Origin of the sequence: Anaerorudis cellulosivorans (genome assembly GCF_025943985.1) — a bacterium.
In the GTDB taxonomy this organism is placed as follows: domain Bacteria; phylum Bacteroidota; class Bacteroidia; order Bacteroidales; family Dysgonomonadaceae; genus Anaerorudis; species Anaerorudis cellulosivorans.
This window is the reverse complement of record NZ_JAPCWE010000008.1, coordinates 1-57,671: the sequence shown is the minus strand read 5'-3', so window position 1 is coordinate 57,671 and position 57,671 is coordinate 1. Positions and strand designations below refer to the sequence as shown.

Here is a 57,671-nt window from a genome sequence, read left to right as displayed (position 1 = left end):
CAACACAGTGATCAAGAGCCTTTTTCGGAGATCTTCTATTTTCCAGATATTTTTAAGTGTCTCTATAAATTTCATTTCATTGAAGTTTTACAACGGTTCCGCCTGCCGATTTAATCGCTTCTTCGGCTGATTTGGAAAAAGCATGCGCTTCAACTTCGAGCTTTGCAGTTAAAGAACCTTTGCCAAGAATTTTTACTAACTGTTTTGAGGAGACAATTCCGGTCTTTATCAATACGTCGAGGTCAATTTTCGATACTTGCTGAGTATCGGCAATTTCCTGAAGTTTTTCGATATTGACAGTTTTATATTCTACTCTCTTCAAAGGCTTGAATCCGAACTTGGGCACACGACGTTGCAAAGGCATCTGTCCTCCTTCAAATCCGATTTGGCGAGAGTAACCCGATCTCGATTTTGCTCCTTTGTGACCTCTGGTGGAAGTACCTCCCTTGCCAGATCCTTCTCCTCGACCGATTCGTTTACGTTTTTTTGTTGCTCCTTGTGCCGGTTTTAAATTCGATAAATCCATTTCTTATCTTAATTATATCGTTATAAACTAATTATTCAACAATGGTCACCAAATGATGTACTTGTCTAATCAACCCTCTTACGGATTCATTGTCTTCAAGTTCCACAACCTGATTCATCTTACGCAATCCCAGTGTATCCAACGTTCTTCTCTGTACCTTTGGACAGCCGATTCTGCTTCTTACCTGTTTTACTTTGATAGTTGCCATTTTCGATTCCTCCGATTTTTATCCGTTGAACACTTTTTCCAAATTAATACCTCTATTTTGAGCAACCGTTAGGGGATCTCTCAATTCGGTTAATGCAGCGATAGTAGCTTTTACCAGGTTGTGAGGATTGGACGAACCTTTCGACTTTGCCAACACATCGGTAATGCCCACACTCTCGAGAACAGCACGCATTGCACCTCCGGCTTTTACACCCGTTCCCGGAACTGCCGGTTTGATGAATATTTTTGCACCTCCGTAATGAGCCGATTGTTCATGTGGAATGGTCCCTTTATAAACAGGAACACGTATCAGGTTCTTTTTGGCTGCTTCCACTCCTTTGGCAATGGCGGAAGTAACTTCACCTGCTTTTCCTAATCCCCAGCCTACAATGCCATCTTCATTGCCAACAACTACCACGGCAGCAAAGGTAAACGTACGACCTCCTTTGGTAACTTTTGTCGTACGATTGATAGCTACCAATCTGTCTTTTAATTCAATATCGCTTGTTGCTTTTACTCTGTTATTTACTCTTGCCATGATGGTTAAAATTTAAGTCCTCCTTTACGTGCAGCATCTGCCAATTCTTTTACTCGCCCATGATATAAATACCCGTTTCTGTCGAAAACGACTTTTTCGATACCGGCTTCCTTGGCATTTTTGGCGATTAGTTCACCCACTTTTGCCGCAAGTTCTTTTTTAGGAAGTTTTTCTTCGATTTTTAATGAAGAGGCTGATGCCAATGTTTTGCCACATTGGTCGTCTATTACCTGGGCATATATTTGTTTGTTACTTCTGAATACAGAAAGGCGGGGGCGTTCGGCCGTTCCATGAATCTTTCTGCGGATATGGGCTTTTATTTTTAGTCTTCTTTTTTCTTTCTCTAACATAGTAATTTCAGTTTACGTGCGTTATTTACCTGCTGTTTTACCGGATTTACGACGAATTTGTTCTCCAACAAAACGAATACCTTTTCCTTTATAGGGTTCAGGTTTACGGAAGGAACGAATTTTGGCACATACCTGTCCGAGGAGTTGTTTGTCGCAAGATTCCAAAATAATGAGTGGATTTTTGTTCCTTTCCATTTTGGTTTCAACCTTAATTTCATTCGGCAACTGCATCACAATATTATGGGTGTAACCCAGCGACAACTCAAGCAGCTGTCCTGTATTAGAAACACGGTAACCAACACCGACTAGTTCCATTTCTTTACGGAAACCATGCGCTACTCCTTCCACCATGTTATTGATCAGGGCTCGATAAAGTCCGTGCAAGGCGCGTTGTTCTTTATCGTCTGTACTTCTTTTTACGGTGATCAAATTCTTATCTACTTCCACCTTGATGCAGGGATTAATCCGTTGAGTCAATTCGCCTTTCGGGCCTTTAACCACAACGGTATTGTTTGCCTCAACGGCAACCGTTACGCCATTAGGCACTGATATGGGTAATTTTCCTATTCTTGACATCGTTTTTTCTCCTCAAATCAATATACATAACACAATACTTCGCCTCCAACTTTCTGTTGGCGTGCTTGTTTATCCGTCATTACTCCATTGGAAGTAGATAATATGGCTATACCTAACCCATTCAATACACGCGGCATATTGCGATAACCTACATACTTACGTAAACCGGGAGTAGATACGCGAATCAGTTTCTTGATTGCGTTTACTTTATTTACCGGATCGTATTTCAGAGCAATCATAATTGTGCCCTGAGGACCGTCATCTACAAACTTATAATTAAGAATGTAGCCTTGTTCAAAAAGGATCTTTGTAATGTCTTTTTTTAAATTTGATGCCGGAATTTCTACCACCCTATGATTAGCTTGGATAGCATTTCTCAACCGCGTCAAATAATCTGCTATTGGATCTGTCATATATAAATAATTTAAATTGATCCCGCCTGTCGGGACAATATTTAACTAAAATGCAATTGCTCTTTTCACCAACTCGTTTTCTTCACACCCGGAATTAAGCCTGCTGAAGCCATTTCTCTGAATTGAATACGAGAGAGTCCAAACTGACGCATATATCCTCTGGGTCGCCCGGTTATTTTACACCGATTGTGTAAACGTACGGGAGACGCATTTTTGGGAATGGTTTGAAGTGCTTCATAATCGCCTTCTGCCAAATACTTTGCTCTTTTTTCAGCATATTTGGCAACCATTTTGGCTCTTTTAACCTCGCGGGCTTTCATTGATTCTTTTGCCATCTCTTACTGTTTTTTTACGTTTTTAAATGGTAATCCAAATTCTTTCAACAACGCATACCCTTCTTCATCGGTAGAAGCGGTGGTAACGAACGTAATATTCATACCCAGCAAACGCGAAATAGAATCGATATTGATCTCAGGAAAGATGATCTGTTCTTCGATACCCAAGGTATAATTACCTTTTCCGTCGAGTTTGCTGTCAATTCCTTTAAAGTCGCGGATACGGGGCAATGCCACACGGATCAATCGTTCCAGGAATTCATACATTCGGTCTTTTCGCAATGTCACACGAGCACCGATAGGCATTTTTTTGCGCACTTTGAAATTCGAAATATCCTTGCGCGAATAGGTTGGCACTGCTTTTTGTCCGGTAATAAGCGTCAATTCGTTGATTGCTGTATCGATAATTTTTTTATCGGAAACGGCTATTCCCAATCCTTGATTGATTACGATTTTCTCCAATCGGGGGACCTGCATTACCGACTTATACCCGAACTCTTTCATCAAAGCAGGAACAATACGTTCTTTATATTCTTCTTTTAAATTAACCGTATAATTCATTTGATTTCCTCCCCTGACCTTTTAGCATAACGTACCAATTTACCTTCACTGTTCAATCTTCTCCCAATGCGTGTAGGCTTTCCGGATTTCGGATCTATCGGATTCAAATTTGAAATATGTACCGGAGCTTCGATTTTTTCGATTCCGCCCTGTGGACTTTTTGCATTGGGTTTTGTATGTTTTGATACAATATTTACGCCTTCAACAATAGCACGTTGTTTCGCAACATCTACCTTGAGAACACGGCCGGTCTTTCCTTTGTCTTCACCGGCATTCACGTAAACAATATCGCCTTTTTTAATATGTAACTTACTCATCACTTTTCGATTTAATGAATTACAGTACTTCCGGTGCTAATGAAACGATCTTCATGTTGGTGGCACGAAGTTCGCGAGCAACCGGGCCGAAAATTCGGCTTCCCCTCAACTCGCCGGCATTATTCAATAACACACAGGCATTGTCGTCAAATCGGATGTAAGAACCATCCTGACGACGAATCTCTTTTTTTGTACGAACAATAACCGCTTTCGATACAGCCCCTTTTTTGATATCACTCGAAGGGATCACATTTTTAATGGCGACAACAATGATATCTCCCACAGAGGCATAACGTTTTTTGCTTGCGCCCAATATACGGATACACAATGCTTCTTTTGCGCCACTGTTATCGGCTACCGTCAATCTTGATTCCTGTTGTATCATAATTATTTAGCCCTTTCTATTATTTCTACCACTCTCCATCGCTTGGTTTTGCTCAACGGACGAGTTTCCATTATTCTTACTGTATCGCCTATATTACAGTCGTTTTTTTCATCGTGAACATGAAATTTTTTCGTTTTACTAACGAACTTTCCATAAATAGGATGTTTTTCTTTCCATTTCACGACAACAGTGACGGTTTTATCCATTTTATTACTGAAAACGACCCCGACTCTTTCTTTTCTTAAATTTCTCGTTCCCATTTATTCTTTTTCTTTTTTCAATTCTCTTGCACGCAATTCCGTATTGATACGAGCAATTTCTCTGCGTTTGTACTTTATCGAACTTGGATTATCCAACGGAGTAATCGCGTGATTGATGCGCAATCGCATCAATGCGATTCGTTCTGCATCCAACTTCTCTTTCAAATCCTTTTCGGATAGCTCTTTCAATTCCTCTCTTCTTGTCTTCATATATCATTACAAGTTTTGGGAGTTTACATAATCTCTTCTCACCACAAATTTAGTGGTAACAGGCAGCTTTTGAGCAGCCAAACGCAATGCTTCTTTCGCTACTTCGTAAGGAACGCCCTCCACTTCAAACAGAATTCTTCCCGGAGTAACCGGAGCAACAAATCCTTCCGGATTTCCTTTTCCCTTACCCATACGTACTTCAGCAGGTTTTTTGGTAATCGGCTTATCGGGGAATATTCGCACCCACACCTGTCCCTCACGCTGCATATAACGTGTTACGGCAACACGTGCAGCCTCTATTTGGCGGCTGGTGATCCATTTCGATTGCAATGATTTTATTCCGAAAGAACCGAAAGCCAACTGATTGCCGCGAGAAGCATTACCCTTCATACGGCCTTTCTGCTGTCTTCTGAACTTTGTTTTTTTCGGCTGTAACATTTTAGTTTAATTTCAAGCGTTTTTCTTATTTTTCCTGTTTCTTCTTCCACCTTGTCTTCCTTCGGGCCGATTTCCACGTGAGCCACCATTGTGGAAACGACTTTCTTTTTGAGAAGTAAAGGAAGGAGCAAGGTCTTTCTTACCATATACTTCGCCACGGCAGATCCATACTTTAACGCCGATCAACCCGACTTTTGTTAAAGCTTCAGCCTGGAAGTAATCGATATCGGAACGGAAGGTATGTAACGGAATCCTTCCTTCCTTATATATTTCCGAACGAGCCATTTCGGCACCGTTTAAACGACCGGATACTTGAATCTTGATACCTTCGGCTCCCATTCGCATGGTAGAAGCTATCGCCATTTTAACGGCACGGCGATAAGCAATTTTACCCTCGATCTGGCGAGCCACATTGTTTGCCACAATAACAGCATCCAATTCGGGCTTTTTTATTTCGAAAATATTGATCTGGACGTCTTTATCGGTAATTTTCTTTAATTCTTCTTTCAGTTTATCTACTTCCTGTCCGCCTTTACCGATAATGATTCCCGGACGGGCAGTACAGATAGTAATGGTTATCAGTTTCAGTGTTCTCTCGATGATGATACGCGAAACACTTGCTTTTGACAGACGAGCATTTAAATACTTCCGTATTTTGCTATCTTCAAGCAAATTATCTCCATAAGTATCTCCACCGTACCAATTAGAATCCCATCCTCTGATGATTCCCAAACGATTTGCTATCGGATTTACTTTTTGTCCCATCTGCCTTAATTATTAGTTTGTTGTTCTTGTTCTTTGTTATAAGCATCCACTATCAACGTTACATGATTTGAACGTTTCCGGATTCTGTAGGCACGACCTTGCGGAGCCGGACGAAGTCTTTTTAACGTAGGACCTTCGTTTACAAAAACCGTTTTAATGTATAACTCGCCTGTTTCGGCTTTTCTCTCGTTTTTTTGTTCCCAATTCGAAATGGCAGACAGCAACAATTTCTCCATTTTTCGCGATGCTTCCTTATTGGAAAATTTTAGCACACCTAATGCCTTAAAGACTTCCATTCCACGAATCATATCGGCTACATAACGCATTTTACGAGGTGAGCTCGGAACATTTTTCAATGTAGCCAACGCAATATCTTTGCGGCTTTCTTTTCTTTTTTCGGCTGATATTCTTTTTCTAACACTCATGTCTCTTTTCTGTTTTAGTTGGTTCTAAGCCCTGATTCTATTTCTTTCTGCTGCCGGCATGCCCACGGAATGTACGTGTCGGTGCAAACTCTCCGAGTTTATGACCAACCATATTTTCCGTAATATAAACAGGAATAAACTTGTTCCCATTATGAACGGCGATGGTATGTCCAACAAAATCAGGAGAAATCATAGAAGCGCGCGCCCATGTTTTTATTACGGATTTTTTTCCGCTCTCATTCATGGCGAGCACTTTTTGTTCCAATTTTAAATCGATATACGGGCCTTTTTTTAATGATCTACTCATAGTTGTCAATTAATTGATCGGATTACTTCTTCTTTCGCTTTTCGATAATATATTTCGAAGAATGTTTTTTCGGAGATCGTGTTTTCAATCCCTTTGAATATAAACCCTTCGGAGATCTTGGATGGCCTCCTGAAGCACGTCCTTCGCCACCACCCATCGGGTGATCAACCGGGTTTTTAGCAACCCCGCGAGTATGCGGACGACGACCCAGCCATCTTGATCTACCGGCTTTACCCGATTTTTCGAGAGCATGATCCGGATTACTAACACTGCCAATAGTGGCTTTACAGGTAGACAGAATTTTGCGAATTTCGCCGGAAGGCATTTTAATAATGGCATAGTTGTCTTCGCGCGAAACCAACTGTGCAAATGTTCCTGCCGAACGTACCAATTTTGCCCCTTGTCCAGGACGTAACTCAATATTGTGAATCACCGTTCCTAACGGAATATTCGACAAGGGCAATGTATTCCCTACTTCGGGCGCTGCTTGAGCTCCCGACATCACTGTTGATCCTACTCGCAGTCCTTCAGGAGCCAGAATATACGATTTTTCTCCATCGACATAATACAACAATGCGATACGTGCCGAACGATTTGGATCGTATTCTATACTCTTCACTACTGCAGGAATCCCATCTTTCGTTCTCTTGAAGTCGATAAACCGGTAACGTCTTTTGTGTCCGCCGCCAATATAACCTACGGTCATTTTTCCTTGATTGTTGCGGCCACCGGTACTTTTTTTACCTACTACAAGGGATTTTTCCGGTACAATTGCAGTGATATTATCAAATGTACCGATAATTTTGTTTCTTTGCCCCGGTGTTGTGGGCTTGAATTTTCGTAGTCCCATTTCTCTATTTAGATATTGCTGAATAAATCAATCTTTTCTCCTTTTCTCAGCGTTACAATGGCTTTTTTATACGATGGGGTACGACCTTCAACCACTCCAGATTTGGTATAACGGCTTCTGGCTTTTCCGTCGTATCTCATTGTATTTACACTTTCTACGTGTACATCATAAAGCTCTTCGATCGCGTTTTTGATTTCAACTTTGTTGGCACTTGGAACAACAATGAAACCATAACGGTTTTCGAATTTTTCCGTTATCGCGCTCTGCTTTTCCGTAAAAATTGGTTTAATAATTATACCCATTGTCTTATTCCTTATGCTTTTAATAATAAATTATTGATTACGGCAACAGCAGATTCAGTAAGTACCAAACTCACGCAATCCATTATCTTGTAAGTATTTATGTCTGAAGCCGATATAATATTAACGTTGCTTAAATTTCGAGCCGACAAATATACGTTTTTATTTTGACTTGGCAAAACGAAAAGCAGCTTTTTATCAGCGAGTTGCAGATTTTTAGTCAACTCTACAAACTGTTTTGTTTTGGGTTCGTCGAAATTAAAATCTTCAACCACGACAATAGCATTATACATTGCTTTTAAAGAAAGAGCCGATTTACGAGCCAATGTTTTTTCTTTCTTATTGAGCTTGAACCCGTAATCTCTGGGACGGGGACCAAAAACACGTCCTCCCCCCACCAATACGGGTGAATTGATATCGCCTCTGCGGGCCCCCCCGCTACCTTTCTGACGAATAAGTTTACGGGTACTTCCCGAAACTTCGCTTCTCTCTTTCGCTTTGTGAGTACCTCGACGCTGATTAGCCAGGTATTGTTTTACGGCTAACCACATAACATGCTCGTTAGGTTCAATTCCGTAAATGGAATCATCAAGCGTCACTTTCTTATCCGTTACTTCACCTTTTATATTATATACATTCAATTCCATCTTATTTCTCTATTAATACGATTGAACCTTTATATCCCGGTACTGAACCTTTTACTACTAGAAGATTGTGTTCGGGGATTATTTTTACAACCTGAAGATTTTGAACAGTTACCCGCTCATTCCCCATTTGGCCTGCCATACGGGTTCCTTTAAATACTTTTGAAGGAAAAGACGATGCACCAATAGATCCCGGAGCACGCAACCTGTTGTGTTGACCGTGAGTAGATTCACCTACTCCGCCAAAACCGTGACGTTTAACAACGCCTTGAAAACCTTTACCTTTTGAGGTACCAACCACGTCTACAAAGACGGTGTCTTTAAAAAGATCAACAGTGATTTCGGAGCCCAACGTATAGGCATTCCCGAATCCTTTGAACTCGGCCAAGTATCGCTTCGGAGTTACCCCGGCTTTATTGAAATGACCTTTTTCAGCTTTGGTTGTATGTTTGTCTTTTTTTTCCATAAAACCCAACTGTAACGAGTCATATCCGTCTTTCTCGACGGTTTTTATCTGTGTAACTACGCAAGGACCAGCTTCGATAACAGTGCATGGAATACTTTTTCCCTCGGCACTGAAAACGGATGTCATTCCGATTTTTTTTCCTATTAATCCCGGCATTTCTCTGTTGTTTTATTGCCTCTCCACTCATTTCCGTATGGATATGTTAAGAGGCATCGTTAATAATGTTTATCTAATTTCAGTGTACTTAAAAAAATTTGCAACTTTCCTTCCCATGTAAAACCGATATTCATGAGATTCATCAACTTTTTCTTGTTTCTGGAACAAGTCAGCTTTCGAATCGAAGGAAATCACACTTTAATCTCAACCTCCACCCCGCTTGGCAACTCAAGCTTCATCAGCGCATCGATGGTTTTTGCCGTCGAATTGTAAATATCGATGAGACGCTTAAATGAAGACAGTTCGAATTGTTCGCGCGACTTCTTGTTCACGAATGTTGAACGGTTTACCGTAAATATCCGTTTATGGGTTGGCAACGGAATAGGACCGCTTACGACAGCTCCGGTAGCCTTTACCGTTTTTACGATTTTTTCTGCCGACTTATCGACAAGGGAATAATCGTATGATTTCAGTTTTATTCTGATTTTTTGGCTCATAAATTTATAGTGTTATTTAATCAATTCAACACGACCTTTTACTTCTGTCAATACCTGCCTTGCGATAGAAGGAGATACTTCCTCATAATGCGAAAAACTCATGGTAGACGTTGCACGTCCTGAAGTGATGGTACGCAACGAAGTCACATAACCAAACATTTCGGCAAGCGGAGCTTTTGCTTTCACAATGCGTGCTCCCGAGCGGTTCGACTCCATACCTTCAATCTGACCGCGACGTTTGTTGAGGTCAGAAATTACATCCCCCATACTTTCTTCCGGGGTAACCACTTCTACTTTCATTATCGGCTCGAGCAATACCGGTCCGGCCTTTTCGGCAGCGTGTCTGAATGCCTGGATGGCACAAATTTCAAACGACAACTGATCCGAGTCGACCGGGTGATACGAACCATCGATAACGGTCACTTTGAGGTTGTTCAACGGGTAACCGGCAAGCACGCCGTTCTTCATTGCTTGCAAGAAACCTTTTTGAACAGCCGGAATAAATTCTCTGGGAATATTTCCACCTTTCACTTCATCGATAAATTGAAGTTCGCCTTCAAAATCTTTATCGGCAGGTTCTATCCGTACAATGATATCGGCAAATTTACCGCGGCCACCGGTTTGTTTCTTATATACTTCACGCAATTCAACCGGTCTTGTAATCGCCTCCTTGTAGGCCACTTGAGGACGACCCTGATTACATTCCACTTTAAATTCGCGTTTCAAACGGTCGATGATGATATCGAGGTGAAGCTCACCCATGCCCGAGATAATGGTTTGGCCGGTTTCTTCATCGGTTTTAACCGTAAAGGTGGGATCTTCCTCAGCCAATTTCGACAAACCATTCGACAGCTTATCCAGATCTTTCTGACTTTTGGGTTCAACTGCGATGCTGATTACAGGATCGGGAAAATCCATCGATTCCAGCAAAATAGGATGTTCTTCGTCGCAAAGAGTATCTCCTGTGCGTATATCCTTAAATCCGACAGCTGCACCAATATCGCCACATCCGATAAAATCTTTCGGATTTTGTTTATTGGAGTGCATTTGAAACAAACGCGAAACACGTTCCTTTTTACCCGATCGCGAATTATAAACATAAGAACCTGACTGCAGTTCTCCCGAATACACCCTGAAAAAGCTCAAACGACCCACATAGGGATCGGTTGCTATTTTAAAAACCAACGCACAGAACGGTTCATCGGGATCGGGATGGCGAACAAGTTTTTTCTCGGGATCTCGGGGATCTACACCCACAATTGCATCCGTATCCAGCGGGCTGGGCAAATAGGCACACACCGCATCGAGTAAGGGCTGAACGCCTTTATTTTTGAAGGACGACCCACAAACCATCGGATTGATTTGCATAGCCAGTGTTCCTTTTCTCAATGCCCGATGGATTTCGTCTTCGGTGATCGTTGACGGATCATCGAAAAACTTTTCCATTATCGCATCATCAAATTCGGCTATGGTTTCCAACATTTTTTCACGCCATTCGGCAGCTTCTGCCTTCAATTCAGCCGGGATCTCATCTACATCATAATCGGCTCCCAACGTTTCGTCGTGCCAATAAAGGGCTTTCATGCGAATTAAATCGACAATCCCTTTAAAGTTGTCTTCTGCACCAATCGGTATCTGAATAAGACACGGGCGTGCACCCAACATTTCCTTTATTTGTCGGGCAACTTCGAAAAAATTTGCCCCCGAACGGTCCATTTTGTTAACATAACAAATGCGGGGAACTTTATATTTATCGGCTTGATGCCATACGGTTTCCGACTGCGGCTCTACACCTCCTACAGCACAAAAAGTAGCAATTGCACCATCCAGTACCCTCAACGAACGTTCCACTTCAACAGTAAAATCGACGTGTCCCGGAGTGTCAATCAAATTTATTTTGAATGTCTGATCTTTATATTTCCAGCTTGTTGTTGTTGCAGCAGACGAGATCGTAATACCCCGTTCCTGTTCTTGCTCCATCCAGTCCATAGTCGCTGTCCCATCATGCACCTCCCCAATCTTATGGGTAAGACCCGTATAATACAGAATACGCTCCGATGTAGTGGTTTTTCCTGCATCGATATGCGCCATGATGCCGATGTTGCGTGTATATTTTAATGCTTCTTTTGAACTTTTTGCCATTTTACGTTATATCTTCCTCTATTTAAAATCTGAAATGAGCAAAAGCACGGTTGGCTTCTGCCATTCTATGCATATCTTCTTTTCGTTTGTATGCTCCACCTTGACTATTATAAGCATCAACTATTTCGGCAGCCAATTTTTCCGCCATATTTTTTCCACCTCTTTTGCGAGCAAAAGAAATGATATTTTTCATCGAAATGGATTCTTTTCTTCCGGGATAAATTTCGGTAGGAACCTGAAAAGTAGCTCCGCCAACACGGCGTGACTTTACCTCAACTTGTGGCGTAACATTATCTAAAGCAGCTTTCCAAATCTCGAGAGCCGACTTTTCTTCATTAGGCAATTTAGCCTTCACAATTTCTAACGCAGAATAGAAAATATCATAGGAAATACTTTTCTTTCCGTCGCGCATAAGATGGTTAACAAATCTTGTTACCCTTACATCACCAAAAACCGGATCAGGTAATACCTGTCTCTTTTTAGGTTTAGTTTTTCTCATTGTCTTAAAAAAATTTACTGTTGTTTGGTTGCCTTTTTACTTGTCTTCAACGATTCCTCCGAATCATTTACTCAACCCTATAAAATGCGAATACCAAAAATTTCAACACTAATTAAACATTAACTTTAATTTTACTTTGTTAGTTTTTATCGGCCGATTATTTCTTTTTTGGTGCCGATTTAGCTCCTGCAGCATTTGCTTTGGGACGTTTTGCTCCATACTTGGAACGTCTTTGCGTACGGCCACTGACACCGGCCGTATCCAACGTACCCCGCACAATGTGATACCGAACACCCGGCAAATCCTTTACACGACCACCACGCACCAAAACAATGGAGTGTTCCTGCAAATTGTGACCTTCGCCCGGAATATACGCATTCACTTCTTTCGAGTTGGTTAAACGCACACGAGCAACCTTTCTCATCGCCGAATTCGGCTTCTTGGGAGTTGTGGTATAAACTCTTATACACACACCTCTACGCTGAGGACAACCGTCCAAAGCCGGTGATTTGCTTTTTTCCGTTAACTCTGTACGCCCTTTTCTTACTAGTTGTTGAATTGTAGGCATTTTTATACTTTCTTTTTAAACTAATTTATCTTAATTTTCTTCCTGTTATTCGCTCATAACCAACAATCTAAGCAACGCATAATCAAACAATTATATGGCATGCCTCAGATTTTTGGGGATAAAAACGGCACAAAAATACAAATTATCAAGAAGATATACAAGTAAATCACGCTGTTTTTAAAAATATTTTTCTTTCCGATTCCCAAATAGCGAAAATAATCAACAAGTTAGGGAGAAACAATTTATCTGTTGTGTAAGGAACATAAATTATAATTATCGCTACATAGGAACAACAATAAAAACAAAAAAGAGATATTTTTGTAGCGACATGTAACTTTTCGGCTTTTCAACCGTCATTATATAATGAATAACGAAAAATTTCATCATATTATTTTGTCCCTGAGTGACAATCTCTATCGACTAGCACTGAGCATCGTGCAAGATAAAGAAGAAGCGGAAGACATTGTGCAAGATGTTTTTTTGAAACTTTGGAGCAAAAAAGATGAATGGAACAACATCGATAATGCAGAGGCATATTGCTATCGTTCGACTAAAAATTTAGCGCTTGACCGACTTTCGTCACGGGCAATACGAAAGACAGAAAGTATTGATCCTCAACAAGAGAGTTACGCTTTTATCGATAACGAAACGCCACATATGCAATTTATTAGAAAAGAAGAGCGTTCTATTATATATAGGTGTATCGATGAACTCTCCCAAAATCAGCAATTGGTTTTTCAACTCAGGGAGATCGACGGACTCAGTTATGGCGATATAGCCAACGTAATGGGTATTAGCGAAGATTTAGTGAAGATAACCCTTTTCAGGGCACGAAAAAAAATGAAAGAATTACTGGAAAAGAACAATGATGAAAGAATATGAACATATTCGCTTTTTGTTGAACAACTATTGGAATTGCGAAACATCACTCGAAGAAGAAAAGCAATTGCAAAACTTTTTTTCGGGTAACGATATTCCGGAAGATTTGCAAAAATACGCTGCTCTCTTCAGGGATTACAAAGAGAGCCAGCTCTCCATCCGATTGGACGACGATTTCGATAAAAGACTGGAAGCCGCCATTCATCAAAAAGAAAAAGAGAAACAATACATTACCATCCGCATATTTGCTCCCGTCTTAAAAATTGCAGCCTCCATTCTTATCCTAATCACCGTGGGAATCGGCATTTATTTTCTTTCCAACGAAAGCAAGAAACCCTATTTCGCCGAAACCTACAACGATCCGAAAGCTGCGCTCAAGGATGCTACATATGCATTGGAAAAACTCTCCGAAGCATTACAAAGAGGAGAAGAAGCATCCCAAGAAACACTCAACGAATTGAAAAATCTGAATATTGACTGGACCGTTTTGGATTCGATGAATGTGGAAATGGAACCGGTAGCTGAGACGGAACCCATCGAAAAAGAAAATTTATGAGAACCGTTTCCCAAACAATAATTTCAAATTAAAAAGGAAAGAGCAAAAAAACGAATGAAAAATTTAGTATTTCTATTTCTATTCGCATTTACAACAGCATCATTTGCAGGTGGAGATTTCATTACGGAATTTCTGAATACGTGTGTCGAAGCCAAAATGCCTGTAAATAATGTAAACATCGGAAAACCAATGCTCGAAAAAATGGCTTCGAATACCACCGACGAAGAATTGAAAAAAATATTTCAAAACTTAAACAGCCTCCGCATCATCACAACCGAAAATAAAAAAGATGCACACCATTATTTTAAAAAGGCCAACGAACTGATCGCAAACAAGTTTCCAGACTATCAAGAAGTAGTTTCGGTAAACGACAGAAATACGAAAATAAATATTCGGATGAAAAATAAAGGGACCAAAAATCAGGATATTATTTTTATCGGATTAGACGAAGACGACAAATTGACCATCATTAATATTACCGGAAAAATAGATTTTAATGCTATTGCCAAATTGTCTGACTCGTTGAATAAAGAAATCGAAGCAGGTGAAAACTCATCAACAGAAGACAAACCTGCCATAAACAACCAACAAGAATAACAAAGAGCAATAAACAAAAATAAAGAAAGCACAACAGCAGCAAATAACTTTTTTCTTTTTTATATTTAAACGATGGATAGACGGCCGAACGCGAGTTTAGCCGTCTATGGTTTTTTATAAAGGCCTTTTCGAGGTGAGCAAAAGAAATACCCCAATTAGGCTAACTGTTCAGCCGCCAGGCAGAGTTCTTCATACCATTCTTCGCCGAATTTGCGGATTAAGGGTTCTTTTAAGAATTGGTATAATTTTATGCCGGTTTTTTTGCCCGATTTGAGCGCCGGACTGCATACCGACCAACGGTCGTAATTCAAAGCCGTGAACCCGTTGTATTGGTGCAAACGAATGGGATAAAGGTGGCACGAGACCGGTTTTTGTACCGATATCCTTCCCTCCCTAAAAGCATGGTCGATAGCACATCGGCAAATACCTTCGGCATCGAAATAGGTGAATACACATTCACGCCCTTCTATAATCGAAGTTACCAGTTCGCCGTCATCATCGATGTAGGCTATCCCCTGTTTTTCGATCAGCTCACGGGCTTCTTGAGAAAGATCGTCCCAAATCTCAGGCAATGCTTCCTGTATCGCCTCATATTCCTCTTGCGCCAACGGTGCACCGGCATCGCCTTCCACACAACACATCCCCTTACATTTGCTAAGATCGCACGCAAAACAGGTCTTTAATATATCTTCCGAAATCAACGTATCCCCGATTTGTATCATCAACAACCGTCCTCCATCCGTTTTTTGTATAATAGAAATAAAAATAACGTAACGATCAAACTAAGGGCTGCCCCACATCCAAACTCAAAAGTCAACGGCTGATTCTCCAACCGCTGCACGAAATCGGTTTCGCTAAAAAAGAAAACAGTCAGGATAGACAAGGCATTATTGAAAAAATGAGCCGCAATAGGTATCCACAAATTTCGTCCATATAAAAAAAGATATCCCAGCAAAACACCCAATACCAACCGTGGGAAAAAGCCATAGAATTGAAGATGCATAACACTGAAAAGGAAAGCAGTAATCCATACGGCTGCATGCTTGTTTTTTACCATTTCTGAAAGAGACTGTTGCAGTACGCCTCGAAAGAAAAACTCTTCCGAAAATGCAGCAAAAACGCCGATCAGCAAAAGATTCACCATCAAAACCCACACGCTTTTCTCTTCCAGCAATATTTCGGTAGTAGCTGCCGCAGCATCTTCCATCTGCCGCATCCACTGCTCGATGGATTTGAGCGATTCAGGCAAATGCATCTGTTGGTTCCACTGCATCAAAAACGAAACCATTGGCATAGCCGCTACAAAAATCAAAACAGAGAAGCCTATTGCGGAAGTCAGTTTGGCCGACTTTTGCAAACACAAAAAACGTGAAGGGCCGGATTCGCTCATCCCTGCAACACCATATGCCGGAAAGAAAAACATAAGCAGGCTTTGCAAAAAGGTATTCAGACGGATAAACCACGCATTGGAAGAATCGCCGAAACCAAAAACAAGAGTAAGAAACTGCATTATACCACCGGCTACAAACATTCCGACAAAAGAAAAAAGAAACAGATAAAAAATCCGTGCTTTCCCTGACTCAGTTGTGATAATTGGTTTCATTCCGTTATATTTTCGGCATAAAGATATAAAAAGTTGGAAAAGATGCCTCAATAACCGCAGCATAAAGGTAAAACGACTGTTTCATGTCCGCTTCTTGCTTGCTTCAAGGCAGGGACAAAAACGTCGGATTTTGCAGATTCAGGGTAAAAACCACCTGCGTATTTGCAGTAAAAACGGCAAAAAACGGGAGCAAGCATGGAGCGAGGATGGTGCAGCCTTGGTACGGACTTGGTGCGGAGAAGGTGCGGGGTAAGTTCGCACTTGTAGGTTGACTCTACAAAACAATAATTTTGTAAATTAGAAGAATAAACGTAATTTTGCACCTCCAAAATCCGAATAAAGATTGCAAAAAGGATTGATCTTCAAACTATCTATACTGTAGATAGTTTCATAAAAAACAACTAAAAAAGCTGTAATGAACATATCGCTAAACAAAACAGATGATGTAAATGGTGTGATCACCATTGAGATCGAAAAAGCAGATTATCAGGAAAAAGTAGAAGAAGCCTTAAATCGGCTTCGCCATCAGGTGAATATCCCCGGTTTCAGACAGGGAAAAGTTCCCAAAGGTATCATCGAAAAAATGTACGGGAAAACCGTTCTTGCCGACGAATTGTCAAAAATACTCAATGACGAGCTGTTTAAATACATCCGAGAAAACAATCTGCCTGTATTGGGAGAGCCCTTGGCAGTGGAGAATGAGGAAAATAAAATCGATTTCGAAAAAGACGAAAATTTCACGTTCTCGTTCGATATCGCCCTTTCGCCCGAGTTCGAACTGTCACTCACTCACGAAGACAAGCTCACTTATTATCATATAACGCTTGACGAGGAATCGCTCCAAGATCAAATAAATGCCTACCTGAACAACTACGGCACATATGAAGCGGTGGACGAACCGGCATTGGAAGACGATTTGCTGAAAGGCACCCTCACCGAATTGGAAAATGGCGAACCCAAAGAAAACGGAATGGTGATCGAAAATGCCGTTATCATGCCATTATACGTGAAAGATGAAGAGACCCGGAAGCAATTGATTGGCGCAAAGGTGGGCGACAAAATCGTGCTTAATCCTAAAAAAGCCTACGACAACAACGAAGCCGAAATTGCATCGTTACTGCAAACCACTAAGGACAAGATACAAGATATCGATTCGGATTTCAGCTACGAAATAAAAGAGATTACGCGCTATAAAAAACCCGAAATGAATCAGGAATTTTTCGACAAAATACTGGGCGAAGGCGTTGTTTCTTCGGAGGAGGAATTCAAATTGAAAGTCCGCGATCTGCTAAACACGCAATTCGCATCTCCAAGCGACTACCTGTTCATTCGCGATCTTCGCAACCTGATTCTCGACAAGATGAAGGATGTGCAGCTTCCCGAAGAATTTCTCAAGCGCTGGCTATTGGAGTCGAACAAAGAAAGCACAGCGGAAAGCATCGAAAATGAGTTCCCGAAAATTATCGACGATCTGAAATTTTCGTTGGCAAAAGACAAGATCATTAAAGAACATAACATTGAAGTTAGCCACGAAGATGTGGAAGCATTGGGCAACGAAAAGGCCAAAGCCCAATTTATCCAATACGGCATCCTGAATATCCGGGAAGAATTTTTGGGAGATTATGTAAAAAACATGTTATCCAATGAAAAAACGGTCAACGACCTCTACCAGCAGACCCTTAACAGAAAAATCATCGAAGGAATGAAACAGACTGTCGATGTGGAAGAAAAAGAAATCACATCGAAGGAATTGTCCGATATGCTCGAAAAGGAAAAGGAAAAGGAAAAGGAAAAAGAGGAAGAAAAGGGAAAAGAAGAAGCAAGTACCGGCGAAAACCGGGAATGAGATATGTTATTCCGTTAAATCCTGAAGGTTTTTTACCTGCCCGATACGGTGTTTTGCAAAGTTTAACTATATATTTCGAATATTCGTTATAACTTTGTTTAAAGTTCGATAAGGAGGTAAAAAACCTTTCGCTTTCTAAATTAGTTGGCATTTAATTTGCAACATCCGTAATTATAATAATACGAAGTATAAAAAGAACGTCAGCGGATTACTTCCGCCGAACAAAACAAAAGATATGAGAAACGAAAACGATTTTAGAAAATATGCCGTTAAACATTTAGGAATGAGCGGCTCACGATTAGATAGTTACATGAATATAACCAGCGATTATGGTTATATTTCACCAACCATTATAGAAGAACGTCAACTGAATGTTGCGCAGATGGACGTTTTCTCGCGTTTGATGATGGACCGGATAATTTTCCTGGGAACCCAAATTGACGAATATGCTGCCAATGTTGTTCAGGCTCAGTTGCTTTATTTGGATTCTTCAGATCCCGGGAAAGATATCTCGCTCTACATCAACTCTCCCGGTGGATCGGTATATGCAGGCTACGGCATATACGACACCATGCAGTTCATTTCGAGCGATGTATCCACCATTTGTACAGGCATCGCAGCATCAATGGCTGCCGTATTGCTGGTAGCCGGAACACCAAAAAAACGTTTTGCTCTGCCGCATTCACGCATTATGATACACCAACCGTTGGGAGGTGCACAAGGCCCTGCTTCGGATATCGAAATCACTGCTCGTGAAATAGCCAGAGTTAAACAGGAACTTTTCACTATTATTTCCAATCATTCGGGGCAGCCATATGAGGTGGTAGCTCGCGATTCAGACCGTGATTTTTGGATGACGGCACCCGAAGCCAAAGATTACGGCATGATCGACGAAGTATTGGAAAATAAAGCAAAAAGCAACACGGAAAATAAAGAAAAGGAATAAAAATTTTTAAGTAATAAACCAATTTCGAAAAATAAAACATTTAGAAATGGCAAAAAAATCCAACAGCAGTAATCATTGCAGTTTCTGCGGGAGAAGCGAAAACGAAGTAACGATTCTCCTTTCGGGAATTTCGGGATATATCTGCGACATGTGTGCCGAACAAGCACACGAAATAATAAACGAATCATGCAAAGGCTTGAAGAAGCAGCCAACCAACTTTGCAATTACTAATCTTCCCAAACCAAAACAAATAAAAGAATTTCTCGATCAATACGTTATCGGACAGGATATGGCAAAACGTTTCTTGTCGGTATCGGTATACAACCACTATAAACGTATCATGCAAAAAAACGTCAAGGAAGATGTGGAAATCGAGAAATCGAACATCATTCTTGTGGGACCCACCGGAACAGGTAAAACATTACTTGCGCAAACCATCGCAAAAATGCTGCAGGTTCCTTTTACGATTGTGGATGCTACCGTTTTCACCGAAGCCGGTTACGTGGGCGAAGATGTGGAAAGCATCCTTACCCGTCTGTTGCAAGTAGCCGATTACGACGTTGCTGCAGCCGAAAGAGGAATCGTTTTTATTGACGAAATCGACAAAATAGCCCGCAAAAACGATAATCCCTCCATAACCCGTGATGTAAGTGGCGAAGGAGTTCAACAGGGATTGTTGAAGCTATTGGAAGGTTCGGTAGTTAACGTCCCGCCTCAAGGAGGGAGGAAACATCCCGAACAACGCATGATTGCCGTGAACACCAAAAACATTCTGTTTATTTGCGGCGGCGCTTTCGACGGCATCGAAAAAAAGATTGCCCAGCGGCTCAACGCTCATGTGGTGGGTTACACAGCAAGCAACAACTCTGTACAGATTGACCGTACTAATCTGTTAAAATATATCACGCCGATGGATCTCAAAGCATACGGACTTATACCCGAACTCATCGGACGTCTTCCCATACTCACCTACCTCGATCCGCTGGACCGAAATGCCTTAATGCGCATCCTGACCGAACCCAAAAATTCGATTGTCAAACAATACGAAAAGCTGTTTGAGATAGACGGAATCACGCTTACTTTCGAAAAAGGCGTTTTCGAATATGTGGTAGACAAAGCCATCGAATATAAAGTAGGTGCACGTGGTCTGCGATCCATCATGGAAGTCATTATGATGGATGCCATGTTTATGCTTCCGTCAGAAGGCAACAAAAAGAAATTGCATATTACGACGGACTATGCAAAAGCACATTTCGAAAAATCGGAATTCGGGAAACTGAAAGTTGCCTGATGCCGTTGAACAATGAGCTCGATACAAATGAATAGGAAAAGAGGAGGGAGCATCCTCCTCTTTCTCTGAAAATCAGAAAAATCCGTGAAATTTTTTTCAGGGATTTTTTTAATGAAGCGATTTAAAAGAAAAAACCAATTTTAACATCATATTTTTTCTGAATTCAAATATTATCATTTATTTTAGTCATATGATAAGGATTAATTATTGAACGAAAAATACTTTTTATATTTTTGCATTCCTATTTCAGAAAAAAATGAATACATTACAAAGCTTCAGAACAACGAGTACAGAATCCATGGGAAAAGAGGATATTCTTTACGAAGGTCTTAAAAAATATTTTGGATTTGATACTTTCAAAGGCAATCAGGAAGCCATCATGAAAAGTATCTTATCGGGAACGGATACCTTTGTACTGATGCCCACCGGAGGAGGAAAATCGCTCTGCTATCAACTGCCGGCTTTATTGTCTGAGGGTACGGCCATTGTAATCTCACCTCTCATAGCTTTAATGAAAAACCAAGTCGATCTTCTTCGCAATTACCACGAAGAAGACGGTATAGCCCATTTTTTGAACTCTTCGCTTACTAAAACAGAAATCGAAGAGGTGAAAAACGACATCGTAAATGGCAAAACAAAACTGTTGTATGTTGCACCCGAATCGCTTACCAAACAAGAAAATATTGACTTTCTGCGAAGTGTAAAAATATCGTTTTACGCTGTCGACGAAGCACATTGCATTTCGGAATGGGGGCATGATTTCCGCCCCGAGTACCGACGAATACGTCCCATCATCAACGAAATAGGTGTAAGACCGGTAATTGCTCTTACGGCAACAGCCACTCCGAAAGTTCAACACGACATTCAGAAAACACTGGGCATGATGAATGCCGCCATATTTAAGTCGTCATTCAATCGACCAAATTTATATTACGAAATTCGTCCCAAAACCGATAAAGTGGATAGTGAAATCATCAAATACATTTTGTCTCAAGCAAACAAATCGGGAATCGTATATTGCCTGAGCCGCAAAAAAGTGGACGATTTCTCCGAAATTCTTCAAGCCAACGGAATAAAGGCTCTGCCCTATCATGCGGGGATGGATGCTGCCGCACGAAGCGCCAATCAGGATGCTTTTTTGATGGAGGAAGCACAAGTGATTGTGGCAACCATTGCATTCGGAATGGGAATTGACAAACCCGATGTACGCTATGTCATCCACTACGATATTCCAAAAAGTTTGGAAGGATACTATCAGGAAACAGGGAGAGCCGGACGTGACGGTGGCGAAGGCAACTGTATTGCCTTCTATTCAAGGAAAGACCTTCAAAAATTGGAACGTTTCATGCAAGGGAAACCGGTAGCCGAACAGGAAATCGGTAAACAACTTTTGTTGGAAACGGCAGCTTATGCAGAAACATCTGTATGCCGAAGAAAGATGCTGTTGCATTACTTCGGCGAAGAATATAACGAACCGAATTGTGGAAATTGTGACAATTGTTTAAATCCGAAAATAAAAGTGGAAGCAAAAGAATTATTGATTACGGTTTTAGAAGCTATCGAAGCATTAAAAGAAAAGCAGAAGACCGAATACGTAATTAACTTTCTACTCGGTAAAGAGACTTCCGAGATAGAAACTTACGGCCATAACGAACTCGATGAATTTGGATCGGGGGCCGATGAAGAAGAAAGTACATGGCAAAGCGTTATTCGCCAAGCTCTTCTGGATAATTATTTAAAAAAAGATATCGAAAACTATGGCATACTCAAAATAACGAAGAAAGGAAAAGACTTCCTGAAAAAACCCGTCTCCTTTAAAATTACAAAAGACGATGAAGAGGAAGAAAACGAAGAAGAGCTGTATCCCGACAATGCCGATATGATGGCTTCGGGCGGTGGCAGCTTCGGTGCGGTAGATCCGGTGTTGTTTGCCATGATGAAAGATTTGAGAAAAAAAATGGCGAAGAAGCTGAATGTGCCTCCCTACGTCATCTTTCAACCGGCTACCCTCGAGGCAATGGCTACTACCTACCCTATTACGCTCGAAGAACTTCAAAATATGCCCGGAGTAGGGCCGGGGAAAGCCAAACGATACGGTAAAGAATTTATCGACCTCATCAAAAAACACGTTGAAGAAAACGAGATTGAACGCCCCGAAGATCTGCGCGTAAAAACGGTAGCCAATAAATCAAAACTCAAAGTATCTATTGTTCAGGCAATCGATAGAAAAGTGGCGTTGGACGATCTGGCAGAATCCAAAGGAATGGATTTTGAAGAAATGCTCTCCGAAGTTGAAGCAATCGTTTATGCCGGAACAAAGATCAATATCGATTATTTTCTGAACGAAATCATGGATCGGGATTCCATTGACGAAATATACAGCTATTTCAAGCAAACCGAAACCGACGATTTGGAAATGGCTGTTGAAAATTTGCCGGATTATACGGAAACCGAAATCCGATTGGTTCGCATCAAATTCTTCTCGGATATGGCAAACTGATTCCTAACAAGAAATGAAATTATTGACACAAATCAATAGCCCCGATGATTTAAAAAAACTCAACATCGAACAACTCCAGCAGGTTTGTTGCGAATTAAGGGAATATATCATCGATCAGCTGTCGCACAATCCCGGACATTTTGCTTCGAGTCTGGGAACGGTAGAACTGACGGTGGCACTGCACTATATTTACAATACACCTTACGACCGGTTGGTTTGGGATGTGGGTCATCAAGCCTATAGCCATAAAATACTGACAGGAAGGCGCGACATGTTTCCATCCAACCGCAAACTGGGAGGGATCTCCGGATTTCCTAATCCCAAAGAAAGCGAATACGATACTTTTGTGTCGGGACACGCTTCCACTTCTATTTCGGCTGCGTTGGGAATGGCTGTTGCAGCTCATCTCAATCATGAAGAAGACCGTCATGTGGTTGCCATTATCGGCGATGGAGCTATGACCGGCGGATTGGCCTACGAAGGCTTAAACAATGCATGTTCACAGCCGAACAATCTGCTCATCATCCTCAATGACAACGACATGTCCATCGACCACAACGTGGGTGGGTTACGTGAGTATCTGATTAAATTAACCACTTCAGCCAAATACAATAAAATAAGATACGGAATTTATCAGGCGTTCAAACAAAAAAAACTCATTGACGAGGACAAAAAAAACTTCATTATTCGTTTCAACAACAGTATCAAATCGTTGCTCACTCGTCAACAGAATATGTTTGAAGGGTTCAATATTCGCTATTTCGGTCCAATTGACGGGCATGATTTGCCGGAGCTCATCCGCGTGCTCCGCAATATCAAAGACATGAAAGGGCCTAAGCTGCTACACATCAAAACCATCAAAGGAAAGGGATATGCTCCGGCGGAAAAATCGGCAACCATTTGGCATGCTCCGGGACTTTTCGATAAGGAAACCGGGGAACGCATCATAAAAAGAAGCAAAGACCAGCCTCAGCTTTATCAGGATGTTTTCGGACATACCCTTGTGGAGCTGGCCGAAAAAAACGAAAAGATAGTCGGCGTAACGCCGGCAATGCCTACCGGATGTTCCATGAATTATTTGATGGAAAAATTTCCTGAACGTACATTCGATGTCGGTATTGCCGAAGAACATGCCGTAACATTCTCGGCCGGACTGGCAAAAGAAGGGTTTATTCCGTTTTGCAACATCTACTCTTCTTTTATGCAACGGGCATACGACCAGGTTATTCACGATGTTGCGCTCCAAAAATTGAAGGTTATACTCTGCCTCGACAGAGCCGGTCTCGTGGGTGAAGACGGTCCTACTCATCACGGCGTATTCGATCTCGCATACTTACGTCCAATCCCCAACCTTACCATTGCGGCTCCTTTAAACGAACACGATCTGCGAAACCTCATGTACACTGCAGTATATGGCAACGAAGGACCCTTCGTTATTCGATATCCGAAAGGGCAAGGCGAATTAAAGAATTGGCAGAATACGATGCAAATTATTCCTATCGGCAAAGGAAGAAAGCTAAGGGATGGCGAGAGAATTGCCGTACTGTCCATTGGGAAAATCGGGAATGATGCGGCGAAAGCCATCGAAAAAGCTGCCGAAATAGGGATTTTTGCGGCTCATTACGATTTGCTCTTCCTGAAACCCATTGACAAGGAACTGCTGACTGAAATCGCACAAAACTACGCCTACCTCATTACCGTTGAAAACGGGGTAATTGCCGGAGGTATGGGCGATGCCGTCACCGATTTTTTAACTGTTCATCATTACAATGACATTCGTGTTCGCAAACTCGGCATTAAAGACGAATTTGTTACGCAAGGCAGCATAGATGAACTGAAACATTTGTGTGGAATTGATGAAGACAGCATTTTTGAAGCTATTATGGAAGCAAACGAAGTCATCAAAAACACCAACAAAGTCAACACGATAAAGAAACTTTCGGGCCACTGAATATGTTGCAAAATAAACCGCTCCAACAAAGAGAAAAAACAAAACGAACATTATTTAATACAAAAAATCAATGAAAATTATCATAGCCGGTGCTGGTGAAGTTGGGACTCATCTTGCGCGATTATTAGGGGAAGAAAATCACGATATCACCGTAATGGATGAAAATAAAGATCGCATTCAAACTTTCAAAGATAATGCAGAATTGACTTCCCTTGTGGGAAAATGCACCTCGCTAAACGATTTAAACACAGCCGGGGTAAAAGATGCCGATTTGTTTATCGGTGTTACCCCCGAAGAATCGAGCAATATCCTAAGCTGCATGTTGGCATCTAACCTGGGAGCTAAAAAAACCCTGGCACGCATCGATAACTACGAATACCTTTTACCTAAAAATGCCGTTTTTTTTGAAGAAAGAGGTATCAATTCCATGATCTATCCCGAAATGATGGCTGCCCGCGAAATTGTGCAGGCACTGAAAACTCCCTGGACACGCTTCTGGTGGGAACTTTCAAACGGGTCGGTTATCCTTGCAGGAGCCAAAATCAGAGAAAATGCTCCAATAGTCAACAAATACCTGTACGAATTGGCTCAAGAAAACAAAAAATTTCATATTGTAGCCATTAAACGGAACAATATGACCATCATACCAAAAGGAAATGATCAGATACTGCCCAACGATATTCTATACTTCACCACTTTGCGAAAATACCTCGATGAAATGCCCGATCTCTTGGGGAAAAGATTGTTTGAAGTTAAAAATGTAATGATTATGGGTGGCAGCCGAATCACTATGCGAACGGTGCAATATCTTCCTTCGCATATGAATATTAAAATTATTGAGCGGGACAGGGAACGAGCCGAAATGCTCCTTGAAAAAGTGCCGTCAAACGTGAGCATCTTTTTGGGTGATGGACGAGACGCCGAATTGCTTCAAAATGAAGGAATTACAGAATGCGATGCTTTTCTTTCGCTCACAGGAAACTCCGAAGCCAACATCCTGGCCTGCCTTATGGCAAAACAATACGGGGTAAGAAAAACCGTTGCCGAAGTTGAGAACCTGGATTATATCAATATGGCCGAGCGTTTCGATATCGGAACGGTTATCAACAAAAAAGTGATTGCTGCCAGTAAAATATACGAACTGCTGTTAAAGGCCGATGTTTCCAATATTAAGTGCCTCACCTTTGCAAACGCAAATGTTGGCGAAATTATTGCCAAACCCAATTCAAAAGTTACCAAAAAATTGATTAAGAATCTCAACCTTCCTCCCGATATTACTTTCGGAGCACTCATACGTAACGGCGAGCCCATTTTGGTAGATGGCGAAACCCTTATCGAACCGTATGATCAGGTAGTGGTATTTTTCCTCAGCAAATCGCTGAAAAGTATCGAAAATCTATTCAATTGATTTTCATTTTCAACGATAATCGCTTTTTTTTGATGTAAAAAAGGAAAATAAACAATAAGCCTCGAGAAATAAACTTCCCGAGGCTTTTTTGTATTAATCACTACACAAAATGGGGTGATAAAATTTGCTAGTTCTTGAAGAATATCACATCGTCGATTGCATCAATAATGATGGGTTTTGTTTTATCTACCGTTCCTGCAATGAGATCTTTCGACAATTGATTGAGTATTTTGCGTTGAATAACCCGCTTAACAGGACGTGCACCGAACTGCGGATCGTACCCTTCTTTTGCAAGGCTTTCCACTGCCTCATCGGTATATTCCAATTGGATATTGCTGTTTTCGGCGAGCATTTTCTTCACATTATCGAGTTGCAAACGAACGATTTGTTTGATTTCGTTCTGGGTTAACGGTGAAAACATGATGATTTCATCCACACGATTCAGAAACTCGGGACGAATTCGGGTTTTCAACAACTCCATCACCTCATTTTTCGTTTGCTCGATGATTTCTTCACGATTGGAATCGGTGAGTCGTTCAAAATTCGACCGAATCAAGTCAGATCCCATATTGGAGGTCATAATAATAATCGTGTTTTTAAAATTCACAACCCTCCCCTTATTATCGGTCAACCGTCCGTCATCGAGCACCTGAAGCAATACATTGAACACATCGGGATGCGCTTTTTCGATTTCATCGAAAAGTACTACCGAATAGGGCTTACGCCGAATAGCTTCTGTCAATTGTCCACCTTCTTCGTAACCCACATATCCCGGAGGTGCGCCGATCAATCGGGTAACACTGAATTTCTCCTGATATTCGCTCATATCGATACGCGTCATCATGCTCTCATCGTCAAACAGACACTCGGCAAGCGCTTTTGCCAATTCGGTTTTACCAACACCGGTTGTTCCAAGAAAGATGAACGAACCGATCGGACGTTTGGGATCGCTCAATCCCGCACGATTTCGACGAATGGCGTCTGCAACAGCTCTAATTGCCTCATCTTGCCCAATAACCCTTTTGTGGAGCTCATCCTCAAGTGAGAGCAACTTTTCGCGTTCGCTTTGCAACATTTTCGATACGGGAATCCCCGTCCACTTCGATACGATTTCGGCAATATCCTCGGCATCTACTTCCTCTTTAATCAATGGCCGATCTCCTTGAACCTCTCGAAGTTTCTTTTGCAATTCTTCAATTTCCCTTTCTTTTTCCTTTATCTTTCCGTAACGCAACTCGGCAACTTTACCATAATCGCCCTCACGCTCGGCTATATCGGCCTGAATTTTTGCCTCTTCTATTTCGGCTTTGTTTTGCTGAATTTTATCGATGATTTCCTTTTCGGCCAACCATCTGGCTTTATACTCAGCTTCTTGCTGCTTCAACTCTTCAATCTGGCGGGTCAGCAGTTCTTCTTTCGCTTTATCGTTCTCGCGCCTGATTGCTTCGCGTTCAATTTCAAGTTGTTTTCTTTTCCGCTGTATTTCATCGAGTTCTTCCGGAACAGAATCCATTTCCATCCTCAGTTTGGCTGCTGCTTCATCCATCAAATCGATTGCTTTATCGGGCAAAAAACGATCGGTAATATACCGGTGCGACAATTGTACGGCAGCGATAATAGCTTCGTCTTTAATACGTACCTTATGATGATTTTCATACCTTTCTTTCAAACCCCTCAGGATAGAAATGGCATCGGCCTCGCTCGGTTCATCCACCATCACAATTTGGAAACGGCGCTCCAACGCTTTATCTTTTTCGAAATACTTTTGATACTCGTCAAGGGTGGTAGCACCAATTGCACGCAATTCACCACGAGCCAGTGCCGGCTTCAAAATATTGGCAGCATCCATAGCTCCTGAAGTTTTTCCTGCTCCCACCAGCGTATGGATTTCATCGATGAACAAAATGATCTCACCTTCCGATTTCACCACTTCATTAATTACCGCCTTCAGCCGTTCTTCAAATTCGCCCTGATACTTTGCCCCGGCAATCAACGCTCCCATATCCAGCGAGAAGATTTGTTTGCTTTTCAGGTTTTCGGGAACATCGCCACGAACAATACGATGTGCCAATCCCTCTACAATAGCCGTTTTACCGGTTCCCGGTTCCCCGATCAGGATAGGATTGTTTTTGGTACGGCGACTCAATATCTGCAACACCCGACGAATCTCTTCATCACGCCCAATTACAGGATCGAGCTGGCCTTTTCGGGCTCTCTCGGTAAGATTGATCGAATATTTGCTCAATGCCTGATAGGTTTCTTCTGCTGTCTGGCTGGTTACCTTATCGCCCTTTCTCAGCTCCTTTATTGCCAATTCAAGTTGATTTTCAGAAACACCCTGAGCCTTCAAAATCTGCGAAGCGGGACTTTTCTCACTTACCAACGCCAGCAAAAGATGTTCAAGAGAAACAAACTGATCGCCCATTTTGGCAGCATAATCCGATGCCTTCTGAAATACCGCATTAGAGTCGCGACTCAACATCGGTTCACCACCTGACACACGTGGATAAGATTCAATTTCTCTATCGACCGCTGCTTCTAACGATCGCATATTTACCCCCAACTTCTGAAACAGAAAATTGGTCACATTCTCTCCTACCAGCATCACTCCTTTCAGCACATGTGCCGGTTCAATCATTTGCTGACTATTTGCCTGTACCAAATCAATTGCTTTTTGTACAGCCTCTTGTGCTTTAATGGTAAAATTGTTAAAATTCATAATTAATTTTTTTATTATATTAATTCCTTCTTTCTTAATTAAGAGAGTCAAAATTCTTGCCAACGGAATTTTTATGACGTTTTGACAGTTTTCATTCCTCGGAATAAATATAATGGAAACGAATTCAGCGTATTATCCTATTATTAATTTACTCTATTAACGTATATAATTCGGTTTTTCCAAACCATATCCTTTTTTTCTGTCTTCTATTTTTAACAGAAAAGCAAAAAGGACGGCCAAAAAACCAAATCCGGCGAAAATAAGCATCGGGAGAGTATAATCGTAGGTATTGACCATTAATCCGTCGCGAACAGTCTGCCCGGTAATGCAATATTTATCCAATACCCATCCGATCAGCAGAGGAACACCCATTAATCCCCAGTTTTGTACCCAAAAAATCAATGCCATAGCTGTTCCCAACTGTCTCTCGGGAACAATTTTCGTAACCGAAGGCCACATGGCAGAGGGAACCAGCGAAAAAGCAATACCTAACATAATCACCAGCAAAATAGCAATTGCCCAATTATTCAAAAACGGAACGGCAAACAGCAAATGAACAACGATCAGCAACACTGAACCCCAAATCATGATGGAAGCTCCTTTGCCCATTCGGTCGTATATGTTGCCAAACAAAGGCGTTAGCAATATGGTGCCGAAAGGCAAAAGAGAGGGTATGAGGCCGGCTAAATCCATTTCTACGCCAAACTTGTTCACCATAAGATCGGTAGCGTATTTCAAAAAAGGGAAGACAGCCGAATAAAACAACACGCAAAGAATAGCGATGAACCACCACCCCTTGTTGGTCACAATTTTTCGGATATCCGATATTTTGAATTCTTCTTCTTCCAAATTATCCGGTTTGGCATCCGCAATCGACTGATCGAGCTTCTTGTCAATAAAAATGTAAACTACAAATGCCAGTAACCCTATACAAAGAGCTATTAACCCCACAAGTACCGATCGCGAAACATCGGCCACCCCCGTTATTTTAGCTATTGGAACAGAGAAGGCCAGTGCAAAGGCTGTACCCACACGAGCCAACGCAACCTGCAAGCCCATAGCCAATGCCAATTCTTTGCCTTGAAACCATTTATAGATCACTTTGGTGACGGTAATGCCGGCAACTTCAACACCAACAGCAAAAGTGGCATATCCGATACTTGCAAAAAAAACTTGTGATTTTATTCCCCATATACTGCTGCCTTGAAGCGTGGTTGACGATATTGCCCAATATTGTATTGCCGTACCGATTACCATAATCAACGCCGCACCAAAACCGGTTATCCGAACACCTACCTTGTCGAGAATAATCCCACCGAAAATCAACATCAAAAGAAAAACATTGAACCACCCGTAAGCACTCGTAAATGTTCCATAGTCGCTACTCGTCCACCCGATCTGTCCTTCAAGAAGTCCTTTTAAAGGGGACATCACATCTGCAAAAAAATAACCGCACATCATCGTAAAAGATGCGAGTGCAAGAGCAGTCCATCGCGCTTTCTTCGAATCACGAAGCGTTTCCCTGATTTTTTCTGTCATTTGAATTTTCTTTAATGTGTTAATTTATATTTTGTGCTATCTATCCTGTTCTTTATCTTGTTTACTTCATGCTGAAACTGCAAAGGTATAAATTATCGAACATTATCGTTTTAAAACCCCGTATATTTTAGTTATATATTGAGTGCCAAAGGAATTTGGCAATTTATTCGGAAAAATTTCGACCAATATATCGAAAACGCATCATAAGCCAAACGAAACACCCTTTCCCATTAGGAATTTTATTGTAAATTTGCGGATAATTATAAGGAGGATGAGCAAAATAAATTCATTCGGAAAGCCGACAAGGTTTTTCATCTGTTTAATAGTCCTTTCTTTCTTTCTGATGTCCTGCGTGAAGGAAGAAGTGGAACTGCCAAACCAAAAGACGTTATTGATGTATCTGCCTTGGCCGGCCGATATGACTTTAACAAAAGCTTTCAAGACAAACATAGCGGATCTGGAAAAAGCAATCAGCAAAAACGGATTGAACAACGAAAAAGTAGTCGTATTTATGTCGACTAGTTCAACTCAAGCTACGTTGTATGAAATAACCTGTAAAAATGGCATATGCAAACATGATACCCTGAAAAATTATGTTAATCCTTCTTTTACTACCGTTGAAGGTATTGCCTCCATTTTGAGTGACATGAAAAGTGTTGCACCGGCACTCACCTACGCTATGATTATCGGAGGTCATGGCATGGGCTGGCTTCCTGTTTACCCGACTTACCCAACAATAGGAATAAGAGCATTATCCACATCCGTATCATCCTTTAAAAATTACTGGGAATATGAAGGAGCATTTCACACCCGTTACTTTGGGGGAACAACCACCAATTATCAAACCGATATTACCTCATTGGCAAACGGCATCACAATGGCGGGAATAAAAAAAATGGAATACATTCTTTTTGATAATTGCTACATGTCATCGGTAGAGGTCGCTTATGAACTGCGAAATGTGACCAACTATCTGATCGCTTCCCCTACCGAAATAATGGCGTATGGCATGCCTTATGCTGTTGTAGGAGAATACCTGTTGGGGAAAACCGATTATGAAGCGGTCTGCGACGGCTTTTATTCATTCTATTCTACCAATGATGAAGCACCCTATGGAACATTAGCCGTAACCGATTGCTCCGAACTAGATTTTACTGCATCCCTCATGAAAGAAATAAACAGTCGTTATACCTTTGATGCTGCTCAACTCAATTCGTTACAACGGATGGATGGCTATGAACCACCCTTATTTTACGATTTTGGCGATTATGTTGCGCATTTGTGTACAGATGAGCAATTGTTGATGGAATTCGAAGAACAGCTAAATCGCATGATTCCCTACAAAAAACATACAACCGAATTTTACACGAAAAGTAAAGGAGTTTTGCCAATCAACGTCTATTCCGGAATCACAACCTCCGACCCAAGTGATAACCCACGGGTAAGCATCGATAAGACAAAAACAAGCTGGTATACAGCAACACACTAAAAAAGAACCATCGGTTCGTTTTGGTTTATCGGTACACAAAAATTATCTTTGCATTATCTTTTGATATCCCGTATATCAATAAGAAATGCCTGCAAAAGATGAATTATAAACTGGAAATATGTGCCAATTCCGTTGCCAGTTGTCTGCAAGCCCAAAAAGGCGGAGCGTATCGGGTTGAACTCTGTGCTTCCATTCCCGAAGGCGGAACTACTCCCTCTTATGCAACCATTGCCTTGGCGCGTGAATTACTGAACATCAAACTCCACGTGATCATTCGCCCCCGGGGTGGCGATTTTCTTTATTCCCCTTTGGAACACAAAATCATGCTCAACGATATCGAAGCGGCCAAAAAACTGCATGCCGACGGTGTGGTGATTGGCTGCCTTACCCCCCAAGGCGACATCGACATGCAACGAAATCGTGAACTGATCGATGCAGCAGAAGGGATGAGCGTTACCTTTCACAGGGCTTTCGATATGAGCCGAGATCCTTTTGAAAGTCTGGAAAATATTATATCTTTGGGGTGCGACAGATTGCTTACTTCGGGACAGCAACCAAAAGCCGAACAGGGTATTACCCTGATAAAGCAATTGGTTCGACAGGCCGGCGAGCGAATCATCATTATGCCGGGCAGCGGCATCAATGAATATAATATCGCAAAAATTGCCCGTGAAACGGGAGCGAAAGAATTTCATTTATCGGTACGCGAAAAGGTTGAAAGCAACATGATCTATCGTAACCCCTCGCTCTCTATGGGAAGCACAACAAGCGCGATAGACGAATATGCCCAGGAAATCACGAGCGCATTGCGTGTAGAAAAAGCCTTAAAAAGTTTATTGCAGGAAGGATAAACAATAGAAACCGACATCGAAACGATATTTGCTAAAATAACTAAATATTTAAATGACATGAAAAAAATCAGCTGTTTCATTATTTCATTAGCAACGGCAGGACTTTTATTCTCCTGTTCCGGAAAAAAAGAAATGCGAGAGGCCAATTATCAGGTCGTGCCTCTGCCCGCTGAAATAACCACAGAAAATGGGACGCCTTTTACGTTATCGAAAGCCACAAAAATCGTTTTTCCGCAAGAAAACGAAAAAATGCAGCGCAATGCGCAATTTCTGGCAGCGTATTTGGAAATTTCTACCGGCATCAAACCGGAAATAACCACCACAGCTCCGCAAAAAAATGCCGTAATCCTGGCATTAGATGCGGTAAACGAAAATCCCGAAGCTTATCGAATTGAGGTGAACGAGAATACCATCACTATCACGGGATCGAGTGAAGCAGGGGTCTTCTACGGCATCCAAACGTTGCGAAAAGCAACGCCTGTGGGCGAAAATATATCGGTGATGTATCCGCAAGTCATCATCAACGATCAGCCGAGATTTGGCTACCGGGGAATGATGCTCGATGTTGCGCGTCATTTCGAACCGGCCGATTTCGTAAAAAAATACATCGACATGCTGGCTTTGCACAACATCAACCGATTTCATTGGCATCTCACCGATGATCAGGGATGGAGAATAGAAATCAAAAAATTCCCCAAACTCACCGAAATCGGTGCATTCAGAAAAGAAACCGTTATCGGGAAAAATACGGGAAAATATGACGGCAAGCCACACGGCGGATTTTATACACAAGATGAAATCAGCGATATCGTAAAATATGCCGAAGAACGCTACATCACCATTATTCCCGAAATTGATCTGCCGGGACATATGCTATCTGCCCTAGCTGCCTATCCCGAACTCGGATGCACGGGTGGACCATACGAAGTGGCAAAGGAATGGGGTGTTTTCGAAGATGTGCTTTGCCCGGGAAAAGAGGCTACCTTTGAATTTTTGGAAGGTGTTCTCAGTGAAGTAATGGAACTTTTCCCTTCGAAATACATTCATATCGGAGGTGATGAATGTCCTAAAGTCCGCTGGGAAAAATGTCCGGATTGTCAACGACGCATCAAAGAACTGGGGCTGAAAGACGACAGCAAGCACACAGCCGAACATTACCTCCAAAGCTATGTAACTGCCCGTATTGAGAAGTTTCTCAACGATCACGGAAGAAACATCATTGGCTGGGATGAAATTTTGGAAGGCGAACTTGCGCCCAATGCCACTGTGATGTCTTGGCGCGGGATGGAAGGAGGTATTCTTGCTGCTCAGATGAATCATGATGTCATTATGACACCCACCTCATATTGCTATTTCGACTATTATCAAACGCAAGATATCGAAAACGAACCGCTTTCCATTGGCGGATACGTTCCCATTGAAAAAGTGTATAGTTTCGAACCCGTTCCGGAAGTATTGACACCTGAACAGAAAAAACATATTTTGGGACCACAAGCCAATCTGTGGACGGAATATATCAAAACGCCCGAACATGTAGAGTACATGGTCATGCCACGCATTGCTGCACTTTGCGAAGTGCAGTGGCTGCAGCCCGAAAAGAAAAACTACGAAGAATTTTTGAAAAGATTACCACGTCTGCTCGCTTTGTACGACAAATTGGGATACCATTATGCAACTCACGTTTTTGACATTCAAGCCAAATTAATGCCCAATTTCGAAACCAATGCACTCAATGTGGAATTATCGACCATTGACGATGCTCCCATCTATTATACCTTGAACGGAGAAGAACCGACCACTTCATCTACCCTGTACGAAGGTAGTTTTACGATAAAGGGAGATGCCGAAATTAAAGCGGTAGCCATTCGCGAAAATGGGAAAAACAGTAAAATATTTCATGAAAAAGTAAAGGTAAGCAAATCCACTTTCAAACCCATTGTGTTGCTTACCCAACCGGCACCCAATTATGCTTTCAGCGGTCCGGGCATGTTGGTGGACGGCTTGTTCGGAAAAAGTTCAAACTACAAAACCGGCAGATGGATGGGATTTCAGAACGAAGATCTGATTGCCGTTATCGATATGCTTGAACCCACCGGCATATCCAAGGCAGAAATCAGAAATGCCGTTGTGACCGGCGACTGGGTATTCGACGCATCAGAAATAACGATTGCTTCATCGAACAACGATTCTGTTTTCACTACCGTAAAAAGTGAAAAATATATCGATGCCAAGATGGAAAACTGGTCAGATGTAGTAACACACACACTGACCTTTGATCCGGTGACTGCCCGATATTTCAAAGTTACGGTTAAACCTTCCATCATTCCGGCATGGCATCCGGGAAAAGGAAACAGGGCTTTTATTTTTGTCGATGAAATTGTATTGGATTAATCGTAACAAACGATAATAAAAAAACGCATCGGGGGAAATTCCGATGCGTTTTTTATTATCACCCAAGCAAGATAAACACCGCTGCACCGGCAATATACCCAAGCAAAGCCAATGGCGTAAATCTCTTGAAATAATATCCGAAACTTATTTTTTCGAGTCCCATCACCGTAACGCCGGTAGCCGAACCAATAATAAAAATACTGCCTCCTGTAACAGCACAATAAGCAAGAAACGTCCAAAATCCGCCATCAGCCACGAAAGCCTGCAGATATGGAGTTATCGAAGCAGAAGCCTCCACAACGGGATACATTCCCATGGTTGCAGCCACAAGTGCCACATTATCAACTACCGAAGAAACTGCTCCTATAAGAAAACTGATGAGATAGGGTTGTTTGAAAGTCGAAGAAAGAACATCGGCAAACATACTCAATTGCCCTCCCGTTTGCAAAGCTGCCACAGACATCAGTATGCCGAGAAAAAAGAAAATGGTAGGAAGATCAACCGTCTGAAAAAGTTTTGAAATCCTCAACTTGTCCGAATCTTCAATGTAATTTATTTCACCATACATCGAATCCGTATAAATCCATAGAAATACCAAACCTAACAACACACACATAAAAGCAGGAAGATGGGTCAACATCTGAAAAACGGGAACCAATGCCAACGACAAAAAACCGATTAGAAAAATAATCACCCTCGACTTCATCGGTATCAATCGCACATATTCGTCTTCTTTTGTCAATGCACTTTCTATCCTCAGTGTTTTACCTTTTTTGAATAACCAAAAATGGGCAATTGTCAAAGGAACAAGCAAATTTACAAAGGCAGGTAAAAATACATGAGTTATCTGATGCCCTGCGCTAATGTTTCCGCCTGTCCACAATAACAGTGTGGTAACATCTCCAATAGGTGACCACGAACCACCGGCATTTGCCGCAATCACAATAATGGAGGCATATTTCATTCGATCGGTGCGATCAGGTACCAGCTTTCGCAACACGGCAATCAATACAATAGCCGCAGCCAAATTATCCAGTAATGCGGAAAAGAAAAAAGAAGACAAACCAATGGACCAAAGCAAACGGCGTTTGTCCGATGTTTTCAGATAAGTAGCAACCGCCGCAAATCCTCCATGTTTATCTACTATGCTGACAATCAACATGGAGCACATGACAAAAAATAACGTCTCTGCCACATCACCCAAATGAGGAACAAAAGCACTCTCCGTTAAATACGTGTTGATCTGATCTCTAAGAGGAAGATTGGATATACCCATTTGCTGAACAAATTGATAAAAAAGCGGATTATGCCTTTCTACCAAAATATTTTGCCCATCAAACATAAGCATCAGCCAAAGGACAACGCACATGAAAAGAGCCGTAGCCGATTTATTTATCTTGATGATGTCTTCTAAAGCAATGGCTACGATGCCCAGCAAAAAAACAACAGGCATGACATAATACATAACTCTTCGAAATTATCAATCAGTGTATGAGTGAATAGAGCAATTGTATTTCTTGAGGCCACAACGTTTCGTCCGGTGTTTCGAGGATGAGCGGCATATTCTCGAAACGCGGATCATTCATGATAAACCGAAAAAGGTCCATACCCATGATTCCTTCCCCGATATTGTCGTGCCGATCGACACGCGAAGCAACCTCCTTTTTGGAATCGTTGATGTGCATTCCACGAAGATAGTGAAAACCGACAATTGCATCGAACTTTTGAAACGTAGCTTCGTAATCTTCTTTGTTGCGAATCTCGTAACCGGCTGCCAACGTATGAGCTGTGTCGATACAAACCCCTACCCGGGTTTTATCCTCCACCTTGTCAATGATATATGCCAAGTGTTCGAACCGATAACCCACATTGGTTCCTTGTCCTGCCGTATTTTCGATGACCGCCGTAACGCCGGAGGTTTTTTCCAGCGCCAGATTGACAGATTCGGCAATTCGGTTCAAACAAGCTTCCTCCGATATCAGATTGAGATGACTGCCGGGATGAAAATTAAAGCGATTCAATCCAAGTTGTTCGCAACGTTTCATTTCATCGAAAAAAGCCGTACGCGATTTGTTTAACCCCTCTTCTTGAGGATGACCCAAGTTTATCAGGTAACTGTCATGCGGAAGAATGCAATCGGGAGAATATCCGAATTCTTCACAACGCGTCTTAAAAAGCTCGATATTTTGTTCGGTATAGGGAGCAGCAAACCATTGTCGCTGATTTTTTGTGAAAAAGGCAAAGGCCTTCGCTCCGATTGCATGAGCATTGAAAGGGACATTTTCTACTCCTCCTGCTGCACTGACATGTGCTCCTACGTATTTCATATTTCTTCTGATCTACTGTTCTTTTGGTTGAAGCGGGGGAAAGTGATGAGAAACATTAAACCTCCTCCCGGACGATTTTTTGCTACAATGCTACCATGATGAAACAACACGGCATTTTTTACAATAGACAAACCTAAACCTGAACCTCCTGTATTACGTGTACGCCCCTCATTAACCCGATAAAATCGTTCAAAAATACGCCTCAGGTGGTGTTCATCTACTCCGACACCGGTGTCATAAAACTCAAAGTACAAGGCATCCTCGGTTATAGCATAACAACGTACACCTATTTCGATATTCTCTCCGCCATGAATTAATGAATTTTCCGCCAAATTGCGAAAAATGGAATAAAGCAAGGTACGGTTTCCGTTTACGGTTACCTCATCACCCACATCGATAACGAAAGGATCGTTTTTCTCTTTAAACCGTTCTTTCAAATCTGAAGCAAGCTCTTCCAGCAGTTGTTTAATGTTCACCGGTTCCCATTCGAAACGATCAGGCGCTTCTTCTATTTTCGTCAATAGGGTAATATCCTGAATCAGTTCCGACAAACGCATGGTTTGTGCATAAGCACGCTCCAAAAAATTTCGTCTTCGCTCCACATCGGTATCGTCTAAGGTAAGCAACGTTTCGATATAGCCTCTGATAGCTGTAACAGGGGTACGCAGTTCATGTGCAATATTATTGGTCATTTCCTGCTTCAACAGACGGGTTTTTTCCTGTTTGGTTACGTCAGCAATATAGATTTCGAAACTTTCGTCATCAAAAACAATTACCCGGACATTAAACTGTTTGCCGCTTTTTTCGATACGTTTGGTATAAATATTTTCTTTTCGCGGTTTGATTTCCAAAAAACGCACAACATCGCTAAAATGAGGATCCGTAAACACTTTTTCAGCATCCAATACTGTTGTATCGGCAATCACGTTGAGGTATTGTAAAAAATGCGGATTAGCATATATTTTTTTACGATCGCTTGAAAAAATTGCAATCCCTTCTTCAGAATATTGAAAATGTTGCAGCAATTTTTCGCGTTCCAAGGCCAATTGCTTCCGATTCTGCTGTAAAAGGTTATAATTTTCGATAATATCGGCACTGATCTCCCCAATTTCATCGTCCATATAATTCATGGGCCGACTTATCGGTTGTCCGCTCTTCAGCTGTAATGAAAATTCCCTCAACTCCTTAATCGATTTTGAAAACCGATTGGCAAAATAGTTCATCATCAACACACACACTATAAAAAAGAGCAAAACATAATACACAAAACTGTCTTTGGCACTGAGAACAGGTTTTACTTTTATATCGTAAGGCAAAGCCACGCGTACGAAATACCCTTCTTCGTATTTTTTGGCATAATACATATATTTCACGTTGTTGGTCGACGAAACACGCACATGCGTACCACTCTGTCGCAGAATTGCCTTTTGAATTTCCGGCCTCTGCAGGTGATTTTCCATCGTGTCGGCAAGCAAGGTGTTATCATACAATACATTTCCCTGCCAATCGATAACGGTTAATCTGACCCCATCATCCGGCAAATAAGAAAGCAACTCACTTAGAGCCGAAAGGCTATCTTTTTCGTACAGGCGATTTTCGGAAATATAGCGATGAACCGTTTCGGCATAAACATCCATAATATTTTCCAGATTTGCCGTTCTCTCGCGTCTAAGTCGGTTTTGCTCAAAAGCGATAATCCCTACCGTAAAAACGGCAATGATGACGGAAAAATAGATAAAAATTTTTTTTCGGTACGAAAGTGTAAATTTCATTTTTCGACTTTTAAATCCGTATTCAAATAATAACCAAATCCCGACCGGTTCTGAATAAGCGAAGCATAATCGCCCAATTTTTTACGCAAACGGGTAATGTGCACATCCACTGTTCTATCCAACACAAATTCGTTATCACTCCAAACCTTATTGAGAATTTCGGCGCGCGTGAGAATATGTGGCGCCGATTGAGCCAATAACACCAAGATCTCAAATTCCTTTTTCGTAAAGGGCACTTCTTCGTCTCTGATAGTTACCCGATTGGAAATCATATCGATAACCAAGTCTCCATATACCCATTTTCGGAATGATGGCTGAATCATTTTCGTTCGCTTTAAGACGGCCCCAACTCTTGCAAGCACCTCTTTCACCGAAAAGGGTTTGGTAATATAATCGTCTCCTCCCAACGAAAACCCTTTAAGCATGTCGTTTTCAGCATTTTTTGCCGTTAAAAAAATGATGGGAACCGGATTACCCTCTTTTCGCACCTTTTCTGCCATTTTAAAACCCGACATACCTTCCATCATCACATCCAATATAACCAGGCTGTGGCTACTGTCGGCTAACTTCTGAAGGGCTTCCTCACCCGAATATGCCACATCGACCTCGAATCCTTCGTTCTCGAGATTAAATTGCAGAATATCGCAAATATCTTTTTCGTCATCAACGACTAAAATTTTTCCTTGCATTGCCTCCATAATCCGTCAAATTGAAGGGTATTCGTTATTTTAAGAATGCATGGGGGGTTTTTTTTCTTCCATTTTTTTATGCCGTATATCCTTACCCTCCACGAGATAGATAGCAGCTTCGGCCATATTAACTGCCATATCGGCTATCCGCTCGATGTTATACGAAATGGCAGTAATACTCATGATATTCATCAGTGCTTGATGGCTGAGCACCCTGTCCTTGAATTCATCAGCAAGACGTTTTTCCATTTTTTTATCCCACTTATCCACTTTGTCGTCCATCTGAATAGTTTCATATGCTAATTCGTGACTTAAGCCGGTAAAAGAAAAAATGGCATTTTTCAACATATTGACTGCATATATCAGCATTTTGTCCAAATGTTCCCGATAATTTTCAAATCCATCAATGGTAAGATCGGTTTTCTTCAAAAATCCCGCAACATTCAGAATCTGGTCGCCCACCCTTTCCATGGAAATGGTGATATCGTGATAAGCCATGATTTTTCTGAGATCAGTGGCACGTGGCGTAAAAAGAATAATGGCATTAATTACTTTTTCCCTGATGGTAAGATCCAGCGAATCGATTAATTTTTCGTTTCTCGATATTTCCACCAATGTCTCCTCGTCGAGATTATTTTCCAGCAATTTTTGCGTTAGCGCAATCTGATTGAGCACAATCTCCGAAAGAATCCGGAAATCGCTTTGCAACTCCTCCAAATATTTTTCTTTAATCGAAGAATTGGATAGGCCAAAGTTATCGTTAAAAGCATCCATTGACATAGTTAGATTTTATCGTATTCAGTCTCAAAACGTAAAATTAATAGAATAATTCAGAAAACAGGTATACTCTCCATATTTTTATCCGAAAATGCCGGTAAGATATTCTTCGGTTTTCTTGTTTTTAGGTTTGGTAAACATCTGCTTTGTAGGAGCGTATTCAACCAAATCGCCAAGATACATAAACATGGAGTTGTCCGATATACGGGCCGCCTGCGACATGTTGTGTGTAACAATAAGAATAGTAAAATTCTTTTTGAGTTCCAACAGCAATTCTTCAATTTTATTGGTAGAAACCGGGTCAAGTGCGGAGGTAGGTTCATCCATAAGCAAGACTTCAGGTTTCAGTGCCAATGCACGAGCAATGCATAGTCGCTGTTGCTGCCCCCCGGAAAGAAACGATCCGCGCCGGTTCATCACATCCTTCACTTCATCCCACAAGGCTACAGCCGTAAGACTTTTACGTACAATTTCATCTTTTTCATTCTTCTTCAGTTTGATGCCGTTAAGTCGATAACCCGCCAACACATTGTCGTAAATACTCATGGTTGGGAAAGGGTTGGGAGTTTGAAAAACCATACCGGCCATTCGACGTACCTCCATCGGGTTCATTTTCATAATATTTTTCCCTTTCAGATAAATATCGCCGCTGGTCACGATATTGGGATAAAGATCATGCATTCGGTTGATAGCCCTCAAGAGAGTACTTTTGCCACAACCCGAAGGTCCCATGATGGCCGTAATGGTATTGGGATAAATATCGGCAGAAACATTATCGACTGCCTTTTTCCCGGGTGCGTACGATACGGATACCTCCTTCAACACCAATATGGGTTCATTACCCGAATTATCTTCTTGATTGTTCAATCGATTTTCCGTTATATTTTCCATTTGCGTGCAACAATTTTAGCGAGCCAGTTTAGCAAAAATATCACGATTAAGAGCAACAACGAAGCAGACCAAATGATATCGACCAAATTGGGATCATTATAAAAATCCCAAATCAACAGAGGAATGGCGGCGGTAGGTTCCAAAATATTCCAGTTGACCACCGAAGCGCCCAGTGCCGTCAGCATAAGAGGCGCCGTTTCGCCCATGACACGCGAAACAGCCAGCAAAATCCCCGTAAAAATTCCCCCGAATCCGGATGGTACCATAACTTTAAAAATCACATCAGTATAAGATGCACCTAATGCCAATCCGGCTTCTTTCAACGAATGAGGAAGCATTTTCAGGGTCTCTTCTGTCGAGCGCACTACCATGGGCAACATCATAATGGTAAGAGCCACACTCCCGGCTAATGCCGAATAACTTCCCAGTGGTTTCACCACCCATATGTATGCAATGATACCGATAACGATGGAGGGCATACCCTGCAGCAAATCGGTGAGGTAACTCACGGTTTGTGCAAACTTGTTGTCGCGATGCTCCGAAAGATAAATGCCGACGAACAATCCCAACGGAACCGTAAATAAAACTGCCAGCCCCACAATAAGAAAAGTTCCGGTGATGCCATTGAGAATACCTCCCGGAATGGGTTCGCCGCTCATTTTCGCAATCAAAGCGTCCATTGAAGAAGGTGCAACCTGTGTAAACAAACGCCAATTGAAATTTTTATATCCTTTCGATACCACTTCCCAAATAATGAGAAACAACGGAATCATAGAAAGGAACGAAAAGAAACAAATGGCTCCAAAAACGATTTTATCTTTGGCTGACCGTTTCTTTATGTTCGACCACATCATCTTATCCCTATCCTTATCTTTCATCCGGCTGCTAATTTTTTCATGATAAATTTGGCTATCAGATTAATTATTGCCGTTATAACAAACAACAACAAGCCAATCCCGATAAGAGCACTCAACTTTAACCCGTCGGCTTCGCCAAACTGATTGGCGATAACGCTTGCCATCGTGTTTCCGGTATCACGCAACGAAGAGGGCACATTAGTGGTGTTACCGATAAGCATGGTCACAGCCATTGTTTCGCCTAAAGCTCTTCCTAAGGCAAGGATATACGCAGCAACAATGCCCGAACTTGCCATTGGCAGGCTTACATGCCAAATCGTTTCTGCCCGCGTGGCCCCTAAACTGTATGCCCCCTCTTTCACCGTATCGGGAATCATCGACAAAAATTCGGCACTCAACGATGAAGCATACGGAATAATCATGATGGCCAATACTACCGAAGCAAGAAAAATTCCGAAACCCGATGCATTGACGCCCAACTGAATAACAACCGGACGTAACGTATAAAATCCCCATAAGCCGTATACAATAGAAGGAATACCGGCAAGCAAGTCGACTACCGAACCTACAACAGACGATATCTTCCGACCTTTGAAGTATTCACCGTTGAACAACGCTACCGGCAAAGAAAAAGGGATACAAAGCAATAGCGCAAAAAAAGCCGTGAAAAGGGTTCCGATTATAAAAGACCACGCACCATATTCTTCTGAATCGGAGCGAGGATCCCATTCTGCATTAAATATAAAGCCAAAAAAACCATACGTTTGAAAAACATCTAACGAATTCTTTATCAAAACATAAATAATCCCTGCCGTCAACATCAAAATGATCAAGGCAGCAGCAAAAAGCAATCCTTTAAAAACCCTATCTTTCATTCGTAATCATTTTTCATAGCGTACCGTTCTTTGATGATCGGTTACGGTATCTGTCGATAAAAATTTAACTACAGCTATTTCCGGATCGGGAACCGTCGATATTCGCTCTCCTGCAAAATGAATATGGTTAATAAGGCGTTGTGTCTTTTGCACGGCCTGAAAAGGCAGAGGCACAAAATTCACCTGTTCCGCCAATTGCTGTCCTTCCGGTCCGATAATATAATTCAGTAAATCGACCAGCACTTCGGCCTCTTGCCTTGAATGCCCGCCATAAGCCTGATCCCGGTAAACCAGCAACCACGTCATCAGGCTGATGGGATATGCATCGGGGTGCGGCATATCGGTAAGCGTAAGTTTCATATCGTCGGGCAAATCGGTTTCTGCTGCAGCCGCAATGGTTTTCAATGAAGCCTTCACGTAATTGCCGGCTTTGTTTTTAATAATGGCCGACGGCATTTGCAGCGTAAAGGCATATTCCGATCCGATATACCCGATGGCTCCTTCCGTCAGTTGCACCACACTTGCCACTCCGGGATTTCCTTTCGCTGCGAGTCCGGCGTTCCACTTCAATGCTTTTCCTTTGCCCATTATCTTATTCCATTTCGGACTTACTTTACTCAGATAATCCGAAAAAACAAATGTGGTTCCACTTCCATCCGAACGGTACACCGGCGTTATCTCTACATCGGGAAGAGAAATGCCCGGATTTTCGGCGGCAATCCGCGGATCACTCCATCGGGTAATTTCTCCCATAAAAATATCGGCAACCAATTCACCTGTGAGTCGCAGGCTATCCACTCCTCTAAGCGTGTAAGACAACGCCACACCACCCATGCAAGTGGGAATATGAACAACTTCGGCACCCATGGAGGCAATTTCTTTTTCGTTTAAAAACGCATCGCTGGCACCAAAATCTACCGATTTATCGCGCAAACTGCGAATTCCTCCTCCGCTGCCAATAGCTCCGTAATTGATTGTTACCCCGGGATGCTTACGCATGTAATCCCTAAAAACTATACTATAAAAAGGATAAGGAAAAGTAGCACCTGCTCCCGAAAGCGTAACCCCTATCGACCTTTTGCTCTTGTCCTTGCTCCCGCTGCAAGAAAATAACGCCAAACAAACCACAGAAAACAACAGCAATTTTTTCTTCATCCACTTAAAAATCCGTTTTATTTCGGTTACAAAAATATAACACTTATGTTACAAAGTTGTTACAAAAATATGACATAATTATTAAGTTTTAAAACATAAAAGTCCTCTTTCGAGAAAAGCATGTTGTTTTACCTGCTCGCCAGATCATCATAAAGAATTTGAAGATAGGCTTCTCCTTTTTTTCGGTTTTCCGATTCATTCCCTTCATTTACCACAACCGATTGTGAAGCACAATCATATACATAATGATTTTCCAAGGTTAAAAACCCAAATCCGTTTGGAAAAGTATAAAAAGCAAAATGAGGGGAATCGGGATTCACGATATTTTTACTGAAAGTAAATTCCGAATGAGGAATTTGAAATTGGTGCAGCAGCGTAGCAGCAATATCGATTTGTGAAGCATAGGCATCAATTTTCCCCGGTGCTTTTACAGCACCTCCCAAGATGAGAAAAGGTATCCGGTAACGTTCGATAGAACGAATATCGATGGACGACGGATAATGCATGGCATGGTCGGGCACCAACACAATGATCGAATTTGCCCAATATTTCGTCTTCTTAAATCCTTCAATAAATTCGCCCAAACAACTATCCGTATATTGTACGGAATTCAAATAAAGATCATTGCTTTTGTGAAAAGGCACATCAAATGGCTCATGACTGCTCAACGTCTGCATAATTTTTATAAAAGGCTCTTGTTGCGGTTTTTGCAGATCCGCCAAAAAACGTTGAAACACAATATGATCATGCACCCCCCATTTGGTGGTTCGGTCTTTGGCAGGAAAATCCTGTTCGGTAACGAGATCACTGATTCCCTGCGAAACCAAATACGAACGCATATTGGTAAAATCAGCATCCCCTCCATAATAATAGGTAGTGGAATAGCCGTTTTGTTTCAATGTTTTGGTGATGGAAGGCAAGGTTTGGCTTTTACGGGGATACTTCATGATGGAAGTAGTGGGTTGCGCAGGATAACCACTAAAAATAGACACTAACCCGCGATCAGTTCTAAAACTGTTTGCATAAAAATTCGTAAACAAAATTCCCTCTTCGCAATACCGATTCAAACGGGTGGCTATTCCCGGGATTCCTCCAAGAGGTTCCACCACCTTCGACCCGAAACTTTCCAAAACAATCATAATGATATTGGGACGCGTTGTATCGAATAAAACAGGAATCGATTTGTCGGAAGGTTGTTCCACCAATTTTTTAAATTCCTCTCTGGCTTCTTCTTCGCTCAGGAAACGATATTGTTTTTCGAAATTCTGTTCCTTAAAAAGAGATTCCATAAAACTGAACATGGGATTGACAGCCGCATGATTCAAATTGATTCGCGAGCTAAAATACACTTTACCTGTGTTCATGGTTGAAACTTCAAATCCTCCACGAATGGGGATAAAAAGTGCTGCGATAAGCAAAAGGAGAGGGAAAACCGTCAAAAAACGATTTTCGATTTGCCTTTCACTGCATTTGTTCCGCAATATTGCGCGGGAAAACACATAATACAGCAGAACCGATATTCCCACAATAACCGCAATTCCAATAATAACGGTAAAAACATTTACGCTAGCCATAGCATCCTTCGGCCATTTCATATAGAAAAGAGCCGTAGCATCCAACCGAAATCCCCAGTAGCCATACAAAGCAATATCCGCAACAAAAATGATAGAGATAAGCAATGCCACAAGAGCAAAGTAACCCTTAAAAATCTTTTCGATGACAGAAGACGGCACCCATTCCGAGGCAATCAGAAAAAATCCCGGCAAAAGGGTTAAATAACCCGCCATAGAAGCATCCAACTTTAATCCGTTGACCAGTACACGAACAAAATCGATAAACGACACATCGTGATACAAATTGTGATAATACAACATAAAAAGCGGCTTCTGCAAAAGAAAAACCAATATAAATAAAAGGTAGATTTTAATTAATCGAATAATTCTATTCATCATTACTATTCTCCTAAAAAATTTTTATGTCGAAAAATGCAGCAAACCCTGCTTCCCTTTTCCTAAAATGTTCACTATTCAAAAAACAGTGCCTTGCTTTCTTCTTTTTGTAAATTATGCAAAGATACGCAGATTCAACTCGTAAATGCAACAAAAAACTTCATTTATCCGAAAAGTTTGCATAACTTTGCAGCCTAAATTCAAAAAATGTCTAACATATTTAATTTAAAAAATTACTAAATGGCAACAAAACTGCGCTTACAAAGACACGGACGCAAACATCACGCGTTCTATCACATTGTCGTTGCAGATAGCAGGGCTCCACGGGATGGAAAGTATATAGAAAGGATAGGTTCATATGATCCGAACACTCATCCTGCTACAATCACTTTGAATTTCGACAGAGCTTTGTATTGGCTGCAAACAGGTGCCCAACCCACAGATACCGTTCGCAATATCTTATCGAAAGAAGGCGTATTGATGAAAAAACACCTTCTGGGTGGTGTAGCGAAAGGTGCTTTTTCGGAGGAAGAGGCAGAAAAAAGATTCCTTGAATGGAAAACGAAAAAAGAAAAAACATTCGAATCCTTAAAAAACAAGGATGAAGAAAAACAACGTGCCGAAGAAAAAGCCCGCTTTGAAGCAGAGAAAAAGATAAACGAAGAAAAAGCCAAGGCTTTAGCCAAGAAAAAAGCCGAAATGGAAGCAGCTAATGCTCCTGAACCCGCTCCTGTTGCTGAAGAATCGGCTACAATAGAGCCTGCTTCCGAAAAACCGGCAGCTGAAGAAAAAAAAGAGGAACCGGCAGCCGAATAATTTTCTCACTTTTTTCAATATCCAAAAAAAGTATCCGCAAATACGGATACTTTTTTTATTTCATATCATACGTGGCAACCGGCAACGCGATTCCATCCTACTTGGCTTTCGAAAGTAAATAGTAATCCATGATAGTAATAGCCGCCATGGCCTCCACAATAGGAACGGCACGTGGCACAACACACGGATCATGCCTTCCACGAGCTTTTATGATGGTTTCGTTGCCTTCGATATCCACCGTTTGCTGTTCCATAAGAATGGTAGCCACAGGTTTGAAAGCCACACGAAAATAAATATCCTGTCCGTTGGATATTCCTCCCTGAATGCCGCCCGAATGATTGGTCCGCGTCGTGATACGACCGTTATCGTTAAAAAAGACATCGTTCACCTCAGAACCTCTATGATTCACATCGAAACCATCGCCATACTCAAAACCCTTCACGGCATTGATACTCAGCATGGCAGCACCTAACGCCGCATGCAATTTTCCGTACACAGGCTCGCCTAAACCAACGGGAACACCTTTGATTACACAGCTCACCACACCTCCAATCGTATCGCCTTTAGCACGGACCTCCTGGATAAGATCGATCATCTGCCACGCTTTTTCGGGATCAGGACACCTCACCGGCGTAGATTCTATCAGAGAGAAATCGTATTCCGTATAATCTTTATCCAGCATAATTCCCCCTACTTGAGAAGTATAAGCCGTAAAAACGATATTCAATTTTTTCAGATACAATTTGGCAATGGCGCCGGCCACAACACGCGTAATGGTTTCACGCGCGGAGGAACGGCCTCCTCCGCGGTAATCGCGAATACCATATTTTTGTTGATAGGTGAAATCGGCATGAGAAGGACGAAACACATCTTTCAGATTTTCGTAGTCCGATGAATGCGGATTTTCGTTTCTTACAATAAATCCGATGGGCGTCCCGGTAGTTTTTCCTTCAAATATGCCGGAAAGAAAATTCACCGTATCCGACTCTTTCCTGGATGTGGTGATACGGGATTGGCCCGGACGACGTCTGTCGAGCTCACTCTGAATGAACTTCATATCCATCTCGATACCCGGCGGACAACCATCGATCACTCCGCCTACGGCTTCACCGTGTGATTCGCCGAACGATGTCAGCCTGAATATATTTCCAAATGTGTTCATCTTTTACTTTTCAACGAAAACAAAAGATAATTTTTTCCCCGGAGACACAAAGGCATTCACCCCTTGCTCAACAATTGCATCCCGATCCACAACCCTCAGAACCACAGCCACACTCGTCCGATCCGCAGTTGCAATTTGTAGAAAAAGCGGCAATTTCCTCAGGTGTAGCATCACGTACTCCTACTACCTCACCTTCAAAAAACATGGTTTCACCTGCCAACGGATGATTAAAATCCATGGTCACCACATCATTCTCAATGGATATCACGGAACCCATCAGTCGGTTTCCGTCGGCATCCATCATTGGAATCATGTTTCCTTCGAACAACACCTCTTCGTCAATTTTTCCGTCAATTGCAAAGATGGTTTTGGGTAAATCGATAATTTTATCTTCGTCATATTCGCCATAAGCTTCTTCGGGAGTGAGTGAAAAATTAAAACGATCGCCTTCTTCCAATCCATCAAGATAATTTTCGAATGTTTCAAGCATCGCATGGGTGCCAAAAACAAATTCCAGCGGTTTTTTTATGGTTGCTTGCTCCACTAATTCGCGTTCTTCGCCTTCGCCTACATGTAAATCGTAGGTCAATGTAACATACTTGTTTGTTGAAATTTTCATTGAAACGGTTATTTAATTATTTATAATTGGGAGTTTATTTCTTCTGTTTCTATTTTAATTAGAACAATAATAAACCCCACAGGTTTATTCATTAACGGCATTTTTTAAATTGATCAGTGCTTTTTCGATTATCGCACGTGGAGAACCTACATTCATGCGCATGAATCCTTCACCTTCCTTCCCAAACATCGTACCATCGTTCAACACCAAATGAGCTTTATCCCTAAAAAGACTCACCAACTCTTTTTGCGATAATTCCAATCCCCGACAATCGAGCCATACCAGAAACGATGCTTCAGGAACCATCGGTTTAATTTGCGGAATATGCGTTGCCAGAAAATCCGATACAAAATCGATATTCCCCTTAATATACTTCAGGAGCTCATCCAGCCATTCTTCCCCACCTTCATAGGCAGCTTGCGCCGCCGTATAAGCAAAAAGATCGCCCTGATTCAGTTCACGTTTTTCGAGATACCCAACGTAACGTTTGCGAATGTCGATATTCGGAATTACCGCAAACGAACTCACGATGCCGGCAATGTTAAACGTCTTGCTCGGGGCCATAAACGTGATGCTGTTTTGAGCAGCCTTTTCCGATACGGAAACAAACGGAGTATGGTGGTATCCCGGTAAAGCCAAATCGGCATGGATTTCATCTGAAATAACCAAAATGTCCTTATCATAACATATTTCGGCTATTATGGCAAGCTCCTCCGACGACCATATTCTCCCTCCCGGATTATGGGGATTGCATAAGATCAACACCTTACAATCATTTTCCGCAACCGCCTTTTTCAGTCCGTCTATATCCATTCTGTAACGTCCGTTTTCAAGAGCGAGCGGATTATTGACCACTTGTCGTTCCAGTCCTTCCGTTACAATCCGAAAAGGGTGGTAAACAGGAGGTTGAATAATCACCTTGTCTCCTTTTTCGGTGAATTCGTCGATGGCAAAAGCAATCCCTTTCACTATGCCGGGCACAAAGGTAAGATATTCTTTCTTTACTGTCAAATGATGCCTTTTCTTCAACCAATCGATAATCGAACGATAATACTCCGGCGACGGAAAAGTATAACCGAAAATACCATGTTCGACCCGTTTTTTCAATGCTTCGATAACGCAAGGAGGAGAAAGAAAATCCATATCGGCAACCCATAGCGGGATGAAATCGTTTCTTCCCAAACGTTCCGAAACCGCATCAAATTTCACACAAGAGGTATTCCTCCTGTCGATCACTTCATCAAAATTGTATTTCATTCTTTTCTTTTCTAATAAAATTTCCAATTTGTAAATTTCCTCTTTTACTGTTCACAATCTTAGAATAATCCTTTACAATGGAAATGTTCGCTCCAAAGTAAATTTTTTGTTTCAAAGATAGCGATTATATTTTGTTCACGGTACACGAAAAAATTGAAGTGAGATGGAAACCCTTTATGTTTTAAAGTCAAACGGAGTCAATTCTAATTCTTGCAATTTATAAATCAAGAAGTCTATTAAAGATTTAAAATCAGGATTATTCCCATCAGTTGGCACTATTGAAACAATGTTCCTATTGAAATTAATTGTTCCTATATCATACGTATTACAATTCATTTGATCATAATTCAATTTTGAGCTCTCATTGACTAGACTATCCGGATAATTATAATATGATTTTATTGTGAAATGCAGTTGTTTTCGTTTTTTAACAATCACTTCATATGGATAAATATCAATCCGATATCCTTTATAATTTCCTCTAAATACTAAATCGTCACACAACTGAATTCCACATTGTTCAAGTATTTTGAAGTTCTCTTTCTGTAGCTTTTTTATTTGATTTCCTCGTACAAATATTTCCATAATAATAAAACCCAACAGTTGAAGACCAAAAACTATGACTATCCCCAAAGAAAAACCCTTAATCGCAGAAATTTGCATAGTATTATCCACACGCATCACAAGGAAAATTATCAATCCTAATATTGGTCCATAAAAAATAACCGGTAAAAAATAACTCCTAAATTCTTCTTTTCTAATCAATCGAACTTTCATATTTTTATCTGTTGTATTTGCCGTTCTTAGGTTTTCCCTTTAATGGTCGATGGTCCGAAATCTCGGGGATTGCATGAAGCTATATTATGTCGTGATTACAAGGTAGGTATTCTTCAAATGATAATTTTTTTGTGTTATATATTCTTTTCTTGATTTCGTTATTCTCCGTTGCAAATTCAATACTAATCCTTTCATTGTCAATAAATCGAGCATTCTTTCTCCAGTATATAGATGAAATTGACAAAGAATAGTCATTCAGAGGAAAAGGACTTATTTCTTCAAGTTTATATGTCCTTTTCGCCTCTCCTTCCGCATTATATATCACAAATACATTGACACCATATCCGGTTGAATACCAATTATCAAATGTTGCAACCGAAGAGCCATTATTTGATACTATCGCATAGACAGGACAAATATCATTCAGCAATTTATTTTTCCACAACAAAATACTATCAGTTCCTTTTATTTGATACAATTCCGCCATGCAAGGAATTAAAATCGTGTCTTTAGGTGAAATACTCTGCATAAATTTCAGCTTTTTTCGTAAAATTGTTTTTGTCTGAGGATGTTTATTATTCTTATAGTTTTTCCATTGATAATATTTGTCGGGAATTTTTTTTGGAGTGATGATTAATTTGAATTCCTTATTCTCTGAATAATAGATCTGAACTCTCGGATTATCCCAAATATCAGCCTTTGCAATCATTGAACCCGAAAGCCCGAAAAGAATCAATACATAATGCAGATGTATTAAAAGCCGTTTCATTTTTTGTGTTATTATTTATCTAATTGTCAAATTTCACAAAGTTGTTTATGAAAACTTGGATTTTCAATGCGCCTCAAATATAGGGTTTATTTTTAATAGCTCCATTCATTCCTTCATTATTAGCGTAATCCATTTTGAGAATGGTTCCATTTTTAATTATTTCTGCGGCTGGGAACCACTCATTTGCCTTTCAAAATTCAATTGATGCAAAGCGTAAAAACGATGGCCAACAAAAAGCTGAACAAGGAGGTTTGCTTTAAATAGGGATCCAAATCCTTCCCACTTTTTTGATAAATTTCTGCCAATATCTTCAGGGGAAACACAAACACAAGCACATATAAATACCTATACCACGGCGTTGAGGCATACAAAAGACTGTATGTGAAAAAACACGCACACATCAGACACGTGAGCAACGTATGGTAAATTTTGGCATTTTGCAGTCCCAACTTGGCCGCAAGAGTTACTTTGCCCGCTGCACGATCATTGTCAATATCGCGCATATTGTTTATATTCAAAATCATCGCACTGATCAATCCTGAACCGATCGACGGAAGCACAGGCTCAAAATCGAATGAATGTACGTGTAAAAAATAAGTACCAATAACAGGAACGGGACCAAAAAACAAAAAAGCGAAAAAATCGCCCCACCCTCTGTATCCGTAAGCATGTTTTCCCAACGTGTAACCCACAGCCGCCAAAATGCACGACAGTCCCACCACAAGCATAATTGCCACAGATTTCCAACCGATCATTGTGGCGGTACTTAAAACAAGGACCAACCCGACAACAGCAACCCACACTGCCACGATCGCTACGCCCCGCTTCATCTGTTCTGCGGTAATACGTCCACTTTGTACGGCACGAACGGGACCTTTACGATTTCCCGTTATATCCGTTCCCTTTTGGTAGTCCCCGAGGTCGTTTGCAAGATTGGACAATATCTGAGCCGAAAGGGCTAAAACCAGTGCAAGAGCAAAGGTTGCTAGGGAAAACATTCCCTCGTGCAGGGCTAAACCGCTTCCCAATATCACCGTTGATGCTGCCAAAAAAAGCGTACGCAACCTAAAAGCCAATATCCAATCCTTTACAGAAGCCATTGTCGAAAAAACATTAGGGTTCGTTGTAATAGACACTATGCAGCCAACGGTTTTGCTTTAGGCGTTTTCCTCCGACATTCAGCGATTCAACGGCAAACCCGATCATAAACTGATGCGATAAGATTTTGGTAACGATATGGTTTACATCGGTATAGTAATAATTTCCAAGGTAACCGGTACGAATAGTTACATTTCCAACAGGAAAATCCACCGTAAAATAGTTGCGAATGGCCCGTTGATTATGTAACGAACCGAAAATTGCAGTACCGTCGTCGTTTCCCAACGTAAACATTTCGTAATACGATTGTCCGTATTCGGGAGAAAAAAACAGTCCCGCAATAGGAGTACTCAACTGCCAACGGAAAGTAAACATACGCCAGTCGAACAGTGCCATTGTGGCGAGATTGAGGTTGGTGGATACTTTCAATGATCCGGGATTGTTGGAATTGCGTTCGTTGTAAATACCACCCAACTCGGCATTCCAACCGGCACCACCATACCACCTAAAACGGTTGGTTTCCACCAACGGATAAAAACCGTTTAGTTCGTAATAAAGATTTCCGTAATACGACGATCCCGTTTTGGTTGGATTATCGGTGCTCGCAATCTGAATCTGGAACTGATGCTGCAGCAGCAATTTCTCGTTAAAAAAAGAAGTCCCTTTCAGTCGTTCATGCAGGAGAGAAAAAGTCAATCCGTCATATTCCAAGGGAGAAAGATACGTATCGGTGAGGAACCCTTTTCCGACGCCTAATAATGTTGCTCGATTCACGGGTTTCAATTCTGACAATACCGAACAGGGCTTTTTCTGTGAAACCGAATCCGTCATTTCCTGCAACATCGGTATTTCCTGCGAAAAACCGCCGGCGGAAATCACCGTCAGCAGAAAAAGAGTAAGAGATAATTTCTTTATCATACGCCTTTTTTTGATATGGGGTAAACAAAATCGTTCCTTTTCTCCCTATTTGTCAAACAATCGCATCTGTCCGGTAATTTCGTCCAACACATCCTCTTCATCGATCTCTACATTTGTAGAATGCTGTTCCTCGTTAACGGGTTCCGGAAAGCGTTTGGGTTCTAACTCATTCACTGTTTCCACTTCGTAGTTCGACAAGCGTTTCCCTTTGGCTTTATAACTTTTCACGGCAATAAACTCATCGGCATCTATCTCCATCGGATCGCGAAACGCATCGTTTCCGCCAAAAACAACCTGCAGATACGGATAAACCGTGTCGGTGAGCAAGTATAATTTCGATTGCGGATTATCGCCAATGAAATTCAACGGTTTCTCCGAAGGTTCAAAGGTAAACCTTTTCAGATAGGCATACCCTTGATCGGCATTAAAGAGAGCCGCTGTCCAAACTTTATTTTTGTCGTATTTCTCTATTTTCAGATAATCGGTCGGAAAATGGTTGCTCAAATCGAAATTGCAGGTATAGTACTCGCCGTTTCGGGTTACAACCAATATTTCGTCTTCGCCCTGAAACTCGCCCAGATAAGTACCTTCACCATCGTAGTTGAGGCGCAACACATCGGGATCGAACCACACTTTACGTCCGCCCAACGTCGACACCCCTTTTTGCTTGAGCAAAATGCGATGCACTTCAGCCTTTGTAAGCATATTCCCCATTGCCTGTCGGCCTTTAATGGCAATATCGCCAAAGTCTTTCTCGAACTGCAGAATACGCATCCGGGGTTTAGGCTTCAGGATCACTTTGATGGTTTCGGCTTCTCCATTGGGATTAGCACTGAAATACACGATACGCGATCCCGGTTTTCCGCGCGTCAAGTCGTACTCCTTATCGCGTGTAACGCCTGTTACCGAAAATCGCTTGATATAATAAGGCGACGTTTTTCCGTCACGATATACCACATTATAGATGGTTCGTTTATCGTTTCTCTTAAACACATTGGCGTAAAGAATTCCTTTCCCTACGAACATTTTTTCACTCACTTTCACCACCTTGTATTTCCCGTCCTTGAAGAAAACGATCACGTCGTCGATATCGGAACAGTTGCAAACAAACTCATCCTTCTTCAGACCTGTTCCGATGAACCCTTCTTCGCGGTTGATATACAGTTTTTCGTTAGCTTCGGCCACTTTCACCGCCTCAATGTTCTCAAAACTGCGAATGGTGGTTTTGCGCGGAAAACTTTTGCCGTATTTCTCTTTGAGCATTCGATACCAGGCAATGGTATAATCGACCAGGTGATTGAGGTGATCGTCAATTTCGGCAATTTCTTCATTCAGCTTGGCAATCACTTCGTCGGCCTTGTCGGAGTTGAAGCGAAGGATGCGCGCCATTTTTATTTCCATCAGGCGGAGGATATCTTCGCGAGTGATTTTGCGAAGAAACTGCGATTTGAAAGGTTCGAGTCGTTTATCAACGTGAAGCACAGCCGCATCCATGTCCTCAGCATTCTCGAATTCCTTATCCTTATAAATTCGCTCTTGAATGAAAATCTTTTCGAGCGAAGCAAAAAGCAATTCCTCCTGTTTTTCTTCTTTTGCGATTTCCAACTCTTGACGAAGAAGATCTTTGGTACGATCGACAGAATCGCGCAGCAAATCGCTAACCGTGAGAAACTGCGGCTTATCATCCTTGATAACACAGCAATTGGGAGAAATGGTAACTTCGCAATCGGTGAACGCATAAAGCGCATCGATGGTTTTATCTGACGACACTCCCGGAGCAAGCTGCACCTGAATCTCCACGTTTTCGGCCGTAATATCGTCCACTTTCTTTATTTTGATTTTACCCTTGTCGTTGGCCTTAAGAATAGAATCTACCACCGTAGATGTGGTTTTTCCGTAAGGAATATCTTTAATGACGAGCGTTTTGTTGTCGAGCTTCGAAATAGCAGCTCTCACTTTCACCGATCCGCCGCGCTCGCCATCGTTATAATGCTCCACATCGATGCTGCCCCCGGTTTGAAAATCGGGGTACAACTTAAACTCTCTACCTTCGAGATACGCCACTGCCGCATCGCAGATTTCGTTGAAATTGTGTGGTAGAATTTTTGACGAAAGGCCCACCGCAATCCCTTCAACGCCCTGCGCCAGCAACAACGGAAACTTCACCGGCAACGTAACCGGTTCCTTGTTGCGCCCGTCGTACGACGGTTTCCATTCGGTAGTTTTAGGATTGAAAAGCACTTCGAGGGCAAATTTCGAAAGACGCGCCTCGATATATCGTGGCGCAGCAGCACCGTCGCCCGTCAAAATATTTCCCCAATTGCCCTGACAATCGATGAGCAACCCTTTCTGCCCCAATTGCACAAGAGCATCGCCAATGGAAGCATCGCCGTGGGGATGATATTGCATTGTGGCACCAATGATATTGGCCACCTTGTTGTATCGGCCGTCGTCCATGCGTTTCATGGCATGCAGGATGCGTCGCTGAACCGGCTTCAGTCCATCTACGATATGCGGTACGGCACGTTCCAGGATTACATACGAAGCGTAATCCAGAAACCACGTCTGGTACATTTTCGAAAGATTCATGGGTGCATCGTCGCCCAATCGCGTCGGTATTTTAGCAGCTTTATCTAAATTGTCATCAAAAATTTCGTCAGAAGACATACTCATTTATATTCCTCTCTAAGCTTTTCTACGTAATATTTTACCCGCTTAAAAACGCTCAAAGGTAGTGATTTTCGGATGTATTTCCAAAATATTCAAAATTCCCCCATTCAATTTTTCTTTGTCCTTTTCACTTGACTGTTTTCAATCTTCTTTCTATCTTCTTCTTTTTCCCTCTTTCCGTATTTTTTTATTTCCTGATTTTCCCGACGAAAAAAATTCAATTTTATAAATTCAACAAAACACAGTCTAACCTTACTTTTTCATGCGGTTACTTTAAAAGTCTCTTCTCGAAATATATCGTTGTTCTACAGAAAGAAAAAACTCATCCCTTCTTCTCTCCGATCACCTATCTTTACACTTCTTTCCAACCAATTAATCAAACCGTTTTCTTTCGATCCAACAGGTATACTTTTTGCTTGCATTGCAGTGACATTTACACTTTTCGGTAGTTCTGGTATTGCTTGGATACTGGATCAATTTATGTTAGAAGCGAAAACATCTGAATGTGAAATTTACGCTGAAAGGGAAGTAGTTAACGCTATCGTCATAATATTTTATTTCATTTTTAGCCGACAAAAAATTATCCGGTCTTAATTTTAAAAATGACTAAAAAATGAGCTGCATATTTTAAGAACTCAATGCCTCTTTTTTAGATTTTCCCCGGAGCTTTGAAACCGGCCGCCGAATCGTCGAGTACCAGTATCCAGTCTGAATTTTCACCCAAATGTGGCGGAACAAATGTACGGGTTCCCTCATTCGAAAAATTCCCGATTTTATGAGCCTTACCATTCCGTGGATTATACCACCATGCGGTTACTTTTTTACCCGAAACAACATCCATCCTTACCGTAAACCGCCTGCCGACCGGAACATAAACCATGGCATAACGGCCGTTTTCATCTCGGGTGGCTACAAAACGATACCGTCCGGAACCGGGTACCGAGGTTTTTACCTCATCGGGTACAATTACCGAATCATCGGGAATACGCGTGA

Annotated in this window: 61 protein-coding genes (1 of these 61 running past the window's edge); 13 read left to right on the top strand and 48 right to left on the bottom strand. The window is 41.6% G+C overall.

The features are described from left to right. The 25 genes from secY to rpsL form a co-directional block, all read right to left on the bottom strand. Positions 1–75: the beginning of a preprotein translocase subunit SecY gene (secY, locus tag OLM34_RS06015; protein WP_264405897.1), read on the bottom strand. It extends 1,248 nt beyond the left edge of the window; 75 of the gene's 1,323 nt are visible here — the first part of the coding sequence; the start codon lies at positions 73–75; the stop codon falls past the left edge of the window. A 1-nt stretch (position 76) separates the two neighbouring features. Next, positions 77–526, bottom strand: coding sequence for a 50S ribosomal protein L15 (gene rplO / locus OLM34_RS06010; protein WP_264405896.1), 450 nt, complete (start codon positions 524–526; stop codon positions 77–79). A 31-nt stretch (positions 527–557) separates the two neighbouring features. Then, positions 558–734 (bottom strand): 50S ribosomal protein L30, encoded by a 177-nt coding sequence (gene rpmD, locus OLM34_RS06005; protein ID WP_264405895.1) that lies wholly within the window; start codon positions 732–734, stop codon positions 558–560. 18 nt (positions 735–752) lie between these two features. Next, entirely contained in the window at positions 753–1,271 is a 519-nt protein-coding gene (gene rpsE / locus OLM34_RS06000) for a 30S ribosomal protein S5 (RefSeq protein ID WP_264405893.1), read from the bottom strand. A gap of 5 nt (positions 1,272–1,276) precedes the next feature. Next, positions 1,277–1,621: a 50S ribosomal protein L18 gene (gene rplR / locus OLM34_RS05995; RefSeq protein ID WP_264405892.1), complete on the bottom strand. Its 345-nt coding sequence runs from the start codon at positions 1,619–1,621 to the stop codon at positions 1,277–1,279. Positions 1,622–1,642: 21 nt separating this feature from the next. Continuing rightward, entirely contained in the window at positions 1,643–2,197 is a 555-nt protein-coding gene (rplF, locus tag OLM34_RS05990) for a 50S ribosomal protein L6 (protein ID WP_264405891.1), read from the bottom strand. Between the two features lie 17 nt (positions 2,198–2,214). Then, on the bottom strand, positions 2,215–2,610 hold the full coding sequence (gene rpsH, locus OLM34_RS05985; RefSeq protein ID WP_264405890.1) for a 30S ribosomal protein S8: 396 nt from the start codon (positions 2,608–2,610) through the stop codon (positions 2,215–2,217). Positions 2,611–2,675: 65 nt separating this feature from the next. Beyond that, a complete protein-coding gene (gene rpsN, locus OLM34_RS05980) occupies positions 2,676–2,945 on the bottom strand; it encodes a 30S ribosomal protein S14 (protein WP_264405889.1) in 270 nt (89 codons plus the stop codon). 3 nt (positions 2,946–2,948) lie between these two features. Beyond that, on the bottom strand, positions 2,949–3,506 hold the full coding sequence (gene rplE / locus OLM34_RS05975; protein WP_264405888.1) for a 50S ribosomal protein L5: 558 nt from the start codon (positions 3,504–3,506) through the stop codon (positions 2,949–2,951). After that, positions 3,503–3,823, bottom strand: coding sequence for a 50S ribosomal protein L24 (gene rplX / locus OLM34_RS05970; protein WP_264405887.1), 321 nt, complete (start codon positions 3,821–3,823; stop codon positions 3,503–3,505). Before rplX ends, rplE begins: the two co-directional genes overlap by 4 nt. A 19-nt stretch (positions 3,824–3,842) precedes the next feature. After that, positions 3,843–4,208, bottom strand: a complete 366-nt coding sequence (gene rplN, locus OLM34_RS05965; protein WP_264405886.1) for a 50S ribosomal protein L14 — start codon at positions 4,206–4,208, stop codon at positions 3,843–3,845. A 2-nt stretch (positions 4,209–4,210) separates the two neighbouring features. Next, complete coding sequence (gene rpsQ, locus OLM34_RS05960) at positions 4,211–4,468, bottom strand: 30S ribosomal protein S17 (protein ID WP_264405885.1); 258 nt, start codon at positions 4,466–4,468, stop codon at positions 4,211–4,213. Then, positions 4,469–4,678 (bottom strand): 50S ribosomal protein L29, encoded by a 210-nt coding sequence (gene rpmC, locus OLM34_RS05955; RefSeq protein WP_264405883.1) that lies wholly within the window; start codon positions 4,676–4,678, stop codon positions 4,469–4,471. A 6-nt stretch (positions 4,679–4,684) separates the two neighbouring features. After that, complete coding sequence (rplP, locus tag OLM34_RS05950; RefSeq protein WP_264405882.1) at positions 4,685–5,116, bottom strand: 50S ribosomal protein L16; 432 nt, start codon at positions 5,114–5,116, stop codon at positions 4,685–4,687. 12 nt (positions 5,117–5,128) lie between these two features. Next, positions 5,129–5,881, bottom strand: a complete 753-nt coding sequence (gene rpsC / locus OLM34_RS05945; RefSeq protein ID WP_264405880.1) for a 30S ribosomal protein S3 — start codon at positions 5,879–5,881, stop codon at positions 5,129–5,131. 5 nt (positions 5,882–5,886) lie between these two features. Continuing rightward, positions 5,887–6,306, bottom strand: a complete 420-nt coding sequence (rplV, locus tag OLM34_RS05940) for a 50S ribosomal protein L22 (RefSeq protein WP_264405878.1) — start codon at positions 6,304–6,306, stop codon at positions 5,887–5,889. Between the two features lie 37 nt (positions 6,307–6,343). Then, positions 6,344–6,613 carry a 30S ribosomal protein S19 gene (gene rpsS, locus OLM34_RS05935; protein WP_264405877.1) on the bottom strand — a complete coding sequence of 90 codons (270 nt, stop codon included), beginning with the start codon at positions 6,611–6,613 and terminating at the stop codon, positions 6,344–6,346. 22 nt (positions 6,614–6,635) lie between these two features. Next, a complete protein-coding gene (gene rplB, locus OLM34_RS05930; RefSeq protein ID WP_264405876.1) occupies positions 6,636–7,463 on the bottom strand; it encodes a 50S ribosomal protein L2 in 828 nt (275 codons plus the stop codon). Between the two features lie 8 nt (positions 7,464–7,471). Further along, a complete protein-coding gene (gene rplW, locus OLM34_RS05925) occupies positions 7,472–7,765 on the bottom strand; it encodes a 50S ribosomal protein L23 (RefSeq protein WP_264405875.1) in 294 nt (97 codons plus the stop codon). An 11-nt stretch (positions 7,766–7,776) separates the two neighbouring features. Next, positions 7,777–8,409, bottom strand: a complete 633-nt coding sequence (gene rplD / locus OLM34_RS05920; protein ID WP_264405873.1) for a 50S ribosomal protein L4 — start codon at positions 8,407–8,409, stop codon at positions 7,777–7,779. A 1-nt stretch (position 8,410) separates the two neighbouring features. Continuing rightward, positions 8,411–9,028 carry a 50S ribosomal protein L3 gene (gene rplC / locus OLM34_RS05915; RefSeq protein WP_264405871.1) on the bottom strand — a complete coding sequence of 206 codons (618 nt, stop codon included), beginning with the start codon at positions 9,026–9,028 and terminating at the stop codon, positions 8,411–8,413. Between the two features lie 191 nt (positions 9,029–9,219). Next, the gene (gene rpsJ / locus OLM34_RS05910) at positions 9,220–9,525 is read right to left on the bottom strand and encodes a 30S ribosomal protein S10 (protein WP_264405870.1); all 306 of its coding nucleotides are present in this window, start codon (positions 9,523–9,525) and stop codon (positions 9,220–9,222) included. 12 nt (positions 9,526–9,537) lie between these two features. After that, entirely contained in the window at positions 9,538–11,667 is a 2,130-nt protein-coding gene (gene fusA / locus OLM34_RS05905) for an elongation factor G (protein ID WP_264405869.1), read from the bottom strand. Positions 11,668–11,689: 22 nt separating this feature from the next. Continuing rightward, on the bottom strand, positions 11,690–12,166 hold the full coding sequence (gene rpsG, locus OLM34_RS05900) for a 30S ribosomal protein S7 (RefSeq protein WP_264405867.1): 477 nt from the start codon (positions 12,164–12,166) through the stop codon (positions 11,690–11,692). Positions 12,167–12,323: 157 nt separating this feature from the next. Continuing rightward, a complete protein-coding gene (rpsL, locus tag OLM34_RS05895) occupies positions 12,324–12,734 on the bottom strand; it encodes a 30S ribosomal protein S12 (RefSeq protein ID WP_264405866.1) in 411 nt (136 codons plus the stop codon). Positions 12,735–13,097: 363 nt separating this feature from the next. Between rpsL and OLM34_RS05890 the strand changes: the two genes are divergently transcribed. The 3 genes from OLM34_RS05890 to OLM34_RS05880 are packed head-to-tail and all read left to right on the top strand — an operon-like array spanning position 13,098 to position 14,766. After that, positions 13,098–13,616: an RNA polymerase sigma factor gene (locus tag OLM34_RS05890; protein WP_264405865.1), complete on the top strand. Its 519-nt coding sequence runs from the start codon at positions 13,098–13,100 to the stop codon at positions 13,614–13,616. Further along, positions 13,600–14,169 (top strand): hypothetical protein, encoded by a 570-nt coding sequence (locus tag OLM34_RS05885; protein ID WP_264405863.1) that lies wholly within the window; start codon positions 13,600–13,602, stop codon positions 14,167–14,169. Before OLM34_RS05890 ends, OLM34_RS05885 begins: the two co-directional genes overlap by 17 nt. A 54-nt stretch (positions 14,170–14,223) precedes the next feature. Continuing rightward, a complete protein-coding gene (locus tag OLM34_RS05880; protein ID WP_264405861.1) occupies positions 14,224–14,766 on the top strand; it encodes a DUF4252 domain-containing protein in 543 nt (180 codons plus the stop codon). 155 nt (positions 14,767–14,921) lie between these two features. Here the strand turns inward: OLM34_RS05880 and OLM34_RS05875 are convergent, their stop codons facing one another. Then, on the bottom strand, positions 14,922–15,488 hold the full coding sequence (locus tag OLM34_RS05875; RefSeq protein ID WP_264405860.1) for a DUF3109 family protein: 567 nt from the start codon (positions 15,486–15,488) through the stop codon (positions 14,922–14,924). Further along, the gene (locus OLM34_RS05870) at positions 15,488–16,369 is read right to left on the bottom strand and encodes a CPBP family intramembrane glutamic endopeptidase (protein ID WP_264405857.1); all 882 of its coding nucleotides are present in this window, start codon (positions 16,367–16,369) and stop codon (positions 15,488–15,490) included. The genes OLM34_RS05875 and OLM34_RS05870 overlap by 1 nt, the downstream gene beginning before the upstream one ends. Positions 16,370–16,784: 415 nt before the next feature. Here OLM34_RS05870 and tig point away from each other — a divergent pair, with 415 nt between their 5' ends. The 6 genes from tig (at position 16,785) to trkA (ending at position 26,311) form a co-directional block, all read left to right on the top strand. Next, positions 16,785–18,215 (top strand): trigger factor, encoded by a 1,431-nt coding sequence (tig, locus tag OLM34_RS05865; RefSeq protein WP_264405855.1) that lies wholly within the window; start codon positions 16,785–16,787, stop codon positions 18,213–18,215. Positions 18,216–18,450: 235 nt separating this feature from the next. Continuing rightward, on the top strand, positions 18,451–19,161 hold the full coding sequence (gene clpP / locus OLM34_RS05860) for an ATP-dependent Clp endopeptidase proteolytic subunit ClpP (protein ID WP_264405853.1): 711 nt from the start codon (positions 18,451–18,453) through the stop codon (positions 19,159–19,161). 46 nt (positions 19,162–19,207) lie between these two features. Beyond that, complete coding sequence (gene clpX / locus OLM34_RS05855; protein WP_264405851.1) at positions 19,208–20,452, top strand: ATP-dependent Clp protease ATP-binding subunit ClpX; 1,245 nt, start codon at positions 19,208–19,210, stop codon at positions 20,450–20,452. Positions 20,453–20,750: 298 nt separating this feature from the next. Continuing rightward, positions 20,751–22,952 carry a DNA helicase RecQ gene (recQ, locus tag OLM34_RS05850; RefSeq protein ID WP_264406018.1) on the top strand — a complete coding sequence of 734 codons (2,202 nt, stop codon included), beginning with the start codon at positions 20,751–20,753 and terminating at the stop codon, positions 22,950–22,952. Positions 22,953–22,965: 13 nt separating this feature from the next. Then, positions 22,966–24,903, top strand: coding sequence for a 1-deoxy-D-xylulose-5-phosphate synthase (gene dxs / locus OLM34_RS05845; RefSeq protein WP_264405850.1), 1,938 nt, complete (start codon positions 22,966–22,968; stop codon positions 24,901–24,903). Between the two features lie 70 nt (positions 24,904–24,973). After that, positions 24,974–26,311 carry a Trk system potassium transporter TrkA gene (gene trkA / locus OLM34_RS05840; protein ID WP_264405848.1) on the top strand — a complete coding sequence of 446 codons (1,338 nt, stop codon included), beginning with the start codon at positions 24,974–24,976 and terminating at the stop codon, positions 26,309–26,311. Between the two features lie 127 nt (positions 26,312–26,438). Here trkA and clpB read toward each other — a convergent pair whose 3' ends face one another. Beyond that, complete coding sequence (gene clpB / locus OLM34_RS05835; RefSeq protein WP_264405847.1) at positions 26,439–29,030, bottom strand: ATP-dependent chaperone ClpB; 2,592 nt, start codon at positions 29,028–29,030, stop codon at positions 26,439–26,441. Positions 29,031–29,186: 156 nt separating this feature from the next. Beyond that, complete coding sequence (locus OLM34_RS05830; RefSeq protein ID WP_264405845.1) at positions 29,187–30,569, bottom strand: MFS transporter; 1,383 nt, start codon at positions 30,567–30,569, stop codon at positions 29,187–29,189. A gap of 271 nt (positions 30,570–30,840) precedes the next feature. Here OLM34_RS05830 and OLM34_RS05825 point away from each other — a divergent pair, with 271 nt between their 5' ends. The 3 genes from OLM34_RS05825 (at position 30,841) to OLM34_RS05815 (ending at position 35,300) form a co-directional block, all read left to right on the top strand. Continuing rightward, positions 30,841–32,058, top strand: a complete 1,218-nt coding sequence (locus tag OLM34_RS05825) for a clostripain-related cysteine peptidase (RefSeq protein WP_264405844.1) — start codon at positions 30,841–30,843, stop codon at positions 32,056–32,058. A 98-nt stretch (positions 32,059–32,156) separates the two neighbouring features. Continuing rightward, a complete protein-coding gene (locus OLM34_RS05820; RefSeq protein ID WP_264405843.1) occupies positions 32,157–32,909 on the top strand; it encodes a copper homeostasis protein CutC in 753 nt (250 codons plus the stop codon). A 57-nt stretch (positions 32,910–32,966) separates the two neighbouring features. Beyond that, positions 32,967–35,300 carry a glycoside hydrolase family 20 protein gene (locus OLM34_RS05815; protein WP_264405842.1) on the top strand — a complete coding sequence of 778 codons (2,334 nt, stop codon included), beginning with the start codon at positions 32,967–32,969 and terminating at the stop codon, positions 35,298–35,300. A 58-nt stretch (positions 35,301–35,358) separates the two neighbouring features. Here OLM34_RS05815 and nhaD read toward each other — a convergent pair whose 3' ends face one another. The 10 genes from nhaD to OLM34_RS05765 all read right to left on the bottom strand — a co-directional run bounded on the left by nhaD (position 35,359) and on the right by OLM34_RS05765 (position 46,595). Further along, a complete protein-coding gene (gene nhaD, locus OLM34_RS05810; RefSeq protein ID WP_264405840.1) occupies positions 35,359–36,765 on the bottom strand; it encodes a sodium:proton antiporter NhaD in 1,407 nt (468 codons plus the stop codon). A gap of 19 nt (positions 36,766–36,784) precedes the next feature. Then, the gene (nfo, locus tag OLM34_RS05805; protein WP_264405839.1) at positions 36,785–37,627 is read right to left on the bottom strand and encodes a deoxyribonuclease IV; all 843 of its coding nucleotides are present in this window, start codon (positions 37,625–37,627) and stop codon (positions 36,785–36,787) included. After that, on the bottom strand, positions 37,624–39,399 hold the full coding sequence (locus tag OLM34_RS05800) for an ATP-binding protein (protein WP_264405838.1): 1,776 nt from the start codon (positions 39,397–39,399) through the stop codon (positions 37,624–37,626). The genes nfo and OLM34_RS05800 overlap by 4 nt, the downstream gene beginning before the upstream one ends. Beyond that, positions 39,396–40,088 carry a response regulator transcription factor gene (locus OLM34_RS05795; RefSeq protein ID WP_264406017.1) on the bottom strand — a complete coding sequence of 231 codons (693 nt, stop codon included), beginning with the start codon at positions 40,086–40,088 and terminating at the stop codon, positions 39,396–39,398. Before OLM34_RS05795 ends, OLM34_RS05800 begins: the two co-directional genes overlap by 4 nt. A gap of 39 nt (positions 40,089–40,127) precedes the next feature. Further along, positions 40,128–40,862, bottom strand: a complete 735-nt coding sequence (locus OLM34_RS05790; RefSeq protein WP_264405837.1) for a phosphate signaling complex PhoU family protein — start codon at positions 40,860–40,862, stop codon at positions 40,128–40,130. Positions 40,863–40,946: 84 nt separating this feature from the next. Then, positions 40,947–41,756, bottom strand: a complete 810-nt coding sequence (gene pstB, locus OLM34_RS05785) for a phosphate ABC transporter ATP-binding protein PstB (RefSeq protein WP_264405836.1) — start codon at positions 41,754–41,756, stop codon at positions 40,947–40,949. Continuing rightward, on the bottom strand, positions 41,744–42,634 hold the full coding sequence (gene pstA / locus OLM34_RS05780) for a phosphate ABC transporter permease PstA (RefSeq protein WP_264405835.1): 891 nt from the start codon (positions 42,632–42,634) through the stop codon (positions 41,744–41,746). The genes pstB and pstA overlap by 13 nt, the downstream gene beginning before the upstream one ends. Next, complete coding sequence (gene pstC / locus OLM34_RS05775; RefSeq protein WP_264405834.1) at positions 42,631–43,488, bottom strand: phosphate ABC transporter permease subunit PstC; 858 nt, start codon at positions 43,486–43,488, stop codon at positions 42,631–42,633. The genes pstA and pstC overlap by 4 nt, the downstream gene beginning before the upstream one ends. Before the next feature lie 6 nt (positions 43,489–43,494). Next, a complete protein-coding gene (gene pstS / locus OLM34_RS05770; RefSeq protein WP_264405832.1) occupies positions 43,495–44,643 on the bottom strand; it encodes a phosphate ABC transporter substrate-binding protein PstS in 1,149 nt (382 codons plus the stop codon). Positions 44,644–44,771: 128 nt separating this feature from the next. Continuing rightward, on the bottom strand, positions 44,772–46,595 hold the full coding sequence (locus OLM34_RS05765) for an LTA synthase family protein (RefSeq protein ID WP_264405830.1): 1,824 nt from the start codon (positions 46,593–46,595) through the stop codon (positions 44,772–44,774). 237 nt (positions 46,596–46,832) lie between these two features. Between OLM34_RS05765 and OLM34_RS05760 the strand changes: the two genes are divergently transcribed. After that, positions 46,833–47,408 carry a 30S ribosomal protein S16 gene (locus OLM34_RS05760; RefSeq protein WP_264405829.1) on the top strand — a complete coding sequence of 192 codons (576 nt, stop codon included), beginning with the start codon at positions 46,833–46,835 and terminating at the stop codon, positions 47,406–47,408. Positions 47,409–47,505: 97 nt separating this feature from the next. On the opposite strand, the gene aroC is transcribed toward OLM34_RS05760, so the two are convergent. The 9 genes from aroC to OLM34_RS05715 form a co-directional block, all read right to left on the bottom strand. Further along, positions 47,506–48,570, bottom strand: coding sequence for a chorismate synthase (gene aroC, locus OLM34_RS05755; protein WP_264405827.1), 1,065 nt, complete (start codon positions 48,568–48,570; stop codon positions 47,506–47,508). 67 nt (positions 48,571–48,637) lie between these two features. Beyond that, positions 48,638–49,189 (bottom strand): FKBP-type peptidyl-prolyl cis-trans isomerase, encoded by a 552-nt coding sequence (locus OLM34_RS05750; RefSeq protein WP_264405825.1) that lies wholly within the window; start codon positions 49,187–49,189, stop codon positions 48,638–48,640. Between the two features lie 84 nt (positions 49,190–49,273). Continuing rightward, positions 49,274–50,446: a MalY/PatB family protein gene (locus tag OLM34_RS05745; protein WP_264405823.1), complete on the bottom strand. Its 1,173-nt coding sequence runs from the start codon at positions 50,444–50,446 to the stop codon at positions 49,274–49,276. A gap of 174 nt (positions 50,447–50,620) precedes the next feature. Continuing rightward, positions 50,621–51,223 (bottom strand): hypothetical protein, encoded by a 603-nt coding sequence (locus OLM34_RS05740; protein WP_264405822.1) that lies wholly within the window; start codon positions 51,221–51,223, stop codon positions 50,621–50,623. 79 nt (positions 51,224–51,302) lie between these two features. Further along, on the bottom strand, positions 51,303–51,992 hold the full coding sequence (locus OLM34_RS05735) for a hypothetical protein (RefSeq protein ID WP_264405820.1): 690 nt from the start codon (positions 51,990–51,992) through the stop codon (positions 51,303–51,305). A gap of 197 nt (positions 51,993–52,189) precedes the next feature. Continuing rightward, positions 52,190–53,092: a 1,4-dihydroxy-2-naphthoate octaprenyltransferase gene (gene menA, locus OLM34_RS05730; protein ID WP_264405819.1), complete on the bottom strand. Its 903-nt coding sequence runs from the start codon at positions 53,090–53,092 to the stop codon at positions 52,190–52,192. Between the two features lie 13 nt (positions 53,093–53,105). Then, positions 53,106–54,008 carry a DUF3316 domain-containing protein gene (locus OLM34_RS05725; RefSeq protein ID WP_264405817.1) on the bottom strand — a complete coding sequence of 301 codons (903 nt, stop codon included), beginning with the start codon at positions 54,006–54,008 and terminating at the stop codon, positions 53,106–53,108. Positions 54,009–54,053: 45 nt separating this feature from the next. Continuing rightward, the gene (locus OLM34_RS05720; RefSeq protein WP_264405816.1) at positions 54,054–56,681 is read right to left on the bottom strand and encodes a DNA gyrase/topoisomerase IV subunit A; all 2,628 of its coding nucleotides are present in this window, start codon (positions 56,679–56,681) and stop codon (positions 54,054–54,056) included. A 646-nt stretch (positions 56,682–57,327) separates the two neighbouring features. Beyond that, the coding region (locus tag OLM34_RS05715; protein WP_320051505.1) for a putative collagen-binding domain-containing protein at positions 57,328–57,671 on the bottom strand (344 nt) is incomplete at its 5' end.

Coding starts and splice junctions, on each gene's coding strand:
- rplO (WP_264405896.1), bottom strand. CDS start 526: ATGGATTTATCGAATTTAAAACCGGCACAAGGAGCAACAAAAAAACGT.
- rpmD (WP_264405895.1), bottom strand. CDS start 734: ATGGCAACTATCAAAGTAAAACAGGTAAGAAGCAGAATCGGCTGTCCA.
- rpsE (WP_264405893.1), bottom strand. CDS start 1,271: ATGGCAAGAGTAAATAACAGAGTAAAAGCAACAAGCGATATTGAATTA.
- rplR (WP_264405892.1), bottom strand. CDS start 1,621: ATGTTAGAGAAAGAAAAAAGAAGACTAAAAATAAAAGCCCATATCCGC.
- rplF (WP_264405891.1), bottom strand. CDS start 2,197: ATGTCAAGAATAGGAAAATTACCCATATCAGTGCCTAATGGCGTAACG.
- rpsH (WP_264405890.1), bottom strand. CDS start 2,610: ATGACAGATCCAATAGCAGATTATTTGACGCGGTTGAGAAATGCTATC.
- rpsN (WP_264405889.1), bottom strand. CDS start 2,945: ATGGCAAAAGAATCAATGAAAGCCCGCGAGGTTAAAAGAGCCAAAATG.
- rplE (WP_264405888.1), bottom strand. CDS start 3,506: ATGAATTATACGGTTAATTTAAAAGAAGAATATAAAGAACGTATTGTT.
- rplX (WP_264405887.1), bottom strand. CDS start 3,823: ATGAGTAAGTTACATATTAAAAAAGGCGATATTGTTTACGTGAATGCC.
- rplN (WP_264405886.1), bottom strand. CDS start 4,208: ATGATACAACAGGAATCAAGATTGACGGTAGCCGATAACAGTGGCGCA.
- rpsQ (WP_264405885.1), bottom strand. CDS start 4,468: ATGGGAACGAGAAATTTAAGAAAAGAAAGAGTCGGGGTCGTTTTCAGT.
- rpmC (WP_264405883.1), bottom strand. CDS start 4,678: ATGAAGACAAGAAGAGAGGAATTGAAAGAGCTATCCGAAAAGGATTTG.
- rplP (WP_264405882.1), bottom strand. CDS start 5,116: ATGTTACAGCCGAAAAAAACAAAGTTCAGAAGACAGCAGAAAGGCCGT.
- rpsC (WP_264405880.1), bottom strand. CDS start 5,881: ATGGGACAAAAAGTAAATCCGATAGCAAATCGTTTGGGAATCATCAGA.
- rplV (WP_264405878.1), bottom strand. CDS start 6,306: ATGAGTGTTAGAAAAAGAATATCAGCCGAAAAAAGAAAAGAAAGCCGC.
- rpsS (WP_264405877.1), bottom strand. CDS start 6,613: ATGAGTAGATCATTAAAAAAAGGCCCGTATATCGATTTAAAATTGGAA.
- rplB (WP_264405876.1), bottom strand. CDS start 7,463: ATGGGACTACGAAAATTCAAGCCCACAACACCGGGGCAAAGAAACAAA.
- rplW (WP_264405875.1), bottom strand. CDS start 7,765: ATGGGTATAATTATTAAACCAATTTTTACGGAAAAGCAGAGCGCGATA.
- rplD (WP_264405873.1), bottom strand. CDS start 8,409: ATGGAATTGAATGTATATAATATAAAAGGTGAAGTAACGGATAAGAAA.
- rplC (WP_264405871.1), bottom strand. CDS start 9,028: ATGCCGGGATTAATAGGAAAAAAAATCGGAATGACATCCGTTTTCAGT.
- rpsJ (WP_264405870.1), bottom strand. CDS start 9,525: ATGAGCCAAAAAATCAGAATAAAACTGAAATCATACGATTATTCCCTT.
- fusA (WP_264405869.1), bottom strand. CDS start 11,667: ATGGCAAAAAGTTCAAAAGAAGCATTAAAATATACACGCAACATCGGC.
- rpsG (WP_264405867.1), bottom strand. CDS start 12,166: ATGAGAAAAACTAAACCTAAAAAGAGACAGGTATTACCTGATCCGGTT.
- rpsL (WP_264405866.1), bottom strand. CDS start 12,734: ATGCCTACAATTCAACAACTAGTAAGAAAAGGGCGTACAGAGTTAACG.
- OLM34_RS05890 (WP_264405865.1), top strand. CDS start 13,098: ATGAATAACGAAAAATTTCATCATATTATTTTGTCCCTGAGTGACAAT.
- OLM34_RS05885 (WP_264405863.1), top strand. CDS start 13,600: ATGATGAAAGAATATGAACATATTCGCTTTTTGTTGAACAACTATTGG.
- OLM34_RS05880 (WP_264405861.1), top strand. CDS start 14,224: ATGAAAAATTTAGTATTTCTATTTCTATTCGCATTTACAACAGCATCA.
- OLM34_RS05875 (WP_264405860.1), bottom strand. CDS start 15,488: ATGATACAAATCGGGGATACGTTGATTTCGGAAGATATATTAAAGACC.
- OLM34_RS05870 (WP_264405857.1), bottom strand. CDS start 16,369: ATGAAACCAATTATCACAACTGAGTCAGGGAAAGCACGGATTTTTTAT.
- tig (WP_264405855.1), top strand. CDS start 16,785: ATGAACATATCGCTAAACAAAACAGATGATGTAAATGGTGTGATCACC.
- clpP (WP_264405853.1), top strand. CDS start 18,451: ATGAGAAACGAAAACGATTTTAGAAAATATGCCGTTAAACATTTAGGA.
- clpX (WP_264405851.1), top strand. CDS start 19,208: ATGGCAAAAAAATCCAACAGCAGTAATCATTGCAGTTTCTGCGGGAGA.
- recQ (WP_264406018.1), top strand. CDS start 20,751: ATGGGAAAAGAGGATATTCTTTACGAAGGTCTTAAAAAATATTTTGGA.
- dxs (WP_264405850.1), top strand. CDS start 22,966: ATGAAATTATTGACACAAATCAATAGCCCCGATGATTTAAAAAAACTC.
- trkA (WP_264405848.1), top strand. CDS start 24,974: ATGAAAATTATCATAGCCGGTGCTGGTGAAGTTGGGACTCATCTTGCG.
- clpB (WP_264405847.1), bottom strand. CDS start 29,030: ATGAATTTTAACAATTTTACCATTAAAGCACAAGAGGCTGTACAAAAA.
- OLM34_RS05830 (WP_264405845.1), bottom strand. CDS start 30,569: ATGACAGAAAAAATCAGGGAAACGCTTCGTGATTCGAAGAAAGCGCGA.
- OLM34_RS05825 (WP_264405844.1), top strand. CDS start 30,841: ATGAGCAAAATAAATTCATTCGGAAAGCCGACAAGGTTTTTCATCTGT.
- OLM34_RS05820 (WP_264405843.1), top strand. CDS start 32,157: ATGAATTATAAACTGGAAATATGTGCCAATTCCGTTGCCAGTTGTCTG.
- OLM34_RS05815 (WP_264405842.1), top strand. CDS start 32,967: ATGAAAAAAATCAGCTGTTTCATTATTTCATTAGCAACGGCAGGACTT.
- nhaD (WP_264405840.1), bottom strand. CDS start 36,765: ATGTATTATGTCATGCCTGTTGTTTTTTTGCTGGGCATCGTAGCCATT.
- nfo (WP_264405839.1), bottom strand. CDS start 37,627: ATGAAATACGTAGGAGCACATGTCAGTGCAGCAGGAGGAGTAGAAAAT.
- OLM34_RS05800 (WP_264405838.1), bottom strand. CDS start 39,399: ATGAAATTTACACTTTCGTACCGAAAAAAAATTTTTATCTATTTTTCC.
- OLM34_RS05795 (WP_264406017.1), bottom strand. CDS start 40,088: ATGCAAGGAAAAATTTTAGTCGTTGATGACGAAAAAGATATTTGCGAT.
- OLM34_RS05790 (WP_264405837.1), bottom strand. CDS start 40,862: ATGGATGCTTTTAACGATAACTTTGGCCTATCCAATTCTTCGATTAAA.
- pstB (WP_264405836.1), bottom strand. CDS start 41,756: ATGGAAAATATAACGGAAAATCGATTGAACAATCAAGAAGATAATTCG.
- pstA (WP_264405835.1), bottom strand. CDS start 42,634: ATGAAAGATAAGGATAGGGATAAGATGATGTGGTCGAACATAAAGAAA.
- pstC (WP_264405834.1), bottom strand. CDS start 43,488: ATGAAAGATAGGGTTTTTAAAGGATTGCTTTTTGCTGCTGCCTTGATC.
- pstS (WP_264405832.1), bottom strand. CDS start 44,643: ATGAAGAAAAAATTGCTGTTGTTTTCTGTGGTTTGTTTGGCGTTATTT.
- OLM34_RS05765 (WP_264405830.1), bottom strand. CDS start 46,595: ATGATGAATAGAATTATTCGATTAATTAAAATCTACCTTTTATTTATA.
- OLM34_RS05760 (WP_264405829.1), top strand. CDS start 46,833: ATGGCAACAAAACTGCGCTTACAAAGACACGGACGCAAACATCACGCG.
- aroC (WP_264405827.1), bottom strand. CDS start 48,570: ATGAACACATTTGGAAATATATTCAGGCTGACATCGTTCGGCGAATCA.
- OLM34_RS05750 (WP_264405825.1), bottom strand. CDS start 49,189: ATGAAAATTTCAACAAACAAGTATGTTACATTGACCTACGATTTACAT.
- OLM34_RS05745 (WP_264405823.1), bottom strand. CDS start 50,446: ATGAAATACAATTTTGATGAAGTGATCGACAGGAGGAATACCTCTTGT.
- OLM34_RS05740 (WP_264405822.1), bottom strand. CDS start 51,223: ATGAAAGTTCGATTGATTAGAAAAGAAGAATTTAGGAGTTATTTTTTA.
- OLM34_RS05735 (WP_264405820.1), bottom strand. CDS start 51,992: ATGAAACGGCTTTTAATACATCTGCATTATGTATTGATTCTTTTCGGG.
- menA (WP_264405819.1), bottom strand. CDS start 53,092: ATGGCTTCTGTAAAGGATTGGATATTGGCTTTTAGGTTGCGTACGCTT.
- OLM34_RS05725 (WP_264405817.1), bottom strand. CDS start 54,008: ATGATAAAGAAATTATCTCTTACTCTTTTTCTGCTGACGGTGATTTCC.
- OLM34_RS05720 (WP_264405816.1), bottom strand. CDS start 56,681: ATGAGTATGTCTTCTGACGAAATTTTTGATGACAATTTAGATAAAGCT.